This window comes from Vibrio hyugaensis, assembly GCF_002906655.1.
Lineage (GTDB): Bacteria > Pseudomonadota > Gammaproteobacteria > Enterobacterales > Vibrionaceae > Vibrio > Vibrio hyugaensis.
Genome location: NZ_CP025795.1, coordinates 576715 through 634385, shown reverse-complemented (window position 1 = coordinate 634385; position 57671 = coordinate 576715). Strand labels below are relative to the sequence as shown.

54 protein-coding genes and 1 pseudogene (2 of these 55 only partly in view) are annotated in these 57671 nt (G+C 44.4%); 26 read left to right on the top strand and 29 right to left on the bottom strand.

The annotated features are described in order from the left end of the window. Window positions 1-221 carry the final stretch of a BCCT family transporter gene (locus C1S74_RS20075; RefSeq protein ID WP_045397264.1) on the top strand. Its footprint begins 1387 nt before the window's first position, so 221 of the gene's 1608 nt are visible here — the last part of the coding sequence; the start codon falls outside the window, past its left edge; the stop codon is at window positions 219-221. A gap of 342 nt (window positions 222-563) precedes the next feature. On the opposite strand, the gene yghU is transcribed toward C1S74_RS20075, so the two are convergent. Together yghU and C1S74_RS20065 are read right to left on the bottom strand one after the other, a co-directional pair. Beyond that, entirely contained in the window at window positions 564-1424 is an 861-nt protein-coding gene (yghU, locus tag C1S74_RS20070; RefSeq protein WP_045397261.1) for a glutathione-dependent disulfide-bond oxidoreductase, read from the bottom strand. Window positions 1425-1919: 495 nt separating this feature from the next. Beyond that, window positions 1920-2486 carry a TetR/AcrR family transcriptional regulator gene (locus C1S74_RS20065; RefSeq protein WP_045397259.1) on the bottom strand — a complete coding sequence of 189 codons (567 nt, stop codon included), beginning with the start codon at window positions 2484-2486 and terminating at the stop codon, window positions 1920-1922. A 99-nt stretch (window positions 2487-2585) separates the two neighbouring features. Between C1S74_RS20065 and C1S74_RS20060 the strand changes: the two genes are divergently transcribed. The 3 genes from C1S74_RS20060 (at window position 2586) to C1S74_RS20050 (ending at window position 4570) form a co-directional block, all read left to right on the top strand. After that, window positions 2586-3119: a dihydrofolate reductase family protein gene (locus C1S74_RS20060; RefSeq protein ID WP_045397257.1), complete on the top strand. Its 534-nt coding sequence runs from the start codon at window positions 2586-2588 to the stop codon at window positions 3117-3119. Between the two features lie 297 nt (window positions 3120-3416). After that, the gene (locus tag C1S74_RS20055; protein WP_045397255.1) at window positions 3417-3908 is read left to right on the top strand and encodes a VOC family protein; all 492 of its coding nucleotides are present in this window, start codon (window positions 3417-3419) and stop codon (window positions 3906-3908) included. A gap of 452 nt (window positions 3909-4360) precedes the next feature. Next, window positions 4361-4570: a hypothetical protein gene (locus C1S74_RS20050; protein ID WP_038882392.1), complete on the top strand. Its 210-nt coding sequence runs from the start codon at window positions 4361-4363 to the stop codon at window positions 4568-4570. Window positions 4571-4795: 225 nt separating this feature from the next. On the opposite strand, the gene C1S74_RS26545 is transcribed toward C1S74_RS20050, so the two are convergent. From C1S74_RS26545 to C1S74_RS20030, 4 genes are all read right to left on the bottom strand, one after another. Continuing rightward, the gene (locus C1S74_RS26545) at window positions 4796-4960 is read right to left on the bottom strand and encodes a hypothetical protein (protein WP_167391152.1); all 165 of its coding nucleotides are present in this window, start codon (window positions 4958-4960) and stop codon (window positions 4796-4798) included. 251 nt (window positions 4961-5211) lie between these two features. Further along, window positions 5212-5412 (bottom strand): hypothetical protein, encoded by a 201-nt coding sequence (locus C1S74_RS20040; protein WP_045397250.1) that lies wholly within the window; start codon window positions 5410-5412, stop codon window positions 5212-5214. Between the two features lie 137 nt (window positions 5413-5549). Then, window positions 5550-5762, bottom strand: coding sequence for a transcription antiterminator/RNA stability regulator CspE (cspE, locus tag C1S74_RS20035; protein WP_045397248.1), 213 nt, complete (start codon window positions 5760-5762; stop codon window positions 5550-5552). Between the two features lie 433 nt (window positions 5763-6195). After that, a complete protein-coding gene (locus C1S74_RS20030; protein ID WP_045397246.1) occupies window positions 6196-6915 on the bottom strand; it encodes a beta-ketoacyl-ACP reductase in 720 nt (239 codons plus the stop codon). A gap of 439 nt (window positions 6916-7354) precedes the next feature. On the opposite strand from C1S74_RS20030, the gene C1S74_RS20025 reads away from it, so the two are divergent. Further along, window positions 7355-8839, top strand: coding sequence for a DUF1800 family protein (locus C1S74_RS20025; protein WP_045397654.1), 1485 nt, complete (start codon window positions 7355-7357; stop codon window positions 8837-8839). A gap of 5 nt (window positions 8840-8844) precedes the next feature. Then, window positions 8845-10191, top strand: a complete 1347-nt coding sequence (locus tag C1S74_RS20020; protein WP_045397653.1) for a DUF1501 domain-containing protein — start codon at window positions 8845-8847, stop codon at window positions 10189-10191. Between the two features lie 157 nt (window positions 10192-10348). Here the strand turns inward: C1S74_RS20020 and C1S74_RS20015 are convergent, their stop codons facing one another. The 3 genes from C1S74_RS20015 to C1S74_RS20005 are packed head-to-tail and all read right to left on the bottom strand — an operon-like array spanning window position 10349 to window position 13205. Continuing rightward, on the bottom strand, window positions 10349-11143 hold the full coding sequence (locus C1S74_RS20015; protein WP_045397243.1) for a metal ABC transporter permease: 795 nt from the start codon (window positions 11141-11143) through the stop codon (window positions 10349-10351). A 3-nt stretch (window positions 11144-11146) separates the two neighbouring features. Then, complete coding sequence (locus C1S74_RS20010) at window positions 11147-12073, bottom strand: metal ABC transporter solute-binding protein, Zn/Mn family (protein ID WP_045397240.1); 927 nt, start codon at window positions 12071-12073, stop codon at window positions 11147-11149. Further along, window positions 12063-13205, bottom strand: coding sequence for a membrane protein (locus C1S74_RS20005; RefSeq protein ID WP_045397238.1), 1143 nt, complete (start codon window positions 13203-13205; stop codon window positions 12063-12065). The genes C1S74_RS20010 and C1S74_RS20005 overlap by 11 nt, the downstream gene beginning before the upstream one ends. Window positions 13206-13784: 579 nt before the next feature. Between C1S74_RS20005 and C1S74_RS20000 the strand changes: the two genes are divergently transcribed. Continuing rightward, window positions 13785-14438 carry a cupin domain-containing protein gene (locus tag C1S74_RS20000; protein ID WP_045397236.1) on the top strand — a complete coding sequence of 218 codons (654 nt, stop codon included), beginning with the start codon at window positions 13785-13787 and terminating at the stop codon, window positions 14436-14438. Between the two features lie 76 nt (window positions 14439-14514). Here C1S74_RS20000 and C1S74_RS19995 read toward each other — a convergent pair whose 3' ends face one another. Beyond that, window positions 14515-14754 carry an HP1242/YdcH family protein gene (locus C1S74_RS19995; protein ID WP_038865100.1) on the bottom strand — a complete coding sequence of 80 codons (240 nt, stop codon included), beginning with the start codon at window positions 14752-14754 and terminating at the stop codon, window positions 14515-14517. 231 nt (window positions 14755-14985) lie between these two features. Between C1S74_RS19995 and C1S74_RS19990 the strand changes: the two genes are divergently transcribed. Together C1S74_RS19990 and C1S74_RS19985 are read left to right on the top strand one after the other, a co-directional pair. Next, window positions 14986-15789 (top strand): SDR family NAD(P)-dependent oxidoreductase, encoded by an 804-nt coding sequence (locus C1S74_RS19990; protein WP_045397234.1) that lies wholly within the window; start codon window positions 14986-14988, stop codon window positions 15787-15789. 310 nt (window positions 15790-16099) lie between these two features. Next, window positions 16100-16972, top strand: coding sequence for a B12-binding domain-containing radical SAM protein (locus C1S74_RS19985; protein ID WP_045397232.1), 873 nt, complete (start codon window positions 16100-16102; stop codon window positions 16970-16972). Window positions 16973-17035: 63 nt separating this feature from the next. Here C1S74_RS19985 and C1S74_RS19980 read toward each other — a convergent pair whose 3' ends face one another. Next, window positions 17036-17950, bottom strand: coding sequence for a LysR family transcriptional regulator (locus C1S74_RS19980; RefSeq protein WP_045397229.1), 915 nt, complete (start codon window positions 17948-17950; stop codon window positions 17036-17038). Between the two features lie 105 nt (window positions 17951-18055). Next, window positions 18056-18925, bottom strand: coding sequence for an AraC family transcriptional regulator (locus tag C1S74_RS19975; protein WP_042602151.1), 870 nt, complete (start codon window positions 18923-18925; stop codon window positions 18056-18058). A gap of 130 nt (window positions 18926-19055) precedes the next feature. Between C1S74_RS19975 and C1S74_RS19970 the strand changes: the two genes are divergently transcribed. The 3 genes from C1S74_RS19970 (at window position 19056) to C1S74_RS19965 (ending at window position 21666) form a co-directional block, all read left to right on the top strand. Then, window positions 19056-20204, top strand: a complete 1149-nt coding sequence (locus tag C1S74_RS19970) for an aminotransferase-like domain-containing protein (protein WP_045397226.1) — start codon at window positions 19056-19058, stop codon at window positions 20202-20204. 181 nt (window positions 20205-20385) lie between these two features. Beyond that, on the top strand, window positions 20386-20604 hold the full coding sequence (locus C1S74_RS26450) for a hypothetical protein (RefSeq protein WP_039974807.1): 219 nt from the start codon (window positions 20386-20388) through the stop codon (window positions 20602-20604). 33 nt (window positions 20605-20637) lie between these two features. Then, window positions 20638-21666: a hypothetical protein gene (locus C1S74_RS19965; RefSeq protein WP_045397223.1), complete on the top strand. Its 1029-nt coding sequence runs from the start codon at window positions 20638-20640 to the stop codon at window positions 21664-21666. A 111-nt stretch (window positions 21667-21777) separates the two neighbouring features. Here the strand turns inward: C1S74_RS19965 and C1S74_RS19960 are convergent, their stop codons facing one another. Both C1S74_RS19960 and C1S74_RS19955 read right to left on the bottom strand, forming a co-directional pair. Then, a complete protein-coding gene (locus C1S74_RS19960) occupies window positions 21778-22104 on the bottom strand; it encodes a DUF4156 domain-containing protein (protein ID WP_038865090.1) in 327 nt (108 codons plus the stop codon). A 79-nt stretch (window positions 22105-22183) separates the two neighbouring features. Continuing rightward, window positions 22184-22639: a hypothetical protein gene (locus C1S74_RS19955; RefSeq protein WP_045397220.1), complete on the bottom strand. Its 456-nt coding sequence runs from the start codon at window positions 22637-22639 to the stop codon at window positions 22184-22186. A gap of 241 nt (window positions 22640-22880) precedes the next feature. On the opposite strand from C1S74_RS19955, the gene C1S74_RS19950 reads away from it, so the two are divergent. Next, window positions 22881-23582: a lipoate--protein ligase family protein gene (locus C1S74_RS19950; protein ID WP_045397217.1), complete on the top strand. Its 702-nt coding sequence runs from the start codon at window positions 22881-22883 to the stop codon at window positions 23580-23582. 75 nt (window positions 23583-23657) lie between these two features. On the opposite strand, the gene C1S74_RS19945 is transcribed toward C1S74_RS19950, so the two are convergent. Continuing rightward, a complete protein-coding gene (locus C1S74_RS19945) occupies window positions 23658-24086 on the bottom strand; it encodes a VOC family protein (RefSeq protein WP_045397213.1) in 429 nt (142 codons plus the stop codon). Between the two features lie 252 nt (window positions 24087-24338). Here C1S74_RS19945 and C1S74_RS19940 point away from each other — a divergent pair, with 252 nt between their 5' ends. After that, complete coding sequence (locus C1S74_RS19940) at window positions 24339-25898, top strand: DEAD/DEAH box helicase (protein WP_045397211.1); 1560 nt, start codon at window positions 24339-24341, stop codon at window positions 25896-25898. A gap of 106 nt (window positions 25899-26004) precedes the next feature. On the opposite strand, the gene C1S74_RS19935 is transcribed toward C1S74_RS19940, so the two are convergent. The 4 genes from C1S74_RS19935 to C1S74_RS19920 all read right to left on the bottom strand — a co-directional run bounded on the left by C1S74_RS19935 (window position 26005) and on the right by C1S74_RS19920 (window position 31782). After that, complete coding sequence (locus tag C1S74_RS19935) at window positions 26005-26832, bottom strand: hypothetical protein (protein WP_045397209.1); 828 nt, start codon at window positions 26830-26832, stop codon at window positions 26005-26007. Between the two features lie 8 nt (window positions 26833-26840). Then, window positions 26841-28193: a hypothetical protein gene (locus tag C1S74_RS19930; protein WP_045397207.1), complete on the bottom strand. Its 1353-nt coding sequence runs from the start codon at window positions 28191-28193 to the stop codon at window positions 26841-26843. Continuing rightward, window positions 28193-30508, bottom strand: a complete 2316-nt coding sequence (locus C1S74_RS19925; protein ID WP_045397206.1) for a type VI secretion system Vgr family protein — start codon at window positions 30506-30508, stop codon at window positions 28193-28195. The genes C1S74_RS19930 and C1S74_RS19925 overlap by 1 nt, the downstream gene beginning before the upstream one ends. A 404-nt stretch (window positions 30509-30912) precedes the next feature. Then, window positions 30913-31782 (bottom strand): Vmh family MBL fold metallo-hydrolase, encoded by an 870-nt coding sequence (locus C1S74_RS19920; protein ID WP_045397204.1) that lies wholly within the window; start codon window positions 31780-31782, stop codon window positions 30913-30915. Between the two features lie 160 nt (window positions 31783-31942). Between C1S74_RS19920 and C1S74_RS19915 the strand changes: the two genes are divergently transcribed. After that, the gene (locus C1S74_RS19915; RefSeq protein ID WP_045397201.1) at window positions 31943-32836 is read left to right on the top strand and encodes a LysR family transcriptional regulator; all 894 of its coding nucleotides are present in this window, start codon (window positions 31943-31945) and stop codon (window positions 32834-32836) included. Between the two features lie 102 nt (window positions 32837-32938). On the opposite strand, the gene C1S74_RS19910 is transcribed toward C1S74_RS19915, so the two are convergent. Continuing rightward, window positions 32939-35815, bottom strand: coding sequence for an MGH1-like glycoside hydrolase domain-containing protein (locus C1S74_RS19910; RefSeq protein WP_045397198.1), 2877 nt, complete (start codon window positions 35813-35815; stop codon window positions 32939-32941). Window positions 35816-36044: 229 nt separating this feature from the next. On the opposite strand from C1S74_RS19910, the gene C1S74_RS19905 reads away from it, so the two are divergent. The 3 genes and pseudogenes from C1S74_RS19905 to C1S74_RS19895 form a co-directional block, all read left to right on the top strand. Further along, window positions 36045-36956 carry a LysR family transcriptional regulator gene (locus tag C1S74_RS19905; protein WP_045397195.1) on the top strand — a complete coding sequence of 304 codons (912 nt, stop codon included), beginning with the start codon at window positions 36045-36047 and terminating at the stop codon, window positions 36954-36956. A 19-nt stretch (window positions 36957-36975) separates the two neighbouring features. Next, the gene (locus C1S74_RS19900) at window positions 36976-37389 is read left to right on the top strand and encodes an MmcQ/YjbR family DNA-binding protein (RefSeq protein ID WP_045397194.1); all 414 of its coding nucleotides are present in this window, start codon (window positions 36976-36978) and stop codon (window positions 37387-37389) included. Then, window positions 37331-37624 (top strand): annotated as a pseudogene (locus tag C1S74_RS19895) (nucleotidyltransferase family protein); the annotation flags it as partial. The gene C1S74_RS19900 and the pseudogene C1S74_RS19895, both read left to right, overlap by 59 nt. Window positions 37625-37631: 7 nt before the next feature. Here C1S74_RS19895 and C1S74_RS19890 read toward each other — a convergent pair. Further along, on the bottom strand, window positions 37632-38555 hold the full coding sequence (locus tag C1S74_RS19890) for a LysR family transcriptional regulator (protein ID WP_045397191.1): 924 nt from the start codon (window positions 38553-38555) through the stop codon (window positions 37632-37634). 120 nt (window positions 38556-38675) lie between these two features. On the opposite strand from C1S74_RS19890, the gene C1S74_RS19885 reads away from it, so the two are divergent. The 5 genes from C1S74_RS19885 (at window position 38676) to C1S74_RS19865 (ending at window position 42803) form a co-directional block, all read left to right on the top strand. Beyond that, the gene (locus C1S74_RS19885) at window positions 38676-39344 is read left to right on the top strand and encodes an SDR family oxidoreductase (RefSeq protein WP_045397189.1); all 669 of its coding nucleotides are present in this window, start codon (window positions 38676-38678) and stop codon (window positions 39342-39344) included. Between the two features lie 100 nt (window positions 39345-39444). Then, the gene (locus C1S74_RS19880; protein ID WP_045397186.1) at window positions 39445-40632 is read left to right on the top strand and encodes an MFS transporter; all 1188 of its coding nucleotides are present in this window, start codon (window positions 39445-39447) and stop codon (window positions 40630-40632) included. 78 nt (window positions 40633-40710) lie between these two features. After that, window positions 40711-41340 (top strand): GrxB family glutaredoxin, encoded by a 630-nt coding sequence (locus C1S74_RS19875; RefSeq protein ID WP_045397185.1) that lies wholly within the window; start codon window positions 40711-40713, stop codon window positions 41338-41340. A 10-nt stretch (window positions 41341-41350) separates the two neighbouring features. Further along, window positions 41351-42442, top strand: a complete 1092-nt coding sequence (locus tag C1S74_RS19870) for an alkene reductase (RefSeq protein ID WP_045397182.1) — start codon at window positions 41351-41353, stop codon at window positions 42440-42442. 163 nt (window positions 42443-42605) lie between these two features. Beyond that, complete coding sequence (locus C1S74_RS19865; RefSeq protein ID WP_038876674.1) at window positions 42606-42803, top strand: hypothetical protein; 198 nt, start codon at window positions 42606-42608, stop codon at window positions 42801-42803. Window positions 42804-42944: 141 nt separating this feature from the next. On the opposite strand, the gene C1S74_RS19860 is transcribed toward C1S74_RS19865, so the two are convergent. The 6 genes from C1S74_RS19860 to C1S74_RS19835 form a co-directional block, all read right to left on the bottom strand. Further along, on the bottom strand, window positions 42945-44003 hold the full coding sequence (locus C1S74_RS19860) for a toxic anion resistance protein (protein WP_045397179.1): 1059 nt from the start codon (window positions 44001-44003) through the stop codon (window positions 42945-42947). A gap of 15 nt (window positions 44004-44018) precedes the next feature. Then, a complete protein-coding gene (locus tag C1S74_RS19855) occupies window positions 44019-44723 on the bottom strand; it encodes a phospholipase D-like domain-containing protein (RefSeq protein ID WP_045397176.1) in 705 nt (234 codons plus the stop codon). Next, complete coding sequence (locus tag C1S74_RS19850) at window positions 44724-49586, bottom strand: DNA repair ATPase (protein WP_045397173.1); 4863 nt, start codon at window positions 49584-49586, stop codon at window positions 44724-44726. It lies immediately after the preceding gene. Between the two features lie 58 nt (window positions 49587-49644). Beyond that, window positions 49645-51732, bottom strand: coding sequence for a flotillin family protein (locus C1S74_RS19845; protein ID WP_045397171.1), 2088 nt, complete (start codon window positions 51730-51732; stop codon window positions 49645-49647). A gap of 21 nt (window positions 51733-51753) precedes the next feature. Further along, window positions 51754-52194: a DUF1449 domain-containing protein gene (locus C1S74_RS19840; protein WP_231565425.1), complete on the bottom strand. Its 441-nt coding sequence runs from the start codon at window positions 52192-52194 to the stop codon at window positions 51754-51756. A gap of 652 nt (window positions 52195-52846) precedes the next feature. Continuing rightward, window positions 52847-54307 carry a glutathione synthase gene (locus tag C1S74_RS19835; protein WP_045397166.1) on the bottom strand — a complete coding sequence of 487 codons (1461 nt, stop codon included), beginning with the start codon at window positions 54305-54307 and terminating at the stop codon, window positions 52847-52849. A gap of 186 nt (window positions 54308-54493) precedes the next feature. On the opposite strand from C1S74_RS19835, the gene C1S74_RS19830 reads away from it, so the two are divergent. After that, window positions 54494-55015 (top strand): DUF2058 domain-containing protein, encoded by a 522-nt coding sequence (locus C1S74_RS19830; RefSeq protein WP_038865060.1) that lies wholly within the window; start codon window positions 54494-54496, stop codon window positions 55013-55015. A 64-nt stretch (window positions 55016-55079) separates the two neighbouring features. Here C1S74_RS19830 and C1S74_RS19825 read toward each other — a convergent pair whose 3' ends face one another. Beyond that, window positions 55080-55529: a YHS domain-containing (seleno)protein gene (locus tag C1S74_RS19825; RefSeq protein WP_045397163.1), complete on the bottom strand. Its 450-nt coding sequence runs from the start codon at window positions 55527-55529 to the stop codon at window positions 55080-55082. A gap of 84 nt (window positions 55530-55613) precedes the next feature. Then, entirely contained in the window at window positions 55614-56006 is a 393-nt protein-coding gene (locus C1S74_RS19820; RefSeq protein WP_045397162.1) for a ribosome recycling factor family protein, read from the bottom strand. Between the two features lie 235 nt (window positions 56007-56241). Here C1S74_RS19820 and C1S74_RS19815 point away from each other — a divergent pair, with 235 nt between their 5' ends. Both C1S74_RS19815 and C1S74_RS19810 read left to right on the top strand, forming a co-directional pair. Beyond that, window positions 56242-56676, top strand: a complete 435-nt coding sequence (locus tag C1S74_RS19815) for a DUF6795 domain-containing protein (protein WP_045397650.1) — start codon at window positions 56242-56244, stop codon at window positions 56674-56676. After that, window positions 56677-57671, top strand: partial view of a lipase family protein gene (locus C1S74_RS19810; RefSeq protein ID WP_045397160.1) — the 5' portion only. The gene runs 151 nt beyond the window's last position; only the first 995 of its 1146 coding nucleotides appear in the window; it begins with the start codon at window positions 56677-56679; the stop codon falls past the right edge of the window.

Genomic DNA, 57671 nt, shown 5'->3' with positions numbered 1-57671 from the left:
TACCGCAACGTATTTTCTGGGCATGTATTGAAGGCTCTATCGCTGCCGTCATGCTTTGGATTGGTGGTAAAGAGGCACTGCAAGCGCTGCAGTCTGGCGTTGTCGCAACGGGTTTACCGTTCACCTTAGTGCTATTGGTCATGTGTGTGAGCTTGATTAAAGGCCTAAGGTCAGAATTACCGGCGTATCAAAACGCAGCGCAGAAACCTTCTGTTGCTTAATTCACTCTTGAGAATGCGCATATAAATTGCGCCTCAAGCCGAAAACAAGAGACGAGCGTCACTACGGCGCTCGTTTTTTATGCGGATTTTTAGTTTATTGATGATGAGCATTGAACTCTAGAGACAGAAAAAAGCCCCAAACGCAAAGGTGTTGGGGCAAATAACGCAATGAGTTATTGGTCAAGGGATACTAACTCACCACTGGAACGGGCTTAGCCCTATGACATCCTTTGCTACGCAGCTTTGCTTCAAGGCGATCACTTATTACTTTGCGTACGCCTCTCGACGAAACAAAAAAAGGAATACCGAAGCATTCCTTTTTTACTTATTTAGAAGGGTCGATTATTCAGGCTTTTTCGCCAACGCCACATCAATGTCTGCTGCGCTGTGACGCTCTGCCACTTGCTCCCACTCTTCACCCCATGCGCGGTTAACAATGCGACCACGTTTAACACCTTCACGCTCATCAATCGCTTTTGCCCAACGCACGACGTTTTTGTAGCTTGCTACATCTAGGAATTCAGCCGCATCGTAAGCACGACCCAATACTAGGTTGCCGTACCAAGGCCAGGTTGCGATATCTGCGATGCTGTACTCATCGCCACCAAGGAATTCATTGTTCGCAAGACGCTTATCCAGTACATCTAGCTGACGTTTTGTTTCCATCGTGAAACGGTTAATTGGGTACTCGAACTTCTCTGGTGCGTACGCGTAAAAGTGACCAAAACCACCGCCTAGGTATGGCGCAGAACCTTGCAGCCAGAACAACCAGTTCATTACCTCAGCGCGCTTTGCACTTTCTTGTGGTAGGAAGTGACCAAACTTCTCCGCGAGGTAGAACAAGATGTTACCAGATTCGAATACGTTCACTGGCTCATCACCGGAATGATCCGCTAGTGCAGGGATCTTCGAGTTTGGGTTCACCGACACAAAGCCAGAGCCAAACTGATCACCATCACCAATCTTGATCAAATACGCGTCGTATTCTGCTTCCGTTACACCTGCTGCTAACAGTTCTTCAAACATGATCGTGACTTTCTGACCATTTGGCGTACCCATTGAGTAAAGCTGGAATGGGTGCTCGCCAACTGGAAGCGCTTGCTCATGTCGTGCACCAGAATCTGGACGGTTGATACTTGCCCATTGGCCGCCGTTTTCGTTGTCGTTTGTCCAAACTTTTGGTGGAGTATATTCGTTAGTCATTGTTATCCCTTATTGTGTTTGAATGCATCTTCAAACTGACGTCCTAATCGCGCCAGCAAGCATAATCAAATGTCCCCATCGCCAAATGCGATAAAGCCTACTCAAGATATTAGGTCGAATTCGCCAAATAAAAGTCCTTCAATCTCTTTTAGTTAGAACCTTTGGTTATGGGAATTTCTTTCAGGGTATATACCCAAGTGACCCCAAGAAGCTGGATTCAGAGCGTTGTCATTGTTCCGAGAGCAAGGAAAACAATGCAGCGTAATAGCTAGCTCTTTCCAAATTGTTTGACACAGCAATCGGCTCAATGACACGCTCCCGAAGGGCACTCTTTGCAAATAGTAAGGGCCTTGGCTTGTATACTTTGTTGCCGATTCTTGATTTAGACCCACTAGACCTTTAAATCGCCGCCTCGTCTACAAACCAAGTCATTCTCGCTGAACCAAGCATCTCGGGGTTACTTGGGTATAAGTAAAAACAACGCGTTAATGTGAGCTAGGTTCGAGATACCAACAACGAGGAACAGATCAGCTTCAGCGGTCCATCCATCATCTCATTCTTAATCAAGCTTGCATCGTGACAACAACTGATCGAGAACGCGAACCCATGTAGGTAATCCGCCAGCAAGTCCAAACTGTCTTTCTCCACTTGCGAGGATAACCCCAAAGGCTGAACAATGATTCGATAACGCTCGGAAAACACTTGAGCTGGGCCATGGGATGTCATGCTCAACATGGTTTGCAACAACCCGTTGTACTCACGTAGCAGTGCAATGTAGCTAACAGACAGGCTTTTGAGTTCACCTTGCCAATCTTCATTCATTTGAGGTTGATAAATTTCCTCCACCAGCGATGTGGTTAAGGCTTCAAGCAACGCATTCTTGTTTTTGAAGTAGTGATAGATCGCCATAGGATCTACATTTAATTGCGTCGCTAACGAGCGAATACTTGGTACCTTTCCATCCTTTTTCATCAATAGCTTGGCCGATTCTAAGATGCCTTCTGCGCTTAGCTGTGACTGCTTGGCGGCCGGTCTTCCGCGTTTCTTTTCGTTGACAGACATTTGATCTTCCCGATAAACTCAGCATTATTCTACATTGTAGAATTAATTTTAACCTAATCTTTAGCTTGGCTCAAGCACCACCATTTTAATGAGGTACTCATGGCAAATATCGTATTTATTGCAACCAGTCTGGACGGTTACATCGCAGATAAACAGGGCAAACTCGACTGGCTACATTCAGTACCAAACCCAGACAACATTGATACTGGCTTCTTCTCACTGATGGAACGCATTGATGGCTTGGTGATGGGACGCAATACCTTAGATGTCGTGCTGAGCTTTGATTGCGATTGGCCATACAGCAAACCAGTGTTCGTACTCAGTAACACCATGACGAAAGTACCACAAGGCTACGAAGACAAAGTCTTTTTAGTAAAAGGTGAGCTAAAAGATGTGCTTGCTGACTTAAATGCAAAAGGCTTTAACGAGCTTTACATCGACGGCGGTGTGACGGTTCAGAACTTCCTAAAAGAAGATCTTATTGATGAAATGGTGATCACGCGCTTCCCTATCCTACTTGGCGGCGGCGCACCTTTGTTTGGTGATTTGGAACAACCACTCAACTTCAAAGTGACTAAAAGCGAGGTTATTTTGGATACGTTAGTGAAAACGACTTACGTGCGCCAAAAGTAGTTCGGGATTGAGGGGATTATGCTCTTGTCGATAACGTTAAGGGCATTTTTTGTCTTCAAGATCTATGTTCGATAGAACTCATTTTTGGACAACTCTGAGTTACGACGTGCTAATTGTGAACATAATTGAATCCCCTTAAACATTGCGATTAAAATGCCGAAAATGCAGCTTGTGATAAGTAAATATTATTAAAAATATAATTTTTGATAATTTCAAGAAATGTTAAATCCCTCCTATACTTCTCCACATCGAAACGAAATACGAATAAATTAATCAACACAGTTTTTGGAGATAATTATGAAAATGAATCACGTTGGTATCATGGTTGGCGATATGGACAAAGCGGTAGAGTTCTACACTAATGCGCTTGGCCTTCGCGTTGTAATGAACAACACTAAAGTAATCGAAGAACGTGAATCAGCAATCGGTCGTATGTGTATTGCAGTATTTGGTGAGGGCTTCAAAGGCTTCAACATTGCTCACCTAGTAACCACTGACGGTATCGGTGTAGAGCTGTTCGAAATGGTTGAGCGTGAAGAACGTCATAACGTTGACTTTTCCCGCCTTGGAATCTTCCACTTCTGTCTGCAACTACCAAAAGAGCAGTTTGAATCAGCAATAAAACGTGTAGAAGAGTTCGGCGGCAAAGTGCGCATGGATATTCATCGTTACCACCCAGAAGATGAGTTAAAGCAAGCACAAATGGTTTATCTAGAAGACCCGTTTGGTAACTTATTTGAGTTCTACTCTCACTCTTACGAAGATACTTACGCTACTGATTACGAGTAATACTTTCACTCTTTAAGTTGAAAGTTCTATACCCACTAGATCTTTGGTCTCGTGGGTATTTTTATTGCCTAAATTATTTTGGGACACCTCTGGGCTGAAAACGCCACAAACTTAAAACCACACAAGGTTGCCCATAGAAAGACGATGCTCTTCAAACAGACGAGCTTTGGGGGTAGCAACCATGACATGTATGGGGTACACATCAAATAATGTAAGTGGGCGTCAAGTTGCTTAAACAGTGGGGAGCGATGAAACATACTCGTAGTGCGCAGGCTTGTGGGGTGAGGTAATAACCATTGTGTGATGGGTCTTTTCCGTCCATACTCCTTGATAATCAGTTGCTTGCCTAGTCAGCTTTTGGCGAGAAACCAAGTCAGTTCGAACGTTTAAGCGTGAAACAATGCTATATTGAAAGCGTCACATCACCACTTCTCCACAAAAGGAATAGTACCATGCCGACCTATCAGGTCACTTACTTCAACGCGAAACACGCCGTGATGGATAGCGAAGCTATCTTCATGAAAAGTCTAACGAACGCTAAGCGCTCAGCAGAGCATCATGCGCCAGAAGGCGCAATGCGAATTGAGATCAAAGATTTAATGGATCAGATGCTAAGTCGAATGACACTTGATGACGGCTGGGTAGATAGCAGTGAAGACTGACGTTGGCTAGCAATCAAGGTTCGTTTGGAACGTCGTGAATAAATACACAGGTTTGATTCGTTTTTCGTATTAGCCTTTGACACAGTTTAACTTGTTTGTCTGACAAGGCTTGCTCACGATTAAGTTGATCTCGTAAACCTGTAAGCATGTCTCGGTCCAAGTTGCTCAGCTTTTCGGAATGTAAGAGGAGTGTCGTATTGATAAGCTCAGAGAGGTTTCTTGAGCTCATAGTCCCCACTCCTTATCCCATTCTTTTTGTTCTTCAATCTCTTCTATGCGTTTGCGAACACCCATTGTTTTCAACTCTTCTGGTATCCGTTTAATCCCTTTCCCTTTCGGATTAATACTAAATTGCTTCTGCTTTTGTGTCGGTTTAGGTAACTTGCTCATATATCATCCTATTTTTGGTGGTTTACTGAATTTCGCACCGCGTTCATATTGGCTATGAAAACAACAATGATACTACACAAGTCAGAACATAAATGGGCAACAGTAATTCAATGACTTTTCTAAATGAGATCAACACGGATTGAACCAACGATTGCAGAAAACTAAAACTCAGGCTTTTAAAAATGTAGCGATTCTAAGAAAAATAATTTTAGGTAATTTTATTCAGGTTAGAATAAAGCCATTTCAATTCATTATTTTTTATTGATGTATCGTTCAGCGTTTGCAAAAAGTTTATCGCATGCTTTTTTCTGTGCTAAATATTCTGATGAACCTTCAGTCATAGACTCTAGAATTTCTTTCGCTTCTTGATATTCTTTTACCATCGCAGCGAATCTTTCTTCGAAGTTGTGTTTCTGTGTTTTCTTGCTTGATTTTCTTACTGGTTTTCTCATATTACTTCTTACCTTATCGATCCCAACGTTTATTTTTATTCGTATTTCGAATCTTTGGAATCTTTGGAATCTTTGGAATCTTTATTAAACGTAAAGTAAAAAAGTCTCCTCTACAGAAGAGACCTTTTTAAAATATCTTACACTAACGTAACGTTACCCGCTTGAGGACCTTTGTTACCTTGCTCAACAATAAAAGAAACCTTTTGGCCTTCAGATAATGTTTTGAAGCCTTCACTAACAATTGATTTGAAGTGAACAAATAGGTCAGAACCGCCGTTATCAGGAGTGATAAATCCAAAACCTTTAGATTCGTTAAACCATTTTACTGAGCCAGTTGTTTTATTTGACATAATATATCTCGATACATTGATTGAGTTAAAAAGAAAGCTACTAAATAAGGAATAAAGAATAAGGTATCGCAGGATAAATATGACGAATTTAATCGAAAAAACTGAGAAGATCTTGAACTAAATATATTATCAATAACTCACCGTTTGAGATGGCGACACTATACACCATGTAAAAATAATAGATATGCATTTCTTCATTAAATTTTATTTACCTTAAAATCAATCACTTAATAAAATAAAATTTAATCTCTTAATCTAAAATTGGGAGTATCATTCGCATAGTTGTTACAAAACTAATGCTCGATATCAGGACATTGCTTGTTTCTCACTCTTGATGGAGAAACATTATACCCGCTACCCAATAATGTCGCTTCACAAAAAACGCCCTTCACACAGGAAAGGGCGTTTGTTATTTGAGGTATTAATTCATCGGCTAAAGCACTAAACCACCGTCAATCTTGAGCACTTGGCCAGTGATGTAAGCGCTCTTATCGGAGGTTAAGAAGGCAACACCATTGGCGATGTCTTGCACTGAGCCCATTCGTCCTAATGGGGTTTTACCCTCCATCATTTGAATGACTTTTTCTGGTAGGTTCTTGGTCATGTCGGTGGCGATAAAGCCTGGCGCGACACAATTGACGCGTATTTGCGCGCCCTTTCTCGATAGCTCTTTCGCCCAGCCTTTGCTCATCGAGATCACGCCGCCTTTACTTGCGCCATAGTTACTCTGACCTATATTGCCATCCGTCCCTACGATAGAAGAAATGCTGACAATACTACCTGCGCCTTGCTCTAGCATCACAGGAGCAACACGCTGGGTGAGTAAGAACACCGCTTTTAGGTTCACGTCGATAACGCTGTCCCAATCTTGCTCTAACATGTCTGGCAACAGTGCATCGCGAGTGATGCCCGCATTGTTAACTAGGGCATCGATTCTTCCGTATTGCTCTACAATACTTCCTACCACTTCGCTGACGGCTGCGGCATCACACAAGTTGACTTGATAACTGCTTAGCTGTGCCGACTGGCTCCAATCTACAGGCGATATGTCCAGCCCGACGACGTGGAACCCATCTTCCAGTAATTGCTCACAAATGGCCTGCCCAATACCACGAGCCGCACCAGTGACTACTGCTACTTTTTCCGGTTTCATCTTGGTCTTCCTTAAATGTTGAGATTACAAATTCGCTTTCTTCCCTAGCGTTTTTTGTTTTTATGCCTAGCCGCGTTACAGCTGCGCTTCTCATACGCAGGGTCTTTTATATTTACTTCAAACTATAGGAACAGTCTGGAAGGGGTATGTGAACTAATCAAGACAACTTGATGATGGTTTGCCAAATAACACGTTTCCGTCACCGTTCTACCCATCAAGCATGCTCAACAAATGCGCCTTCTGTTTAATAAGCACTCTTTCATTTAAAGCTCACCCATTTAATTCTCAGATTATGCAGCAAAGTCACAGTAAAGCTGTGGTTATTACATTCTTGATATCAAAAATCTCGATTACGATTTAAAGATACAGCGTGCTTTTAAATATGGACGTAACAAAGGACGCCTTACCTGACAAAGATAAAAAACCTGCGGGAGATAAAATGAATCAGGCTTATATAGATGCAGCAAGAACGCTGCAACAGTGCACTTTTGGGCCATCCCAAAGTGACATCAATCACCTAGTTCAATCAGGAAGTATTGAAAACTGGGTCGCTCAGCAAACCCTAATTACACCGTCTTCTTGGCTAACCCATTTTGAACAAGATGAAACCAATGTCCCCGATTTAGGTCAAGGGCTGTACTACGCGAGCAGTTGGACAAGAATGACGCTAGATGGGCAAGACATTTTGCGTCAGCGCATTGCTTATACTCTATCGCAACTGTTTGTGGTGAGCGTAAAAGATCCGGCTTTTAGCGCAGCTTCTAAACGTCGCTACATGTGCCAATACTTTGATGGGTTGCTCGACAACGCTTTTGCTAACTTCCGAGATGTGATTCGTTTTGTGTCGACATCGCCAATCATGGGTGAATATCTGACCTTCGTAAACAACGTTTCTAATGAGCTCACTGCCCCAGATGAAAACTACGCACGCGAGCTGTTGCAGTTGTTCACGCTTGGCCCTGTTAAGCTGCGCAACAACGGTGAAGTACGTTTGGATGCCGAAGGTAACGAAGTGCCATCTTATACGCAAGAGGACATCGAAGAACTGGCACGTGTCTTTACCGGTTGGAAGTTCATCGACATTCGTGGCAACGAAAAATACAGCCAACCAATGTTGCCGCGCGGCGAGCATGATATGGGAGAAAAACGCATATTAGGCAAGAAGTTTGCCGCAGGCCTGTCCGCAGAAGAAGAACTAGAAGCGGTGATTGAGCTCTTGATGAACCAAAACACGCTCTATACATTTGTCACGAAATTCTTCATCAATAAGCTTGTGACCAGTAATCCAAGATCCGGTTATATTCGCCGTGCGCGCCGTGCATTCAAGCGCTCTGACGGTGATCTGAAAACGCTCATCATTGCGATTTTGACCGACAAAGACGCGCTTCGCTCTGGTAGCTCAGTGGGTAAATTACGCGACCCACTTTCCGTGTTTACGCATGCAATGCGTGCGCTGAAAGTCAAACGACGTGACGGCGTCCTGATGTGGCCAAAACAATTCAACTGGTACGAGCGACTACTGCCTCTGTCTGCCCCTTCGGTCTTCTATTACTACCAACCGGACGATGCCCCTAACCACCCGAGTTTCACTGGTTTAGTGGCGCCAGAGTTCAATGTGTATCAATGGCACGACATCTACCAATACGGGATTCAATTCCGAGAGTTGGTTGCACGTTTTGAAGAAGAGGCCAAAGATTGGTACATGGATGAAGAATTGTTCACCCGTTACCTCGCGTTCGATGATGAGGGCGTAGTGGATTACCTCAACGAACATTTGTTTGCTTTCCAAATGAGTGAGCAAGCGCGCTTATGTTATCTCGATTACCTCGCTCAGTGCCCAAGCCGCCAATCTAAGTGGCGCAAAGAGATTAAGAATCTCGTTATGAACGCACTGCTATCACCAGAATTCATCACACAGGGGTAATGATTATGAACTTAACTCGTCGTCGTTTTTTACAAGCGGGTACCGCTGGAGTGGGTATTTCTGCGCTTAACTTAGCGGCTTTTCCGGCCTTCGCGAATTCTTTCAATCAATGCCAAAATGGCTACCGTGCTATCGTGGGTATCGACTTAGCAGGGGGGAATGATGGCTACAACATGTTGATCCCAACGGCGGCTACTGCCAATGCTCAATATCGAGCTTTGCGTGGCAACTTGGCATTGGATGACTCTGCTTGTATCCACTTAGATGCCGTCAATGATGCCGCGAAATTGGCGCTCAACCCTGCGATGGTGGCACTAAAACCTTACTGGGACAACGCAAATCTAGTGCCAGTGGTCAATCTTGGTCCATTAACACAACGTGTGAACAACATCATTTATGATGAAACCACACGCCCTGCGCATCTGTTTAGCCATTCACATCAATCAACGATGGTTCAATCGCATGCGACACAATCGTTGTCCAAAGAGGGCTTTGGTGCTAAGACCTCGACCGAGCTAGGCTCAATGCTGCGAAACTTGAACGAACTGTCGCCGATGTTTGATATTGGTGGCACACAAGTGTGGACGAACTGCATTGAAGCACAATCCAACTCGGTGGGCTCTCAACCGCCAAGCGACATTTTTAATGATGACCGCTCACGCACTCTGTTCGATCGACTACAAAGCACGGGCAGTTACAACAACGTCTTTCAATCTCACTATGCCAGTGTCGCGGTGGATTCCACCAACATGTACGAGCAATTTAGCGCAATTTTGAATGCAGAGATTACCGACGTGTTCCCAGATACCCGAATTGGCAAACAGCTGAAAGCGGTGTTCAAACTGATTCTGCATAAAGACCAATTCCAACACCCTGCGCAATACTTTAGTTGCAAGTTAGGCGGATTTGACACGCACTCGGCACAGCTCAATCGCCAAACGGGGTTATTGCAAGATCTGGCAGAAGCCATGGCTGCGTTCCAACTCGCCCTACAAAACCACGGACTCTTTGACCAAGTGACCACGTTTACCCACTCAGAATTTGGTCGAACTTTGATTCCAAATGGCACTGATGGTACTGATCATGGCTGGGCTAGCCACGCATTGGTGATGGGTGGTGGTGTCGCAGGGCAAACAGTTGTGGGTGAATACCCAGACTTATCTGAGCAAAGCCCTTACTTGTTATCACGCGGTCGTGTAATTCCGACCATCTCGAGTGATCAGTTACATGCGAGCTTAATGGCTTGGTTGGGGCTTACAGAAGAGGGAATTAATCGACTTTTCCCTGCGCTAGATAACACTTTGACAGATTCAATCCAACCTCAGACTCTCCCTCTGTTCAAATCTTGCTAATATAGAAAGAGATAAGTAACTAAGTAATCAGTTAATAACTAGCAAGGTTACTAATAAGAAAAAGCAGTGCTAAACAAAAGGCTCCGTTCACGCGGAGCCTTTTTATCATTAAGCCAAAGTACTAGGTCAACGTTCGAGCAGGTTCCTCAGCCTGTTTTCATGCTGTTTCTTCATGAACGGATTGCGCTTTTTGCAGCCAAGGCTGAAGCAAAAGATTGAACAACATGCCTGCAATGAACAAGGTGATCACGATACTCGCCCCACTTGGTAAGTCATAATACGCTGACGCCGCGACGCCCGACAATATCCCCACGATGCCAATGCTGATGCTCGCAACGAAGAATCTTGTACCTTTCAGTGCTGCCGCACACAAGGCAGGAATCACCAACAAGGCAAATTCTAAATAGATGCCCGTTAACTTGACCGTAATCGGCATTAATATCGCGAAGATGAGATAGAAGCCACTGCCCTGCATGAATTCTGGCTTGAGCCACACCAATAACAACATCGCTGCGGTGATTAATGCCAAAGGCCAAACATCATCCCATGTTGACCACAACAACTGCCCGTTGAGAATCCCTTGGATAAAATCGGCACCGTGCGGGTCTTTGCTCACCAGTAATATCGCTAGAGAGGCGGATACCACAAACAAGCTGCCAATCATCGGTTCTAGATGTTGCTGATATCGTTTTTCCATTAAGGCGATCAGACCGCAAAGTAATAATGACATCACCCAAGGGCCAACCATCTCACCAAAGAAAGAACCAGAGAAGAGATCGTATTGGTTCAACCAATAGTGACTCAGTGCAGCCCCCAAGGCAGCAACTTGTGCCACCGCCAAATCAATGAAGATAATCTGACGCTTTAGCACTTGCTGTCCGAGTACCACGTTACCTATCAGAGCGATCAAGCCACACAGCACCGCGGGTAATAGCCATGCATAATCTGCCATGGCTTAGATCTTCACCGGAACAGGTTGCACTAACACATCCAACAAATCATCGATAACTTGGTCGTACATTTCATCTAAGCTTTCGCCATCAGAAACCGTTAAAGGCAGCTGAATCAGCGGCTTATTGGTTTGTTTCTGTAGCCAGTTTGCTGGACGCTGGTCTTGATGCGACGAGTAAACGATCGCATCAAAAGAGTTCGTGTCCAGTTTAGTCAAAGACTGCAGATGTGATGTGGTTGGTGAGATGCCCGGTTTAGGCTCTAAGTCAGCAATTTGCTCCATGCCAAGCCAATCGTACAAGTAGCGATAGGTTGCGTGATACCCCACAACTTGCTTGCCTTTCAATGGTGCAGCTTTCTCATTCCACTCATTGAGCTTTTTACGCCAATGGGCACGGAACTTCATGCCGTTAAATTGATAGGTTTGCGCGTTGTCTGGGTCAAGCACTTGTAACCGTTTCGTCACCGCATGTGACAAGGGAATAATGTCATTAGCCGCAAACTGCACATGTGGGTTTCCGTGCGCATGAATGTCCCCCATGCTGCGGTCGACATGATCATGAGTGTCTAACATACGCACGAAATCGGTCGCGTAGATCATACTTTGTGAACCGTTTTGTACCGCACCATTGCTACTGCGAACTTGCAGCATAGGTAACCACCCTACTTCTAACTCCGCGCCAGAACACATGGCCATGTCGGCTTGGCGCATCTTTGCAATCAAAGAAGGGCGAGCTTGTACGTAATGAGGATCTTGCTTGGCGGTGGTCGCAGAATAGATGGTCGCGTCTGGGGCGTGACTTTCGAGAAGAGCTTTCCATTCTGGCTCACAAACAAAGATGTTAAGAGCCAAAGCAGGTGAAGAGATGATGGCAGCCCCCGCCGCCATTATCGCTAAACTGCATTTATTTAATGTCAGCTTAGAACGCATGTGCACCGTGCGCTCCAAATGTCATCACGTATTGCAGAGTGAATACGTTGTCTGTCTCGCTGTCTTGGTTATCAATGCGAGTGTATTGCGCACGGATAGTTCCGAAGTGAGAAGAATCCCATGCGATCATCGCATCCATTTCTTTATCGTTCAGTGCTGTGAAGTGCATGTGGTCGCCGTGCGCATGGCCATCGTAGCTTTCTGCTTCACCGTAACGAAGTCCCGCTGACCAGCTTGGGTTAAAGCGGTAAACACCCGATACGTAGTATGCGCTTAGGTTGTCTGGTGATTCAGCATCGTTCTTGTATTTGCTGTCTACCACTCCGTCTAGCAACATGTATTCCGCAGATAGCGTGAAGTTGCTGTACTTGTAGTTACCATCTGGCGCCCACTTCCATACAAAGTCTGCACCGTATAAGTTTTCACCCGTTACCGCAGCTGCGTGGTTGTGGTCATGATCGTGCTTGTCTGCATGGCCGTGATCATGATCTTCGAACTCTGTTACCTTACCGTTTTCGTTACGTAGGTAGCTCAGGCCAAACTGCCAGCTTGAAGACTCTGAGAAATCGCTGCCAAGCTTAAGTGTTGTGGTGTAAACGCCAACTTCAGAACCATCTTCAACAGAAGACATCTTGCTGCCGCTTAATGCTTCTACACCTAACTTCACATATAGGTCAGTTGGAAGAACGATGTTTGCACGCACACCGTCATCGTAGTAATGCGAGCCAAGGAAAGTACGGTAAGCAATTGGACGCTCAACAAAGCTGTCTGTGTGCATGTGTTGGTTGTTCAGGTAACCAAAGTCAGATAGGAAGCGACCTGCACGTACATTTAAGCCGTATGGTAGTGCTAGTGTCTCAATAAACGCCTCTTCAAGCATCAGCTCGGTTTCATCACCGTGGCTTTCTAGAACCGCCGTTAGTGCACCGTGGAATTTATCATCAATGTTTGCAGACATGTTCAGCTCAGTATGACCCAGGCCAAAACCTTCTTCACGCTCTGAGTTATGACGCTGGCCATCTTGATAGTAACCGTCTAGTACCACGCCAATCTGAGGGTTCGAAAGCGTATCGGCGAAAACTGGGGAAACAAACAAACTACCAACCGCTAAAGAGACCAATTTTTTATTCACAACGTTTTTCCTTATTTTGTTATGTTATAACACCATCAAATATTTCGCGGATGTTATAACATAACAAAAATTAAAAAAAGCGAAGCATGTAACAATTTGTAAAATCATTTTGTGTGAACATTATCAATAATAATCATAAGGTTAATGATTATTGACCATCACACGTCCAGTTTGCTCATCGCATCTCCCCGCCTTACCTCATGTTTGTTCAGCGAGCTAAAACGATAAAAATCAGAGCCGCCAAACAGACAAGACACGCGTAGTTTGAAACTGTGTATACCCAAGTAACCTCAAAGTGCTAGGTTCAGCGAGAATGACTTGGTTTGAAGGCGAGGCAACAATTTGAAGATCTAGTGGCTCTAAATAAAAAATTGTTAACGAAGCATACAAGCCAAGGCAACTCGCCCTTTGGGAGCGTGTCACTGACGCAATTTCATCGTCAAACAACTTGGAAAGAGCTTGCTATTACGCTGCGTTGTTTTCCTTGAACTTAAATCAGTGACAACGCTCTGAATCCTGCATCTTGAAGTCACTTGGGTATATACTTATTCCAAACATGACTGACACCGGTAACAAGCAATGTTAAACATGGATTTTTCACAACGGTTGGTGATTAACACCGCACAACAAGATTGGATTGCCAGCCCAGCATTAGGCGTTTGGCGAAAGCCACTAGAACGAGAAGCCAAAGAATCTGGGCACACCACTAGCGTGGTACGTTATGAGCCAAATTCACAGTTTTCGACCCACCCTCACCCATATGGAGAAGAGATACTGGTGCTCGAAGGGGTGTTTTCTGACGAGCATGGTGATTACCCCACCGGGACTTACTTACGCAATCCGCCAGGAAGCCAACACGCGCCCTTTAGCAAAGAAGGCTGCATAATTTTGGTTAAGCTCAACCAGTTCGCTCCCGATGATCTGAAAACGGTGCGCATCGACACCAACGAAGCCCCGTGGTTGCAAGGCATCGGTGGACTGCAGGTGATGCCCTTGCACGATTTCGAACACGAGCATGTGGCGTTAGTGAAATGGCCCAAAAATGAGAAGTTTCAACCTCATCGCCATTTTGGAGGGGAAGAGATCTTTGTTCTGTCTGGTGAGTTTAATGATGAATTAGGTCACTACCCCCAGCATACGTGGTTACGCAACCCACACATGAGCGAGCATTTTCCTTTTGTTGATCAAGAGACGATCATCTGGGTAAAGACAGGGCACTTACCTGTCGAGTAGCGTGTAGAACCAGTATAAAAACGGCATAAAAAACGGCTCGAAATTCGAGCCGCCATCCATGGAGTCACAGTCTTAATTATGCGCTCATAATTTTTGTGTAAAGCCAGTCTTTTAGCTCCGCACGATTATGTTTAAGTGTGTTCATTTCATGGTCGTCGAGTGGGTTTCCTCGCAATTCTAGTTCGCGGATTTCTTTATCGAGAGAGTTGTAGCTTTTAGCGTTTTCAGCAAACGAGGCGTCACTTGCTGTCAGCTGATTGATGGTATCCAAATGTTCTGGGAATTCATGAGTTAATGAGTGATTTTCGCCTAACATAAAGACCTCTTGGGCTGAGTGTATTTTAGTTAATCAAGCTGCTCAAATCTTGAGCAATGCTTAAAATAACCATAGCATTTCGTGGGCGGTTAATTCGTCGTATCGCCCACAAAAAGATAACAAATTGATTTTCAATTTTGCGTATAAAGTGTTTCCCTCTTTACCTCGATAGTTTAATCACTCTGTTCACTCTATGATTGTTGCATAACGACTTCATGAGGAATCTCAATTATGCAAAAAATCATCCTGATTACTGGCGCTACAGACGGCATTGGTTTAGAAACAGCAAAGATGTTAGTGGCAGATGGTCACCACGTGATTGTTCATGGCCGCAACGAGGCTAAACTACAAAACGTAGAGCAAAGCTTGATTGAGATGAACGCTGGCAAAGTGGAAAGCATCGTTGCTGATCTGTCTTCAGTCAAAGCCGTTAAACAGATGGTTGCAGAAGTGGCAGAGCGCTTTGGCAAACTGGATGTGATCATCAATAACGCAGGCGTATTCGCGACACCTAACTCAAGAACTCAAGAAGGTCTTGATGTGCGCTTTGCCGTTAACACCATTGCGCCATACATGCTGACAAAAGAGTTGCTCCCACTACTTGGTAACACAGGTCGTATCGTAAACCTATCTTCTGCGGCACAAGCACCAGTGAGCATCGAAGCCTTGATGGGCAAAAAACCACTGTCAGACGGTGAAGCTTACGCTCAAAGCAAACTGGCACTGACCATGTGGTCACGCGTTATGGGATTGCAGTTGAAAAATGTCGGCCCGATGGTGGTTTCCGTCAATCCAAAATCATTCCTTGGCAGCAAAATGGTGAAAGACGCTTACGGTATCGCGGGTAATGACATTAGTTTGGGCGCAGACATTCTAATTCGTGCTGCACTATCGGATGAATTTGCTCAAGCGCATGGTTCGTACTTCGACAACGACATTGAAGCTTTTGCCGCTCCTCATCGTGATGCGTTGAATGACTCCAAATCACAACAAGTGGTAGACGCGATTGAAGCAGTGATTGCCAAACTCGCTTAATTCAACACGGTTGATTCCTATTAAACACCTAGCTTCGGCTGGGTGTTCTTATTTTTACGTACTGATTTCTGTGTACTGGTCTCTATGTTTCTGTTTCTCACGTTTCCGCCTCGTGCTTCTAAAACTGCCATCATTGTTCATTTTCAATAAAATCTAAAAACTCATTTGATATAAAGGCCAATTATCAACAAAGCCTTCTCTTGTTAACCTTCAGCCATCGGGACAAACGCCAGACTCAAACGCGTTCGTTCCCATTATCTTTCGCGAGTGATGACATCGAATCATCCCGCTTTTAACTGGAGATCCAACTATGAACTATGAGGGCAAAGTTTACCGACCATGGCCGGAATACCGCAGCATCTTAATCCAAACCACATTGGGTTGTAGCATAAACACCTGCACGTTTTGCAGCATGTTTGATGACAAACGCTTTAAGATACGCCCTGTTGAAGACGTGTTTAAAGACATTGAAGAAGCACGTCTTATCTACCCGCATGTAGAATCGATCTTTTTGATTGATGGTAACGTTATGGCGGCACGTACGGATTACTTGCTTAAGATCTTCGACAAACTGCGTTCAACGTTTCCTGAGTGCAAAAAGATTTCTCTTTACAGTGGATTGAACGATTTCCGCCGTAAAACCATTGCTGAATTGAAAGAGCTAAAAGATGCGGGGTTAGATATGGCCTATTCTGGCCTTGAATCTGGCGACCGCGTTGTTCTAGAACGCATTAAAAAACGTATGTCACCAGAGCAAGCGATCGAAGGCATGGCAATGGCAAAAGAAGCAGGCATTCAAGTTCTGCTGTCTTTCATCTTTGGCCTTGGTGGTCGTGAACGTTCAAAAGAACACATTATTGCGACAACAGACATCTTGAACCAAATTAATCCTGAGCAAATTGCTCCGATGGCACTTGCGATTCAACCGGGTACGGTAATGGAACAAGAAGTGAAGAATGGTGAGTTCATTATGCCAACGCAACTTCAAGTGCTTGAGGAAGAGAAATACCTACTCGAGAACTTGAACATTGATACCTTCTACTGGGGCGACCATGGTAACAACATCGTTCCACAGAAAGGTTGGTTGTTGGATTCACGCGAGGATTTTCTGAGAAACATCAATCACGCGATTGCATCTAACCCAATGGCAAAAGACAACGTCATCCAGACCTTCTCTTGGTAGTCATTCTCTTTCTCGCTAGGTAAATACAATAAAAAACGCTTTCCGATTGGAAAGCGTTTTTGTTTATTTCTGATGGGTAGCCAGTTCGGTTTCCCAGTAAGGTGGCTGCCCGTAATGCTCGGCAAAGTAATCAATAAAGGCACGAACCTTAGGTGCGATCAAACGTGAGCTAGGGTAAACAGCCCAAATGCTGGCGTTCATCACCAATGGGTAGTCTTCCAAGATTTCAACCAACTCACCGGCTTGAAGCTGTTTGTAGACACTCCAAATCGAGTTGATCGACACACCAAGTCCATCGATACAAGCATCACGCATCGCATCGCCGTTATCGGTTCTAAAGCTGCCCGAAGCGCGCATCGCATAATGACCATCTGGGGTTTCAAACACCCAATTGTCTAGCCCCATTAGCGTCACGCATTCGTGCTCAGCAAGTTCTTGTGGTGTTTTCGGCGTACCGTGCTTTTCTAAATACTCTGGTGAAGCAACAATGATACGGCGATCCGGTGCTAGTTTACGTGCCACCAGCGTTGAGTCTTTCAACTCTGCAAGACGAATCGCGACATCGAACCCGCCTTCAACCATATCAATGATGGAATCGGAGAAACGAAAATCCACCGTAAGCTCGGGGTAAGTCGCCATAAAGCCTTTGAGTGCAGGCACAAGATGCAAACGCCCAAACGACGCTGGCGCTGTAACTCTAAGCGTGCCGGTTGGTGCGCTATGACCTACTCCGACCGCACCTCGTGCCGCTTCTACCGTTGCAAGCACTTCTTCTGCGTGTGGCAAAAATGCCTGACCTTCTTCCGTTAATGAGACCTTACGTGTGGTTCGGTGCACAAGGCGAACGCCTAGCCCTTCTTCCAACTTATTGATGTGGGCGCTGGCAACGGCTGGCGATAATCCAAGCTCTTGCCCTGCCATGCTGATGTTGTGCGTTGATGCCAAACGAACGAAAAGCTTGAGATGTTCTATATTCATTTCATTTTCAACTTATTCTATAAAGTCCGACGTCAATGCCGGGCATTTTCATCTGACACAATAGTAAAGCATTGAACGTGAAGCAAAGCTTTTTAAAAGAAATTGTTAGAAGAAACTGATAGGCAAGTAGAAATCTAATTCAAACGCTTCTTCATGATTTAAAAAGTGGTTTTGATGATAATGCACATACGCAGGAGTCGAGCGTTGCTTAAAGCCCGAGTTTGGCAACCATTTCTCTAACACCATGCTGATTTGAGGCAGCAACTCACCATACACACCAGTCAACCTGAACACCGCATGTAAGCCCCCCGGAATCGTCATCTGGTTCACCACTCCGCGATACTTAAGCGGTTTATCAATGGCCATGCACGCCACATAGCGACATTTGTCCAACTCAACCCAAGCCGGGTTGGAATGATGCAAACCATATTGCGTAGAGAAGTCTCGGTTCTCTGAGTTGGCCCACGCTTTTAACACCAGCCAAGCATTGCGAATCGAACGGTTATAACCCTCGTGACGAACATAAGCCGCAAACCGCTGTGGCACTTCGACAACTTTAGGATCTGGTAAAGCACGCTTGGCGACGCGATGATAACCCGCAGCGACTTCGGGATCTTTTAAATAAGGCTTCTCTGCGATCTGTAAATCGTGTTTTCGCCATACTCCTGGCGACAAGGCAAACGTAGCTTTAAAGGCCCGACTAAACGAAGACACGGAACTGAATCCGCACTTATTGGCAATCTCTAACACGGAGGATTTGGTATCAAACATCAGTTGATTGGCTGCGTATTCCATTCGTGTTCGTCGAATGTATTGATGAATCGATTCGCCAACCACCTCTTTAAAAATTCGATGGAAGTGCTGCTCAGAATACGCCGCTACGTCAGCCAGCTCTTTAGCGGATAATTCTCTGCTAATGTCTTGGTGAATGTAGAACAGTACGTCATTGATTCTGGAAACCTGTTGCTGACTCATAATTTAGCGTTTGATTGAAATAGCATAAATGGACATGTTTAACAGCATAAATGGACACACTTAAGTTAGCAAATCCCATGTACTATCTTCTGAATAAAACCAAAATTAAAAAATACGAGAAACACAACACATGGAAATCGCACAGTCACTACAACAAGTAAAGTCATCGTACATTCGAGAGATCCTCGCTGCCGCTAGCGATAAAAACGTCATCTCGCTTGCTGGCGGTTTGCCAGACGAGAAGACCTTTCCAATCGACTTAATGAAGCCGACTCTTGAAAACTTGGCCAACATGCCAGAGGTGTTCCAATACGGCTCAACCGCAGGTTATGGACCGCTACTTAGCTTCCTAAACGGTTACTTCCAGCTTCCTGAAACACACACAGCGATGATCACCACTGGCTCTCAGCAAGGTTTGGATTTGATTGCACGCGCTTATGTGAACCCGGGTGACAAAGTCGTAATGGAAGCCCCAAGCTACCTTGGTGCGATGCAGGTGTTTGGCTTGGTTCAAGCAAACATCGTGACTGTTTCTCAAACAGAGTTCGGTCCAAACCTTGAAGAGCTAGAACAGTGCTTCGCTGAGCAAAAGCCTAAGATGTTCTATGCGGTGCCAGATTTCCATAACCCAACGGGCGTATGCTGGGCACTAGAAACGCGTCAAAAGGTTGCAGAGCTTTGTATTCAATACAACGTGGCTTTCATCGAAGATGCACCGTACCGCGAGCTGCGTTTCTCTGGTGAAGCTTTGCCTTTGGTTTCTGATTTCTGTCCACAGAACTCTATCGTACTGCGTTCATTCTCTAAGATTGCATCGCCAGGCCTTCGTATTGGTGTGGTTACGGGTAAAACTAGCTACCTAGAACCGCTGATTAAAATCAAACAAGGTGCCGATCTGCACTCAAGCGTACCGATGCAAGCCCTACTGCACGGCTTGCTTCAACATAACAACTTTGCCACCCACATCACCACCATCTGTGAATTGTACAAGTCTCGCTACGATGTGATGTATGCAGAGCTAGAAAAACAGCTTCCAGCAAGCTGCGTCCTTAAGCCTGTTGATGGTGGTATGTTCGTATGGGTAGAGATCCCAGAATGCGATACGTTTGAACTGGCCAAATCATTGTTGGCTAACGGCGTTGCCGTTGTACCAAGTCCTGTATTCTACCCAGAGGGCTCAGCAGTAAAAGCAGCGCTGCGCTTAAACTTTACAAACGCTACACCAGAAGAATTGACAGTTGCCGTGACCCGTTTGGCGGACGTATTAAACGCACTGTAGTCAAAATTACGCCTTGATTTCCAAACACCTGCCTTTGAGATGCGAATTAAGTCTCAAAGGCAGCGTTTCAAAAAGTTCCAAAAAAAATTTATTTTTTTCTCTCAAAATCAACTCTCTACGTTAAGTGTCTGTTTTCTCTTGATCCTCGCAACATCGCAAAAAATAGATCTCGATCACGGATTTGAAGCTTGGAAAAGTTACGTCTATCTTTCAGAAAAAAGACATCGACCTTGTAGCATCATCGACGAATTCAAACACTTTTGATCGTGACGGCTTATCGCGATTTAGAGTTGGGCAGAAAAAGCCAACTAAACAGTCTTGTGAAGATGAACGTGGCGAGGACGCAACTACAACCATTCTGAATGTCGCTATCCCAACTAAGTTGGGCAACAAACGTTAGCTGAGCGCATCATATTCCAGAGGGGTTATCAGGATGAACAATCGACCATCGAAAGGACTCGTCATCACTGGCTTGTCCGCCATGCTATCACTCGTTGCTGCAACATCTGCAAATGCAAGCAACTCACCGAACTGTAGCGACGTTCTCGCCGGTAATAAGACCGCTGCATCGCAAAAAATGACGGTGTTGCTTGGGGAAGATATTACTCAAGCTAACCTTGTAACTACCGTCGTTCCAGAGAAAAACAATCCATTCGTGACCGAAGCATTAGTCTCTGTGGCTAACGACGTATCACCAAACGGCCCATTACCAAAGCAGTCGCTGGCAGAAATCAAACAAGTGCGTGCCAACATAGAGAAGGCCGGCGTTGAAGTAAGCAAGTTACAAGGTACATATGAAGTCGCATTCGTGAGCTTAATTGATGGTCACTGTCAGTTCTCGACCAATAACATGACCACTCACGCGAAGATCGACTTCGATCACTTAGAGGGCTTGTCTACTTACTCTATCCCTGCCCTACTGGCGATGGTAGATAAGTCTTACGCGTTGGCAGAAACACGTATTGCAGAGGAAGAAGCGCGTATCGCTGAAGTTGAACGAGAGAAACAAAGACAGAAAGAGCTGGCAACCGCTGCGGCAGCCGCTCGTTACCAAGACGCGAATGTCTTAGTCAAAGTCGAAAAATTTGACGGCTCGAATGTCACTTTCTCTGTGACAAACTTAGCAACAGAAGGCGATTTACAGCCAAGCTTTAACACCTTCAGAGCGTACCAAACCGATAAAGGCGAGTTGATTTACAAATCCGAATCACTGTTGAGTTTGGTGGATGGTGAAGGTAATGGCCTAGCAACCATTGGTATTGCTGAACTTGGTCCAGAGGGAAACAGCGACCTGAAGATTTCTCCTGGAGAAACTCGGAAGTTCATTACCAGTGTGGAATCTGAAGTGGCGCCTCAAACTCAGCTAAGCTTGGAATTTCCTGCCAAAGTGCTCAATACCGATGACGCATTCAGTGTATCGTTTACCGACTCCGTTGCTATGGCGACCGCAAGCTTGAACTAAAATTCAAGAACGGCCTGTCCTGTCGTTCCTTACAGCCCCTTTAAAATTGGGGGGGCATAAAGCAAAAAAGCAGACTGTCGACAGTCTGCTTTTTATTCGTTTGTTCCAAGCTTAGTTTTGGCATTGATACGCGTTAGCGAACATAGTGACCGAGCTTGAGAAACCCAGTGGTTGATACAAGTAAAGCGTGTCTGCACCCAATTCCACTGCTTTTATGCGCATTTGGTTTAATGTGCCCCAAACCATGTCTTTGTCTGCATGGAGCCAGTAATCGTAGAAGTGACCTTCTGAGCCCATTACTGTACCAAGGTGTTGGCAGTTTTCGATTGCATTTACATCATCCCAAATCACTTTTACTTGCTCTGATTCTTGTGTTGGGAACGTCACACAACCAGTTAATAACGTTGCTAATGCTGCACCAGTCATTAACTTTTTCATAATTTCATCGCCTTAGAATTAAATAGACTGCGGATTCTATTTATCGTTTAAGCAATGAACAACAAAAATTTTTTATGCTTTACACAAGCATTGATTTTCTTGATGCCTTTAATGCGCGAGCATCACGAATATTCAGCGTCATCAAGGTAAGATTGATGAAGCCAGCAAGCAACTCAATCCCCTGAATAATGTAGAACATGGTATCAAACTGACCCATTCCCGCTAAGTACTTTAAGTAAATTGCAGCAGGAACCAAAATCAGCAGCCCATTCAAGGCAACAAAAGGCATGCGTTTTTTCTTCGCAGCTAAAGGCCCTTTTTTCACATTCGGTGCCATCTTCGCACCAGTAATTCCAGTGATGGCCATTAATGGTACGACTGCCCAAATCGCATAAGAAATATAGGTTTTTACTGCCAAAATGGCTTGGTGGTTACCAAACAACTCCACCAGTACGGTGCTAGTGAAAAAGCTCATGATCAATAGATAGGCACTGATAGAAGCAAGTCGATGAACTAAAGCGAGTTTCTTTTTCATAGCAGTATTCTCTTTTCAAAATGATTCGTTATTGGGTATGATTTAAAGATTACACAACAACCATTGCAATCACAACAGTTGCATTTGTAAAATAAATTTTTATCCTAAAAGTAAACCCATGATTATGATTTAACCTCATGTTTTAAATGGTAAATAAATTATAAACAAGATTTACTTATCGATTGGCTTTTGTTCCTAAATTGGAGTAAAACTGAAGAGTCACTGAAATGAGGAACTGAATTTGGCTTCCAAAAACAAACTGATCCGCTACCAAGCAGCGGAAGTTACAAATGTCTTTAGTAAAGAAGATGAATTGATCAAGCAAGTCCAAGCGGATCAACTTTCTCAGGTTTTGCTACTGTGGCAAGTCAAAAGTCCGACTTTGGTTCTACCCGCTGGAAAAAAGTGGCCGACTTCAGGACCGCTCGAACAAGCTCTCAATGATTCAGGTTGGAAGTTATTTTCTCGTAAAACAGGCGGTGCTCCAGTACCACAAGTACCAGGCATCGTTAACCTTTCTCATATCTATCATTGGCCCGACGGACAACCTTACGACATCAAAAAAGCCTATCTCGACTTATGTTCTGTCCTAACGGTTTTCTTTGAACAACTCGGTGTTAAGGTCGATGTACATGCCACACCAAACTCCTATTGTGACGGGGACTACAACCTAAACATCAATGGACAAAAAGTGGTGGGAACCGCGCAACGTGTGTTGTTGAAGAAAGGCGGTGGGCAAATGGTGCTCTCTCAGGCCTGCATTCTTATTGATACGGACGTAGAAAAAATCGTTGAACCCGTAAAACTGTGCAATCAAATATGCGGTCACGACGACCATATTCGCGGTGACGTTCATACTCCCTTATTCACTCATATTAAAGAAAGACCGAGCGTGGATGCCTTGTTCCAAAAACTTACTCAGGCTTTCTTAGACCACGCATAAAGATAAACCAAGAACATAAAAAAGTGCAAAGCTACCACGTACCGATAGCTTTGCACTTGTTCTTCGATTTGATTGCTATTGAGTGTAATCGTTACGCTCGCTGTTTTTGTCTGAGAAGTACTCAATAAACTCAAACTGCATTCCATGATCTTCTAAGTAATAGACATTTTTACGAAATGGATGATCTGCCCCTCTGTGGTCAAGTTCATAGCCCACTTCTTTTAATCGGGTAATTAGCGCCTCTACATCGGGTACTGCGATACCAAGATGTTTCATGCCAGTAAAGTGTGTTGTCCAGTGACTAGCATCCCCATTACCACCATCGGAAATGGCAATATAAGAGTGCTCATCTCCAACATGGAACCACTCGATTGGACGACCAAACCAATCATCAATTTTTCCACTCCCACGAATCGTCCACTCAGGGATAGCGGTTGTTAAGAACTCGATGGTTTTACGTGCATCAACCACGGAGATATTGGCGTGTTCTACATAGCTTTTCATAACGTTGTTCCTTATTTCTTGTGTTTGTCGTTGTGATTTTCCTTTTGCTTGTAAAACACTTTAAAACCTCAAGCTAACTTTAGGTAAAGCAGTGATTTTAACGATACCGCGAGAAGTGAGATCTACTTCAAATATTTATCTGTGACAGAAATAGTTGAAGCCGACGCCTAAAAGCCTCAGAATGGCGCACTTTTCGCGTCGCACATAAATTCGACGCCTTGTTATCTAACTCAACAATTGAGAATCATACATATGGGTTTTACCTCGTTAGGTCTATCTGCTCCAATCCTTAAAGCTATTCAGGAAAAAGGCTACGACACCCCTTCGCCAATTCAGGCTCAAGCAATTCCTGCAATTCTGGAAGGGAAAGACGTCATGGCAGCAGCGCAGACTGGTACGGGTAAAACAGCGGGCTTTACGCTGCCAATCCTAGAACGTTTGTCAAACGGTCCTCGCGTTCGTAGTAACCACGTTCGTGCACTTATTCTTACCCCCACGCGTGAACTTGCTGCTCAGGTACAAGAAAACGTGTTCATGTACAGCCGTCACCTATCGCTAAACAGCGCTGTTGTGTTCGGCGGTGTTAAGATCAACCCACAAATGCAGCGTCTACGTAAAGGTGCTGACGTATTGGTTGCAACCCCAGGCCGCTTGATGGATCTTTACAGCCAAAACGCGGTGAAGTTCGACCAACTAGAAGTACTCGTATTGGACGAAGCGGACCGCATGCTGGATATGGGCTTTATCCGCGACATTCGTAAGATTCTTGATTTGCTGCCTAAGCAACGTCAAAACCTACTTTTCTCTGCGACATTCTCAAATGAGATTCGTGACCTAGCGAAAGGCCTTGTGAACAACCCTGTTGAGATTTCAGTGAACCCTGCAAACTCGACAGCACGCACTGTAGAGCAAAGCATTTACCCATCAGACGTGAAGAAGAAAGCGCCGATGCTGGTAAAACTGATCAAAGATGGTGATTGGAAGCAAGTACTGGTCTTCACTCGCACTAAACACGGTGCAAACCGCCTGGCGAAATTCTTAGTGGACGAAAAGCTACCAGCGGCAGCGATTCACGGTAACAAGAGCCAAGGTGCTCGTACTAAAGCGTTGGCTGATTTTAAATCTGGCGAGATTCGTGTACTGGTAGCAACAGACATCGCTGCACGCGGTATCGATATTCCTCAGCTTCCTCAAGTGGTTAACTTCGAGCTACCAAAAGTGGCAGAAGATTACGTTCACCGTATAGGTCGTACAGGCCGTGCTGGTGAAGTTGGTAAAGCTATCTCGTTGGTATGCGCACTAGAGGCACCAGAGCTTTTTGCTATTGAACGTTTGATTCAACAACTGCTTCCACGTAAAGAGCTGCTGGGCTTTGCACCAACCAATGTGGTTCCAGAATCTAAATTGGATACTCGCCCAATCAAGCCTAAGAAACCGAAAAAGCCTAAGAAGCCAAAAGCAGAAGGTGAAAACGGTCAAACCGCTGAGAAGAAAAACAGCGGCAGTAACTACAAACCAAAGCGTCGTTTCAACAGTGACAACAAAAATGGCAAGGGTGAAGCAGGTAAAGGCGGCGCTGGTAAACCAAAAGGCAATCGTGACGGTCAAGCTCGTTCAAACGGCAAGCCAAGCGGTAACAAGCCGAATAGCAACCAGTCTGGAGCGAACAAACCGGGCGCAAATAAAAACGGTAACGGTGGCAAACCATCAGGTAACCGCAAGCCTAACAGCGGCAAACCTGCAGACGCGAAGCCTTCAAACGGTAAACCGTCAGGACAACGTCGTAAGCCACGTCCGCAAGCTGCTAAATAATTGGATATCGAGTAAAACGACAAAGCCGCTGATAATCTCAGCGGCTTTGTTTTATACAGCAGTGAAAACAATTCTCTACCTGGTTTCTTAATATACGTTTTTTGAATTATTCTTTGGAATCTAGTATCTCTTTAATCTTCTTATAAGACTTTTTTTGAGAGTTGAAGATGATTTTATGCCCACCAAACTCTTTCTCTATGCCAGCAATCAGTTTCCGCCACTCAAGCAGATAAGCTACCATCGAGTAAATCAACACTCCAAATGTGAATAGTACAGGCATACCAAGGCTGAAAAATAGAACGGAATGAACTCCTACTTCAGGACTTATAACATCAGAACGTTTGAGCAGTTCTGCTATCCCAATACCAATACCAGCACCACCTGTCCCGATAAAAAAGGCAACAACATACAACGCATTTCGCATCTTTTTTAATGGAGCTCTTAGAAAAGGCATTCTTTGAAGGCTTAGAGCACCAAATACATCTACTTTTCTAAGTTCAATTTCATTACTTCTAACTACAATATAATTTTTATTATGGAATTTATTTTCATTACTAAAAAAAGCGCCAAAAAAAATACCCAAAAAATATGTTAAAATCAGAATAATGAACATATAAAAGTTAATATCAAAGATTTCCTTAGAACTTGTAATTACAGGCTCCATGATTAACATTGAAATATTAAATAACAAGTAGAATAGTCCCAACAAACCAAATTCAACTCTTTTTTTAATCAAACTCATCCCAAAACTAGAAAATGTATACAACGGTACAATACACGTTATTAAAAACATAGACCAACAAAAAATCTGAGGAATATAGTATTCAGAAGAAAAAGCATTACCTATTTGGAACGGCGCAAAGCAAAAAAAAGCTATTAATATAGAAAACCTTTTAGCCCCTTCATTTATTTTATTATCTGAGTAAACTTCCATAGTACCCCTTAAAACCCAAAAAATCCTGAACCATGCATTGCTGATGAGCCAATGTAATTATCAATATCACGCTTGTTTTTATCAATATCTTTATTGATCATATTTTCTATTGTCAATCCAGGAAAAGCGTCTTTTAAAAATAGTTTTACTTTATCTTTAACCTCATACTTTGTATCAAGAGCGTCAATCCCCCAACCGACTAAAAAAGACACTCCGGCAATACTTAAAAAAAGAATGCCTGCACTTAAAACTACCCCAAAACTACCTAAATACATAACAGCAAAAGCTAAGACAAGCATAGAAATTACTCCGGAGATAAAAAGCTTTGCTGTAGTTATGCCTAAAGCACCTAAAAACTCAGCAATATTTTGCTCTCCAATATCTTTTGTAAAAAACTCATATACATCAAAAGATGCAACAAAAACAAAAGATATAATATTTGTTCCCTTAAACGGATTTGCATTACTTGAAACGTTGTTTCTAAGATTTCTCCAGCTTCCTGATGCCATATCTTCTGAAGCTTGAATGATGGAGCTAAACATTTGAACTTTGTCAGCATCAATTCCGTAGTTTATACCCGTAAGAAATGCACGATTTCTGCGGTCTCCCTTAAACACAATACCAAGTTTCCCGCCCCATTGTGGCATGCTTTTAACAGTAAACCTCCCTTCAAATATAAACTCTTTTAGATACGCCAATGCAGCATCAGCCCCATATTTATTCTTGAAGTGTAAATAAACCCTGCCGTGCTCAACTGATTGGACCAGCATGGTGGCAACCATGTTTTGATCCCTATTGTCATTCGATAAGTGCTCGTACTGTTCCAGAGCCAGCAAACCATTTTCTGCTAAAGTGTCATAAAGTGCAGAAACTACCTCCTCTGATAGTTGGTCGATATCAAAGACTTCGCCGAGAAGGTTTTCTGGAAGAACTAAAGTAGAACTTGCTTTAAGGATAGTGATTACTTCATTATCACCATTATTATTAGGTTTAATAATTGTTTTTTGATTCTGGGGCTGAGCAGGACAAGTCAGTATCGCTGCTCTTAGATCCCCTGGTGATTTAATGCCATCTGTTGGAATTTTTTCTAGTATTTTGTAGCCTTGCCCATTCAAATACACTTCAAGAGAGTTACACGTACCCTCAATGGTATTTGGAATCAGCGTCGCCTTAGGCGTGAACTCTTTAGGTAGGGAGGGAGTACGTTTACCATTTACAGCAAATTGTATATCTAAATCCTGGCCACTTTGGTCATCGGCCCAAAACATATTTCCTGCAGAAACATTCAGTTCTACTGGCTCTTTATCATTTGCATCTGTTGTTTTTGAGCTGCCAGCATGAATCCATAGGTCATCTTTCATTAAATCTCTCTCCAGTAAACATCAAACGAAGCCTCTAAATCTTTGGTATTTATTAACGATGTTTGACCTTTGTCGTTAGTTTTACCAAAAATTTCCTTTCCATCCTCAAACACTATCTTGTATTGCTTGTTTGCATGTACAACACCTGTGGACTGGTCTTTCAATACAATGCGTTGGTTATAACGCATAAAAGACTCATATGGCGGAGCTTCTACAAAGCGAGATTTACCTTTACCCGGATTAATAGCGACTTTACCACCTTTGATGATACTCTCAGATCCACCATCTATCGTAATCGAAGAGCCATAGAGCTGAATCTTACCACTGCTTTTTAGTATTAATCCCGCATAGCCAACCTGAACTTTGATTTCCTCTCCAGAAATATAGGTCGTGTCTCCATCTGAGCGTATAGACGTATTACCTTGAACATCCACCGTGAGGTTTGCACCAATCCGTTGTAAATCATCACTTCCGACATCTACAGAACGACTATCTAGAATAGCGAGCGTCGCATTTCCTTCAACGTCTAGAGACGTGCTTTTGCCAATCATTGTTTGGCGGTTTTCATCAATGGATAGTGTTTGATTATTCGCGATTTGCTTTTTCTCATTAGCGTTGTAAGTAACGTGAACATCTTCCTCAACTTGCTCCATAAAGGTTTGCTTAGTGATGGAGGTTTTATGCCCGTCAATGACTTCTTTACGGTCGCCTAAGATGTTGTTTTCTTGGTTGTTGCCGACTTTTAACTCTTCATCATTACCGATATCTCGGTAACGGTTATTGAGCACTTTGGTCTTCATGTCTTTTTGAGCGCGGAAATGAACTTCTTCTTGGTCATTCTCATCCTCAAAGTACATTTCGTTGTAACCTTCGGCCTTGTGGCTTTGGGTTCTAAACACAGTGCGCGTTTTATTCTCTGGTAGCGGGTATGGTGGCGTGTGTAAACCGTTGTACACCGCACCCGTCACTAATGGCCGGTCTGGGTCACCTTCGAGGAAGGTCACAATTACTTCATGTCCAATGCGAGGTAGATAGACTGCTCCCCAGTTCGGGGCTGCCATTGATTGACTAACACGTAACCAACATGAACTATGTTCATCACTTTGTGTGTAGCGGTCCCAATGGAACTGAACTTTAATGCGACCATATTCATCGGTGTAGATTTCTTCACCCGCAGGACCAACCACAACGGCAGTTTGAGGACCATCAACGACAGGTGACGCCATTTTAGGTGCACGGAATGTCACATCTCGTGGTAGGCAGATAAACTGATTGTGATAAGTTGTAGGCTCATCACTCGACTCTTCCTCATGTACACGAGGGTTAAAGCCCGTGTGCATCACCGTCAACATGAGGTAATCACGATTGATGCCTGCGCGAGGATGCTGGCTGATATCGAAGCTGTAGCCTGAGGTAAGACGCATGATATCGCTCGCAGCTTCAATCTGATGGCTGTCCACCGTGTATTCGGACATCCACTCCGTTACACGTTGCTGCCCTGTGTCTGGTGAAGTATAACGGCCAAGATAGTCGTAACGCTGCAAATCAAAGTTTGGGCCTTCATCCGCACTTTTGCCTTGTGGGATTTTCGGCGTGAGATAGTTGTAATCGCCATAGCTGACGATGCCAGTGCGAGTACGATGCGTTTGTTCGAGGTCGAAGATGTGTTCTCGATCTGGCGTGCCACCACCTTGGGCATGATAAATCACAGGTCCTAGGTAAGAAGCATTAGTAGGTGAACTGATGAGCTCAGGTATCGCATCGTTGCTATCGACAATGACCATGGTATGCCCAGTAGTGCCGTGCTCAAAGTAATACCAAAGGCCATGCTCTGCCATTAATCGCTGCACAAAATGCTGGTCGTTTTCACGGTATTGGAGAACGTACTCTTTCGCTTCGTATTGCGCTGACAACTCAAAGCGGTAATCGCTCATTCCTGCATCATCAAAGACCTGACGAATGATGTCGGGAACCGCCTGCATCTGGAAGATGCGACAGTCTTGGCGTTGAGTGAGAAACCAAAGGTGTGGAGCCAAGGTAATATGATAGCGCGAGAAGCGGCGACCAGAGCCTAAGTAACGAAGCTCAGAGATACTGCCGTTAAACTGGCGAGCCGTTCCCACACCTTGACCAAACAGGCTCAGGACACCCATTTTTCGGCTTAAGGCTCCAAACGTGATGGCATCGTCATCGGACAGCACCGTCAGGTTCATTTCAAAGGGGGAAGAGACTGTTTCCGTAATCCGAAAGCTTTCGACTTTAAATGCACCGGAGAACCCAGCCACATCAAAGGTGAAATCTACATCATTAACCATACCGTTCGACTCTTATGACAATGAAGAAGTGTGTAAACACCCCTACAGACGCTAAATTGGCCAAACTGTATCAAGTTATATGACGTCCATCACCGTGATGAATTAACAGATAATTTGCACGTTAGACTAGGTATTTATTGGGGAAAAATACGCCGATCATCTGTGACACCAAAAATATGACTTTTTGTATGGTTATTTAATCGGTCATGTACCGATTTTGAATGTGTCAGTATGTGACGTAACTCGGCAAGAATTGTTCTGAAGCTTTGAACACGCCTTTAATTACTTACTACTCATCAGCAATCACATCGTAAACCACGTCGACAAGTGGCAAAGCCATTACGACAACAGCCCCTCACAATGAGGGGCTGTTTTTGGGTAGTATGGCGAATAACAGGCTTAGATTAATGCCACTCCATTTCACCACTCAGCACTTTCGCGCCCAGTTCAAGATCGCCTTCTGTGGCAGCAAACTGCGGGTACTTAGCCTTCATCGCTGCCGAAATCTCGCTTGATGATGGCTTGCTTGATTTTTCTAACGTTTGTTCGATGTCTGCGATGTAGTTCATAGTGAATTGAACACCTTCCACACCTTTCGGCATGTCACCAAGGTAGTGTCCCGGAATCACGGTTTTTGGTTTCAGTGCTTTCATGCGCTCCAGCGATTGAGACCATTGGGTACGCTCTTGTTTCGACTGAGTGTCCGCCATCCAAACATGAACGCCACTGTAAACCGATACACCACCAAATACCGTCTTCTCCGAAGGCACCCAAAGGTAAGCGTCATGAGTATTGATTTCTTTTACTTCAATGCGCTTGCCTTCAAGCATCAGAGTGGTGTCATTGAGTACAGTAGGCACAACAATTTTTGATGGTGCGCCCTCTTCTAAAATCGGTCCCCAATACGCCAGTTTCGCGTCTTTTGTTCGCTCGATATGTTTAACAACCGCTTCACTCGCAACCACTTTGACATCTGGGAATGCCGCAACAATAGGCTCTAAGCCAAAATAATAGTCTGGGTCACCGCTGCTGATGTAAATCATCGACAGTTCTTTGCCACTCTCTTTAATCTGTTCCACCAGTTTTTTTCCGTCTTTGACGCTAAATTGTGCGTCAAACAACATCAGCTCTTTTTCACCAGAAACAAGCACAGAGCTTGCAGGGAAGATCGCATTTTCACCGAGGTTGTAGTGGGTAATCGCTAAGTCCGCAGCCGACACATAGTTCGATGCCGCTAGTGCGGTGACCAGTAGAGTAATTGAACGCTTATTCATCATCTTATTCCGTGTTAGAGAACCAACTCATGCGGCTCGTTTCATGTTGAGGCCATCTTATTTGATTGGTTTTAGATGAAATAGACAGCAAATTAACTTTCACTATTGCGAAATTCGGTCATATACTGTGACAGTGATTTTCCTACGGTGAAGCAACAGAATGGATAGACTTGAGGCAATGAACGTCTTTGTCACAATTGTAGAGCGTGGCAGTTTAAGTGCAGCAGCAGAGCATCTCGACATGTCCCGGACCAAAGTGACACGTTATTTAGGTGAGCTCGAAAAGTGGATGGAGACTCGTTTACTCCACCGCACAACTCGAAGCCTTAGTTTGACCAGTTCAGGGAAAGAAACACTGCAAATAGCACGCGAATTGCTTGCACTTGAAGACTCGTTGAGTGGTATCAGAAATAAGGATAGAGCAAGCCTAAAAGGGCAATTGCGCATTACTGCAAGCTACTCTATTGTCAGCAGTTTTTTAATTGATGCAATCACAAGTTTTGTCGCTCAATGGCCTGAAGTATCGATTGATATTTTATCAACGGATGAAACAGTAAACCTTGTGGATTCTCGTATCGACCTTGCTATACGCATCACCAATGAGTTGCCTTCTAATGTCGTCGCGAAACAATTAGGCGAATGCCGCTCGGTGATTTGCGCGTCACCTCAATACATTGAAGAAAATGGCGCGCCTTTAAACGTCCAAGATCTTGGTCATCACAATTGTTTATCCTTTAGCTATTTCGGTCGTTCTGAATGGCGATTTGAAGGGGCAAATGGAACAGAGTCTGTATCGATTAACGGGAACATCAGCGCCAACACACCAGAAGTACTTTTAGCGGCGGCATTGAATGGGAATGGAGTGAGCTTACAGCCTTTTCCCGCGGTCAAACATTTACTCGATGACGGGAAATTAATTCATTTGCTCCCAGAGTGGCAGCCCAAAACACTCGGCGTACATGCCATTTATGCCACTCGCAAGCAAATGACGCCCGTACTAAGAGCATTCATCGATCACTTATCAGACAGCATAGAGAGCTCACCAATTTGGTAGATTAGCTTTCCAAATTATTCACGTCACAACAAACATCTAATGATTACTTAAATTGAAAGCCGCTGAAATTTTCGGCGGCTTTGTTGAAGTAATTATCGAATGTTACTGGAGCGGCGTGATACGTATATCCGCTATTTGCGCTTCATTCTTTTCGCCATCCACGCCACCTGAATAAATGTAGGTTTCATTGGATTTCAAATAACTCATATTGAAATGATCTTTGAGAACCAATCGGTATGATTTGCCTTGCTCCAAGGGAACTTCAATCGGTGTTGAGTAACGCATTCCCTTGTTCTCACCAATATGGCCCATTTGAATGTAACCTTTCCCAACTGACTGACCTGACTCATCAAGAACTTGGAGCTCTTTAACTGCGTTAGTAATACCGGTATTTAGTTGGCCTAGGTTATTGTTATACCACGCTGCCAACTGGTATCGTCCGTTGGTAGGAACGGTGAAAGCACTCAGACCATTTACATCACCACTGTCTTTGCTCACCGTAACCACATCAACATCGTCTGTTAAAGGTTGATACTCCCCCTCTAATTTCACGCGAATTTCTTGGCCGATACACATTGGCTCACTTGGGTTGGAGCGGAAACCTTGCTCGTTAATGCTTTCAGCTAAGTAACATGAAAAACCATTGAGCGTATCGCTGAACTGCTTACCGTTTACATTATTTTGGATAAGCTGACCATTTCGGTAGAGGTTGATGTTGTAATCACTGGTGACATCAATCGTGACGTTATCTCCCGTGCGAGAAAGTTCCAAGTTAGGCTCTTGCGGAGAGTAAACTTGCGCACTTTCTGTTGCGTATGGCTTTACACCTTCAATAACGTTGACGCTGCTCTCATCATTAACAACATTGCCGAGTGTGACAGAATAATTACCGTTAGCATCAACACTCACCTCGTTAACGGGGTAATAACCTTTTAGTTCTCCATCCGCCTCAGGAAGATTAACCGTAACGGAGTACGTTTTTCCTTTGAAGCTAAAGTTTTCCAACGTGATTTGGTCAGACTGAGCAAAAATCTGGTTTCTTACCAAAGCGGTAATAAACGGTTTCACTTCCAATTGGCCTGTTTCAGTGTGAATACCAAAGATAGTTTCGACCACCATATTGAGGTAACCACCTACCGACCATAACTGGCGCTGGGAGTTAATTACAGGGCCATCAAGAGAAGCATCTGCACCATGATCACTGTGAATAATGAACGATTTGCCAGACAACCACTCCAAGTTTTCCATATTTGATAGGTTCGTTGCGGTGCCGCGAACTAGGGATTGAATCGCATTGTTAGCCGCTGCCACGTTTTGAGTTTGATGTGCAGCGCGCAAGCTATATGCGGTGACAAATGGCCAAATAGCACGGTTATGATACACAGGAACATCAGGTTGTTGAGGGAAATAAACTGGCACACCAAACTCACTGTGAGGATAGTTTTCCATGATTTGCTTCGCTTGTTCATTGCTTGCAATACCGCTTATGATCGCCAGCGCTTCACCAAGCATGTCATATTTGTCGACCGCAATATCTTGCCCGTTATCGAACAAGTAACTCACGTACATACCACGCTGTTCATTCCAAAACTCGGTATTGATTGCCGTTTTTAATTGCTCAGCCCAATCTGCGTATTTCACTGCGTTTTTTGAGTCAAATTGTTCTGCCAACTTCGCCGCTAAGCGCATTGCTCGATAGTGAACCACGTTAGTAGACAACGCTTTGCTACTACCAATCTCATTAACATCATTAAGCGTCCACGTAGAGTATGTCTGCTCGCGCCAGTCCAAGAACGACTGTTCTCCCGTGTAGAGACCTGAATCTTGATCAAACGCCGCTAAACGGTCGGCTTCTAGCGTGTTGCTAACTGCGTTGTAAGCGCGCTCTGCGAATTGGTTGTAAGCTTCGCCATCCAGTGCCGACAGTAAACGTTCTGCCCCTAGCGCCCAAGTTGTTCGGTCGGTACTGATCGGCCAACTGCCACCAGTGCCTGTATCTTGGACGATTTGCTCACCATCGTATTGTTGATCAGTTGATTCTCGGAAGGCTGATAACTTGAATTCCAAACCGTTTTCAACACGCGTAGGATTCATCAACGCAAGGGAAAGGTCGGCCGCATATGCCAAATCACGAGTCCAAACGTAATGCCACTTGGCACCTGTCTCAAACACTTCTGCCTTTATTGGTTTGTTGTAATTGTAATTACCGTCTTTGATCTCAGACACCGCAAGTTGATCGAGCTCTTTCATCGTCAAAGCGAACAGTGCATCAAACGCGAGATCGCCAGAAACAACACGAGGCCCTTCTTTCTCCGTAATCACCATGCCTTGATCCAGAGCGTCTCGCAGTTCCGTCGTGGTTGAGATGCCAAACTCGCGCAGATCTGCTTTAGGATCTTTGACAGAAAAAGTCACCGTTTCATTACTGTCATCGTAGTTTCGGAACAGTTTTAGCTCTTTATTTTGATGCCCCTCATGCACCATTTCAGGGTCCAAAATAGCATCTGAGTAGTACTTCTCCGCCTCTTCTTGCGTGGCTTTTGTTACGGTCATCGTCGCGCTGCTTTCATCCGCAAAACTCACAGAGAACTTATAGTAACCTTTATCTTCAAACGTGATTTCCGAATTGCAGTCATCATTCATACATGCTTCATTCGTCTCTGGTTTTGGTAAGTAATCCTGAGCTTCATCAAACATCGCAGGCTGTTCAAAATGGGTGTATTGAATTTGCCAGCCAGGATCGGCAATCTTGAATTGATTACTACCTCGCGCTACACGCAGAGCCGTCTCATATTCGTTGTTCCCTAAATAGTTCAGCTTCGCGTGTTCCGCAGTCCCCCAATCGCCATTCAATCCGCGCAAGTAAAGATCTTCCGAAATAATGGGTTTATCGACGATCTCCGTGGTATCAGAATCTGAACCACATCCAACTAATCCCATCGTTGCAGCAACAGCAAGCGCAATAAAACTTGGTTTCATGTTCATCCCTTAGATTGTTATTTTGGCGACAGTCTAAGGAACACGCTCTTCAGAGAAAAATAGGTAACAGCGCCAGCTTTATAGACAATATCTATATGTTGCTCACCAATAGTGATTTAGATCTATGAAACACTAATAAATTCAATTATGTCAGATAGCAGATTTGTGATTTATAAAAGAAATTGTGCACAATACCTTCAAGAAACCTTGTTTAAAAAATGGAATAACAATGGACAAATCTCTACAGCAATTTTTACTGATTGCTCGCTGTCAAAGCATAAGTGCCGCCGCAAGGATGGCCGGACTAAGCCAACCGACAATGACGAGTAATTTAAAAAAGCTGGAAGAGTCTCTTGGCGTCACACTCTTTGAACGCCACCAAAGCGGCATGGTTCTGACCGAGTTTGGTCGTATTCTCTATCGTCATAGCGATGCGATGCAGCACGAATACAATCAAATGATGCAGGGCATTGAAGAAAGGAAGCAGTATCAAGTCGGCAAAATAAAAATAGGAGCCGGGGACGCTTGGTGGCCTTTGTTCGTAAAGCAAGCCTTAGATGAACATTTGTCTCATCAACCATCCGCATCTACGCACGTCGAATTTGGCAATCATTTAGGCTTAATGGATTCTTTGATTAATGAGCAAATTGAATTCTTCATTGGTCATGAAATTGTAGGGTTGTCGTCAAAGTGTGATGTTACTTTTATTCCTTTATTTCAAACTGTTGACGCTTACTTTGTCTCTCCCAATCATCCACTTTTGGGTAAAGTGGTGACGAAACAAATGCTCCATGAATACCCCGCCCTATCCGTCACTTATGATGCAAAAAAGTTTAACCATGTTTTAGACAACCCAATTCCCAAGCAAAACGAAAGGGAACGTCAGCAACTTGATAACCGCCCAACTTACGAAGTCGATTCGTTACTCGCGAGTATTGATGTACTAAAAAGTGGCATAGCCGTAATGTCTTATACCAGCCACCTGAGCGACTACTTACAATCGTTAGGGTTGAAAATCTTAACCGTAGACTCACAGCCCAAGCCGGGTACTGTCGGCATCTATCGCCATAGAAGGGAAACCTCGGAATCTCACTTGGCTTTGATTGCACACATTACTAAGTTAGCCCAAAATTTAAGCTAATCACTATTGAGGTAACCCAATGACATACGATGAATTTAATCAATTCTGTGGCTCATTCACTGCCACTTCTCATGTGGTTCAATGGGGTGATGCACACGTTTGGAAAGTCGGTGGAAAGGTATTTGCTATCGGAGGCTGGAGTAAAGACAAGCAGCCTGCATTTACGTTTAAGACTTCTCCTTTAAACTTCGATTTTTTAAGTGATTATGAGGGCTATATTCCTGCCCCTTATTTCGCAAACCGTGGTATGAAGTGGATTCAACAAACGGAAACCTCCGGACGCCTAGACGAAGAGCTAAAGTACTATTTATCAGAATCTTATCGATTAGTTGCACTTGGCTTGAGTAAACGAAAACGCGAAGAATTGGGCATTAATGCCAGAGCTAAATTGGCAAGTTCGCAATCAAGCAAACATGCACCTAAGGAATGGTGATAAGCCATACCAAAGTACCTTGGATGCGATGAGTTACTGGCCAGAAAAAGAGACGGCGGTTGCTGCCAGATTGAACGAGAATAGCCAGATAGAATGCATTTCAGCGTTCGGGTTTGAATCTTTGCTTGAAGGCCAGATTACTTACAATCCCAAGCGAACATTAATGCTGTTTCAATCTCGGGTAGAATCCAAAAACTGGCTAATCACATGGCCTCAATTGCAGGTTGCCGTCTAAACCTTGTTTATTCCGGAAACTGGCTATGAAAACGCTCAATCAAGAAGTCCAAAAACAAACGAAGTCGCTTGGGTTGATACTGGCGGCTCAAGTAAATCACGTTCAAATCTGCACCTGCAGAAGAGGTCGATGCGTTGAAGTTCTTCATATAGCCATTTAACACCGTCACTAAACGCTGCTGTTTGATGTCTTCTTGCACATCGAGAATCGATTTCAACGCAATACCGGCCCCATCTAACGCCCATTGACGAATCACTTCGCCATCATCAGAAAACCGCTTCGGTACGACAGTAACTACATTGTGCTGCCCTTCATCTTGAAAGTGCCATGTTTTCAACTCTTCATTGCTGCGAACCATGGCTAAACAATCGTGCTGTGCTAAATCTTGTGGCGTGATCGGCGTGCCTTTCTTTGCCAAATACTGAGGAGAAGCGCAAAGCACTCGGCGACTGGACGCCAGTTTGCGAGAGATAAGGTTGCTGTCGGCTAGCTCCCCATATCGGATAACAATATCCAAACCGGACTCCGCCAAGTTGGATAAGTTATCGTTCAAATACAGATAAGGGATCACATCGGGATAGAGCTGACTAAATTCCGACAGTATTGGCGAAATATATTGCTTACCAATATCACGAGGAGCCGAGATCTTAAGTGTGCCGCGCACTTCTTTGGTGCCAGTTTGGAGTAAGTTTTCCGTCTCTTTAACGCTGTCGATGATTTCCAAACATGCCTGATGGTACATAGCGCCAGAGTCCGTCAGTGAAATATGCCTTGTACTGCGATTAAGTAATTTCACCCCATAACGGTCTTCCAGCGACTGCAATCTTGCCGTTACTGTTGCTGGCGATAAGCCAAGCTCTCTACCAGCCGCTGCCAGCCCTTGGTTCTTCACTATGCTGACAAACAACGTCATATCCGAAAACTTGTCCACATTACCTCCGAAATTTCATTGTTCGACTGAGCTGAATAATCAATTCAAATATTACCCAATTATCAAATTTCTTCCAATCAATATACTGGCTCCAACAAAACGAGATTGGAGAAACAAATCATGAAAACAGAAAAAACTGTCTACGTCGTACTAGGTGGCACATCAGGTATTGGTGCTGAACTTAGCCAACAACTTGCAAGCGACAATGCGGTTGTCCACGTAGCAAGCCGCAAAACAGGGTTAGACATCAGTGATGAACAGTCGGTTTACCACTACTTCGAAACCATTGGTGCTTTTGACCACCTGATCGTCACAGCAGGTTCTTATGCTCCGGCAGGCAAAGTGGTGGATGTAGAAGTTTCCCAAGCAAAATACGCGTTCGATACCAAGTTTTGGGGCGCCATCAACGCGGCAAAACATGGCGCACGCTACATCAAGAAAGGCGGCTCAATCACGCTAACTTCCGGCATGTTATCGCGCAAAGTTGTTGCTAACACCTACGTCAAAACTGCCATCAACGCGGCTATTGAAGCGACCACGAAAGTACTGGCGAAAGAATTGGCTCCTATCCGAGTGAATGCGGTCAGCCCAGGTTTGGCTAGAACTGAGGCGTATCAAGGCATGAATGAAGACGATAGAAATGCCATGTTCAAACGCACACAAAATAGCTTGCCCGTAGGCAAAGTTGGTGAAGCCAGTGACGTTGCAAAAGCTTACCGACTTCTGATTGAAAACAGCTACATGACTGGCGCCGTGATTGATGTTGATGGTGGCGCACTGCTTGGCTAACAACACACGCTTAGCTAACCGCAAATAAAAACAAGGTGTCAGAGCAATACAAAAACATGGCACCAATGGGTTCAAACGAAATAAAAAAAGAGACTCCCCCATGAATAAAGAAAAAATGCCGCTGCAGGTATGGATCCTAACGCTTGCAGCTTTTGCTATCGGTACCGCGGAATTTGTTATTGCAGGAATCCTTCCTCAAGTTGCCAACTCTTTGTCCATCACGGAAGGGCAAGCGGGTTATCTAATCAGTGCCTACGCGCTTGCCATTGTGTTTGGCGGCCCGCTACTTACGATTTACTTAGCGCGCTTTAACAAGAAAGCCGTACTAGCTGGGCTAATGGTGCTGTTTATTCTCGGCAACGTATTGTCCGCTTTCGCACCGAACTACTTTGTGTTGATGGTCAGCCGAGTGATCACGGGCTTGGTTCAAGGTCCTTTCTACGGTATCGGAGCCGTGGTCGCGACTAATTTGGTTTCAGAAAAAATGGCAGGCCGTGCAGTCGGACAGATGTTCGCAGGCCTAACACTGGCTAACGTTTTAGGTGTGCCTGGCGGTACTTGGATTGGCTTGCAATTCGGCTGGCACACCACTTTCTTAACCGTTGCCGCTTTTGGTTTAGTGGCTCTGTTCTTCATCACTTCAGTGATCAAATCGACTGGTCATGGCGAAGCAAAAGATGTCAAAGCGCAATTGGCTGCGTTCAAAAACCCAATGCTACTTATCAGCCTTGCGATCACCGTATTTGCTTGGTCGGGGTTTATGACTTTGTATGGTTACATCGCCCCTATCGCCATGCACATCACTGGCTTTGGTGAAAGTGCCGTGACTTGGATTTTGGTTATCGTCGGCGTAGGTCTGATTGTTGGCAACACCATGGGTGGTCGTTCATCGGATAAAAGCCTACAAAAAGCGTCCATGTTCTGGGCTATCGCGATGATTGTGTCACTCGTACTGGTCGGCCTAACTGTCGACAGCAAAGTTCTGTTTATTGCCACCGCCTTTGTATTTGGTATTGCGTCATTCGCTAACGTGCCAGCAATGCAGCTTCGAGTAATGAACCACGGTGGTGAAGGTCAAGAATTAGCGGCGACGGCAAACATCTCAGCGTTCAACTTAGCCAATGCCTTTGGCGGTTTCTTAGGCGGCATGGTGCTCGATAGCCAAATGGGCGCAGGCATGATCCCTTACGCAGCCATCATTGTTCCACTGATTGGTTTGCTATTTATCGCCAAGGCGAACCGCAAAGAAAGCAAACAAACCGAACTAGCACCAAGCTTCAACAACTAATTTCATCCCTACTGGTAGCCCTGACTTAACGCCTCCCGAAAAGGCGGGGCTACCCAATTAAATCACTAGGAAAACACTATGAAACTCTACATTTACGAACATTGCCCATTCAGTGCTCGCGTCCGCTACATTGCTGGCATGCTGAATATCCAACTCGACGTCATCAATATTGCTTATGACGATGACAAAACCACAACAGACCTGATTGGAACCAAACAAGTACCACTTCTTATCAAAGACAACAGTGAAGCGATGGCAGAAAGCCTAGATATCATCGCTTACTTCCTTGAGCTGGCAACATCAAGTGAAACAAGCCAGCCATCTCAACAAGCGCTGGATTGGCAAAAAATCGCGTTCCTTCCACTACAAAAAGTGGGTTACCCGCGTTGGTCAAACATGGATTTGCCAGAGTTTGCCACTCAGTCTGCACAGCTCGCTTGGCGCGCGAAAAAGGAAACTGACGCACTCAATTTTGACGCACTTTTGCAAGACACACCAAACATTGCCAAAGAGGTAGAAGCGCTCATCGAACGTGCGAAAAGTGTGTTGAATCTCGATTCCTACCAGCATGTGACTTTGATAGACGAAGCGATCTTATTTTCTATTTTGCGCGGGTTCTTCAGTGCCGCAGAAATCCAATGGGACAACGCCGTGAAAGATTGGATGGAATCTGTAAGCAACAAAACCCAAGTACCACTACTTAAGTAAGGAACCAATCATGAGCAAACTATTTGAACCAACACAGTTGAAACAACTGAATCTACAAAACCGCGTAGTCATGGCTCCAATGACCCGAGCGCGCACCAGCCAACCGGGCAACATTCCAAACCAAATAATGGCGACTTACTACAAGCAGCGCGCAACCGCGGGCTTAATTATCTCTGAAGCCACCCAGATTTCAGACGATTCGCAGGGTTACTCATTCACACCAGGCGTCTACACTGATGAGCAAGTGGCAGGCTGGAAAACCGTCACTCAAGCAGCAAAAGAGCAAGGCGCAGCTATGTTTTGTCAGTTATGGCATGTTGGCCGTGTATCACACCCGACATTCCAAAAAGGCGAACAGCCTATTGCCCCATCAGCACTAAAACCTGTAGAAACCCAAGTGTGGATTGCCGACGAACAAGGCAATGGCAACATGGTCGATTGTGTAAAGCCTCGAGCCATGACTCAATCGGATATTGACCGTGTAGTGAGTGATTTCGCCCATGCAGCAAAACGTGCGATTGAAGCAGGCTTCGATGGCGTTGAAATCCACGGCGGTAATGGTTACCTGATTGACCAGTTCCTACGTACCAATTCAAATCACAGAACCGACAACTACGGCGGTACTCGCGAAAACCGACTTCGCTTTTTATTAGAAGTGGTCGATGCGGTGAGCGAAGCCATTGGTGCCAACAAAGTGGGAGTACGACTCGCACCTTTCATCACTTTCAAGGACATGAACTGCCCAGACATTGTGCCAACCATCCTCGATGCATCGAAACAACTTCAAGCTCGTGATATTGCGTACTTGCACCTGTCTGAAGCCGATTGGGACGACGCACCAGTGATTCCAGAAAGTTTCCGCATCGAACTGCGCGAATACTTCACTAACACGATTATCGTCGCTGGCAGTTATACCCAAGATCGTGCTGACGAGGTACTTGAGAAGGGTTATGCGGATTTAGTGGCGTTTGGACGCCCGTTTGTTTCTAACCCAGATTTGGTGGCGCGCTTAAAGCACCACCAACCTCTGGCTGAACTGGACGGCTCTACATTATTTGGTGGCAATGAACACGGCTATACGGATTATCCGGCGCTTGGTTGAAAGGCTTTACCCGCTTCCGATAGCGATTCATAGCGTGCCGTATTTCTCAGATTAATCAGTTGCTATCCCATAAAGGGAAAAGCGCAACGCAGCTCAACGTTTTCTTAAGTTGGAGTGTAATAAACTGGCTGCATATTCAGAATGCAAATTTAGGAGAACGCTCGTGTCTGATGAAACTACAAAACAAGAAGTGACTGTTGTTGATATTAAGATGCCATTTATGTCGATGGTGATCTTTATGGTCAAGTTCGCTATCGCTTCAATCCCTGCAATGATCATTCTAGGGATCATCTTCAGCATTTTAGGGATGATATTTGGCGGAATGTTCGGTGGCATGTTCCATGGTTCTGGTCACATGTAAGCGCATCACCGCTGATGTGGTTCTGTAAACTCGGCATAAAACCACGCTGTCTCTTTTACCAAAAAAATCACTCCCTATTTTCTATTACTAGTTAAAAGTATATAAAAAACGAGTAAGGGAGTGATTTCTTGATGATTCACCTTACAAGGTTTGCTGAAGCGCTTGTTTAAGTTCCGCCTCTGCTCGCTCAATCACTTGCTGAGCCTGCTCACGTTGCGCTCTGCCTTCCTTCACTCGCGATAGCGTATTGTTCAGCGTTTCTATCGTCAGTTGATTCACGGTCTCTAGAGAATCGAGGTCGAGAATGCCACGCTGGTAGTTTTCTGCAATTTGTTCTTCTAACGCCTTCAGTTTCTCCGCGTTTTGTACATATTGCTTATTGGTGTAATCCTTCACCGCGCGCGTTACCTTCAACGCTTTCTCTTTTTCGTAATTGGAAATCGCAATCAAGAATTGGCGCTTCCACAACGGGAAGGTGTTGTGAACGATATCTTGAATGTCTTCCATCAGCATTTTATTGCCTTCTTGAGACAATCGAATCTGGGGCGCGGTTTGGATGGCAGCAAGGCGAGTAAGCTCAAGGTTATGCACGCGCTTCTCTAAACGCGCAACGGCTTGGGTCGCATCACGATATTTCTGGGCATCCAACGCGTCACCACTTTGCTCAGATTGTGCCAGTAAGCTTGGTAACACATTCTGAGTAAGCTGATTTAACTTATACTTACCAGCGGCAATGTACTGTTCTAATCCGCCAAGTAGATCTAAGTTGTGGTCATAGAGCGTATCGAGTTGGGTAATATCATGAGCCAACTTCATTTCTTGCGCTTCTAAACGCCCTGAAAGCTGTTCCAGTTGGCTCTTCACTGAATCAAAACTAGCCGAGAATTTTTTGAATGAATCAAAAAGCTCACCGACTAGAGGAAGTCTCGATAACAAGCTGGTTTTGCCTAAATTAGAGAATTCAGCGCTGTCCATGGACGACACCATGGCATGCAGGATATCGCCAGCTTCACCACTATCTCGAACACGAACTTGCTCTAATACTTCGTCAGAGAAAGCGGTGATTTTTTCTAGTGCTTCTTTACCAAAAGTGATCGTCGCCACACTGTCAAACGCATCAAATTGCTCTGCTAGCGCGACGATTTGAGGAGTAGCGTCCACCTCAAGTACCTGATGTTCAGAATTCATCAATTCGGTCATGGGATCTCCCTATATTTATGACGGCTTATGGCAAGGGAACTTTTGCCATAACGTTTCAAATTGTCTTGAGAACGCAGAAACAAACCTGCGATCGTCGGTAAGCGTGATATCTTCCTGATTGTATTTAGAAGCACTGCGCGTCCAGTTAAAGCTGCCATTGATCAACCGTTGTTGATCGAATATCGCGAACTTATGGTGCATATGGTATCGAGTGGTATCAATTTTAACCGCGACACCTTGTGCTGCAAGATATTCAACATCACTACCTTTATCGTACATTTTGTCGTTGTCGGTCACGATTCGGACCGCCACACCTCTTTTATGCGCCGAAAGGATCTGATCGGTTAGGTCATTATCTGCAATAGTGAAAACGCAGATATCCACTGAATGACGAGCCAGTTTCAGCTGTTCAATGATGCCGGACGCGCACGCTCTACCCGGTGAAAACCAACTTGACGCGGTATCTGCTAAGTTCGCACTCATTACATTATCTAAGACTTTGACCACTCGCTCTAACCAGCGAACCAGAGCAGCAGCATCGCCCTGGTTTTGTATTTCTTGTTGTACAAGCTTAAAGCTCAAATTCCGCAGGTATGAGCGGTCTTCATGACTTAATACCGAATCCTGCAGCTCCGATTGAAGTTCTCTTCGCTCACTATCATCTAGGCGGTAATCTTGTATCGAGGCCTCTAACCACGCTGACCATTTCTGTCGATTCATTTAGCTTCCCTCCTGATCATGACGACCAAATCGAGCAACATGTTGATTCAGCATCGCAAGTTGCTGCACCACCTGTCCTGCTCGGTCTTCGGAATCACCCATCATTTGCTGACGCTGATACCCTTCTTTGATTTCAGACCAACGAGCTTGCTGTTCATCCGTCATGTCACCGCGTAACTCTGCAAGTTTGAGTAGGTTCTCTTCAGTGCCCGCAGCCAGCGTTTGCGCTTCACCCTGATAGTGATCTTGAAGCAGCGTGTTCATCTCTTGGTCGGTCATCACTGACGATATTTTCTCCGCCAGTTTATTCATGTTTCGATACGAGCCTTGCAGCTTAAACGGCGGTTCAACGCGATACTGGTCCGCTGTTGCGGCTGACTTGATGTACTGCTGGTTCACCTTCAAGACAATTTGCTGCGCCATGATCAGTTTTTGTAGGGTCGTCACGATCTCGCCAGATTCAATAGCAGAGTAAGAATGGCTCATCTCACTCAGCGCGATGTTTTCCCCCTCAGCCATTCTGACAAAGCGGTACAAATCATTCAGATCTCGTGTCGCTAAAGGCGCAAGAACATTGTTGGATGTGAGCGAGTTTTCGATGAAGCTTAAATCGAAGATCGCTTTTTGGTCAGACAGCATATCACCGAGGTTGTAGATGTCCGCACGGTTAGCCAACATATCCGGGATTCGGAACGCTTCACCACTCTCGGTGTACGGGTTACCCGCCATCACGACGGCAAACTTTTTGCCACGCATGTCGTAGGTTTTCGTTTTCCCTTTCCATGTTCCCTCTATTCGACGCGTGCCATCACAGAGTGAGATGAATTTCTGTAAAAACTCAGGATGGGTATGTTGAATATCATCCAAGTACAGCAACACGTTGTTGCCCATCTCGAACGCGAGGTTAATTTTTTCAATTTCACGCGCCGCATTTTGATCGGGAGCATCGGCTGGATCGAGGGATGTCGCTTGATGACCGATGGAAGGGCCATTGATCTTCATGAACACCAAGCCTAATTTGTGCGCAACATACTCAATTAACGTCGTTTTACCGTAACCAGGCGGAGAGATAAGAAGTAGCATACCCATCAAATCAGTACGCTTTTTGTCGCCTAACGTGCCCATTTGCTTAGCAAAGTTGTCACCAATAAGAGGTAAGTAACTCTCACTGATCAACTTGTTGCGAACAAATGACGTCAATGGGCGAGGTTTGAATTCACCAAGACGAAAGTCTTCTTTGGCAGAGCTCAGCAACTGGGTACGCTGCGATAGATAGGCTTCGAAGTTCGGAACCACCGAGCTTCGATGATGCTCGTTTCTTTGAATAAAGTCATCCAACACGAGCTCTACACTGCCCTTATTTATTCGAGCGTGTTCTCCCAATAACCCCTCGACATGACACACCAATGAAAAGTCGACACTACCTAACCTTTGCTCAGACATGGTATTCACGACAGCAACCGTTGCAGCCTCACACGCGAATGCCTGACCGTATTGCTTTTTAGTAGTGTACGCACTGAGCCACTGGTGGTGATCGTTAAATGATTCAGTAAAGCTGAGCGGTTGAGGTTGCCAGCCCAAACTGCGTCTGAATTGCAAATAATCTTCACAGAGAGAAAGAGAATCCTGACTCACTTCGATTTGCCAATCTTGCTCACTCAATAGCTGCGCAAGGTAGTCAGCGGCTTCATGTTGATCATCATTTAGGGAATCAACCAGTTGTTTTTGCAGCTCTTGATACGCTTGCGATGCATTTAAATGCTCTCGTAATAACTTAGCGTTTTGTGCCTGTTGTTGATAATGCTCTATTCGTTCAGCATCTTGCTCCAATAACCACAAGATGGCTTTTGAGCGAGCAGTTTGGCTGTAACGTAGTAAACCCGCTTGCTGATAAACAGGCAGCACTTTAAGTAAAATGTTGACTGCATCGTGGTCGTGGATACCTTTGACGTACCCTTCTCGATAACGTGGTGCCGCAAAGCGTTGGACGAGTTCATTCAACTTATCTTCTTTCAAAGCTTCATAAAGCGTTTCTAGGCTCTGCCCATCTTGATTGATAGAAGCTTGATGCAATATCAAATACGCCAGATATTCCGCTCGATAGACATCTTCACTTTCTGAGGCTACGTCTAAACGAGAAACGGTTTGCAAGTCGAGGAATGCTTGGTCTTCTACCGCTTGGTAAAAATCCGTTCCGGAAATGTGTAACGCCAATTCACCACTTTGATCGACCAAACTAAGGTCAAGTGGTTGCTGGTTCACACTGAACCGATGCTTGCCCAAACGCAGAACGGTTCCACCTTTCTCGAAGATGTCTTGGTTATCTCGTAACGCTCGCAAAGATTGGTCTTGAAGCGATTTCAATTTTGCGTCAACACTATCAGCTTTCACACTATCGCCAAGGTCACGAATAGTCTGAGACAACTGTTGTAGCTTAAGTACCATTGCATCAGTAGCAAAGTAACTATTTAGCCCTGCGACATCATCAAATCGTTCAACGCGCTTTTCTACACTGCTCATAGTGACATTCGCCGCTTGGAGCAAGTTTTGAACTCGACGTTGTTGACCCGCTATGAGCTGTTGCTTGTGGTTATCCAGTGTCGATTGGATCTCATCACGCTTTGAATATATTTCGGTCAAAAACTGGTCGAAATCTGCAAAACGCGACTCTAACTTATCAAGTTGCCCAACAAGCTTAGCAAGTTGAGTATCACAATCATCTGGCGTTAATGCTTGCTCCATTGCACTGCTCACCGATTGGCTGAGCAGCTTAAATTGAGCACTAAATTCCGCTTGAGCTTCTTCACTTTGTAAGCCTTGAGATTTTGCTCTTAGCTTCGCTGAAACAGTATTAAGTAAAGACGTTACTTCTGTCGTAAGGTCTAAAATTCGAGTCGCTTGTGTCGGGTCTTCGGTTTCGATGTCTGTAACTTCTTCCGTCACTATTTGAAGCTCATGACGAAGTGTTTCCACTTCTTCGCTGAGTTTCTGAATCTCCGCCGTTTTGCTCACTTCTTCGAGTTGTAACTCGATTTTCTGAATTTGCTTCTTGAACGGGACGTACGCTTTTTCGTCCTGAAGAAGAGTGAGCAAGTGTAGGTTAAGTGACTCACGCTGTGCCTGTAATTCTTCAAGCAAACGGTCGACTTGAACCTCATCAATATAATGCTGCTGACGGAGCGACATAGTCACGCCAACTTGCCCTTTTACCTCACTAAGTAAACTCAGTAGCGTGTTCGCTTGCTCTTTGGGTGCCAGTTTGATTTTCCCGATAAGCTCGGAAACCGCAGATTTTTGCTCATCAAGACTGCTTGCTGCATGTTTTTGTAGCTGTTGAACTTTGGCAAACTCATCGATGATCTTATCGGTAGTCCCCATGAGTTCATTGATCGCACTGCCTATTCCACAAGCGTAATCATGATTGAGCCAGGTGTAGTGATCGAGCGTTGAACGACACTGCTTTATCAGTACCTCATAGGCCGCTTGAGTCACCTCTTCACTCTGTGCTAATTGGCAAATCGAGAGTACAGAAGACAGTGCTCGCACTAGCTCAGTATTACCAAGATTGAAAAGCGGACTACTGCCTTGAGTTTGCGCATTGACCTTCGCATAGTGCTCTGGTGTAGAAAATGGCGTATCCCAAATTCTCATTGGGTGGATGGTAGACGCTTCTTCATTTTCTGACAGTTGAAACACTAACCAGCGGCCATCTGGGTATAAGCTGTAACCGTGGCTTTCCATTGGCGCTTCAAATTTCTTTTCAATCAAGTTGTAGGTGTAGGCGATGTAATAACCTTCAACGGCGTTGAAAAAGATATAAAGAATGTCTTCACCATTCGGTGACGTGATCTGTTGGAAAAACTTGAGCTGGTCAGCTTCAAAGGCGAACTGTTTGTCTTCGCCATTTGATAAAACATAACCATTAGCGTAAAGCACACCATGATCTTCAGGTAACGTTTTTGCACTTGCCCTTAATGCATCAGCCCTTACGACGGACTGATTCACTGAATTGTAGAGGAAGTATCGAGCGTGTTTTTCTCGGTTTGGCTTTACTCGTAGCGCGATTAAGTCTCCGACAAACGCGTAGTCGATCTGTGCATCAGCAACGCTTTGATGAGGATCTTCAACTTCCTCTCTGTAGATACCTTTGCCATCTTTGGTGTTGTCTTCCACCTTGATGGTTAAGTCCCCACCCACACATTCAACAAACAGCTTATCTTGAAGAGATACATGCGGGTGATCGCCAAGCACATGATCATCTCGCGTTGTTGGGATCCAATCAAAATCATGTTGAGGAACACTGGTTAGCGCATTTTGCCCCAAAGAATCAATGTACTCGATAGAGTGGGCGTTGATCTGAAAACGAAATACTTTCCTGTCTTCCGGGCGCATTCCGATTTGGAAGGCGAGGTAAAGCGTGCTTTCTTGACGAGAGATTTGAGAAAGCCTCGCGTCTCGGTAGTAAGTAAACAGTTCCGACAATTCATGGGTAAAACGAGAATCCGATAAAAAACTGGATTCAAGTGGGAGACGTTCTACACGAAATGTACCTTCATTTTCATGGAGGAGATAAAGCCCGAAGACATCATCCAATGAAGGCGTCGCTTTCATCCCGACTTGGACATGATAACCGAACAGTAAATGCTGGTTTACCTGAGCCATGTCGATCGGAATACACTTGGCATCGGTTTGAACATTGACCTTGCCGATCAAGTTAAAATCTTGACCGCCAAACGTTTCTTGACGTTGCTGATTGAAGGATTGGGAGAGAGACTTTAGCTGGCTGCCTTGCTGCAACAAACGCGTCTTTAAAACATCGTATGCACCAGCATCACTCACCGCTTTTTGAGTCATATCTGACATGCTAATACCTATAAATCCCGCTTGCGAGGAAGCGGGATTTCTTAGAGAGAATGAAGGGTTAAGATTTATCGCTGGTTGTTGTGTCTAATGAGCTTTGAATTTTCTTCATCAGCTCCGCGGCGCCACCTTGTGAATTCAGCAACCCCGCTAAAGCAACGTTGCTCAAATCACTGCTTTTCAGTTCTGTACTCTCTAACACGTCTTTGATGTCTTGTGGCAGACTACGGTTTCCATTCACATAGTCTGAAACCAATGGGTTAAGGACTTCTGACTCATTAAACTTCGCATCAACGACAGCGGCATCCATGATAGTGCGACGGATTTGCTCCATCCCTTCACCACCAAACAAACGGATATCAGCTTTAGACAAGGCTTCACCCAAGGCTTGAGCGTTCGCCCCAACCACGGTTTTCTGAGCGTCAATACGCGCCATTTCAAGGTCTTTCTCTTGCTGTAGCTGCATAACCCACTTGTCGTGCTCACGAGTGTGATCATCGTATTGTTGAGCAGCCTCAAAGCGAGCAGTTTGCGCTTCTGCTTCTGCCAAACCTTTCGCACGCAGTGCTTGCGCTTCCGCTTCACCCGCACTTTGCAAGGTGTAAGCTTCTGCTTCCCCTGTCTCTTTAATCGCAAGGGCACGCTCACGTTCCACTTCCACTTCAGCTAGGCCTGTTGCACTGATCATTTCTTTCTCAGCTTGTGCCATTCGCTCTTTCGCTGCCGCTTCGCGATCTTTTGATACGAACTCAGCTTCTGCACGCTTGGTCGTCACAACCTGTTCCGCTTCCGCTTGGCGAGTCTTCACCGCAAGCTCATTTTCCGCATCGCGTGTTTTCACTTTCAGCTCAGCTTCGTTTTCAATCAAGATACGTTCAGAACGCTCGCGAGCTGCATCTTTTTCAGCTCGTGCCGCAACAAGCAGTTCAATTTGAGCGGCTTCAGCGACGGCTTCAGCCTCCGTCAGTTTGATGCGTTTTTCACGGTTTACACGTTCATTAACACGTAAATTCTCTGTTTCTTCCTCTTCACGTGCAATCTTACGCTCGATTTCAACACGTTGAGAACGCGTCTCTGCAACAGACTTCATCGCTTCTTCGACCGTCGTCTCTTTCTGCATTTCTTTTTCGGCGACTTCCGACGAAGTGCGAACTCGCTCAGTCTCTACAGAACGATTTAGCTCTTCTTGTTGAATCGCGACTTGACGCTGGTTTGCAATGCGTGTCATCTCGACTTCCATCTCGACACTCTCGCGTTTCTTAGCGACTTCTTCCTCGGTTTCAAGTTCCGCTAGCTTAGTAATTCGCTCATATTCTTCACGCTTTTCAGCGGCCAACGCTTCTTCTTGCGCTTTGATAATATCGATTTCACGCTGAGTGCGAGCAATGCTCTCTTTCTCTTGTTTATCAAGCTGGAGACGGTTCGCTTCAGCCTCAACGTTTTTCTTCTTAATTGTCGTTTGCTCATCCTGACGAATCGCATTCGTTTCCGTGTTCTTTTGCGCGGTAATAGCAGAGATTTTACGAATGCCTTCGACATCGAGAATGTTGCCTGGACTGTGCGCATCTAGAGCCGTTTGGTCGACTTTATCGATCACAACGTCATAGATTTTGAAGCCGTCCATTTCACTACCGATTACTTCAACAACGGCATCACGGAACGCTCGACGATTGGTTAACAGTTCTTCGAATTCAAACTGTTTTACCGCCGTTTTAAGTGCTTCAGAAAACTTAGGTTGGAAATGCTCTTTCAGGCGATCTAGGTTAGAAGCATCATGGGCAGTAAAGAGCTTGGCAACACGGACAATGTCTTCTTCTTCATGATTCACACCGATATAGAAATCGACTTTAAGGTCCGCACGAATATTATCTCGGCAGTGCAGGCCCTCATATTCTTCGCCTTCTTGATCTTTGCGACCGCTTCGAACAACCGAGATTTTTTTACGAGTAATATCCATGAACTCAAATTTGTTGATAACCGGCCATACAAAAGTACCCGTTAAAGAAGCGCGTGTGGCATGCAGTCCGTTTACAATGAGTGCATCGCCCTCGCCTCGAACTTTTTTATATCGGGTGGTAAGAAACACAAGAATAATCAAAAAAATCCCGATACCAATTCCAAGGAATATCAGACTTGGAGAAATCTGCATAGCTGCTCCTTAATTTTCTAGCTACTGATTAATAATGTAATATTTTTTTTGTTTATTTAGAGAAACGATCACGACGTCGTTTCCATATTCAATGGGTGCATCCGACTCTAATATTCGTGCATCCAGTAAGAATTCACTGCCATTATGATGGACAATAATTTCACCGCGTTTAGCATTCACTTCACCACTGTGCACTTTTGCTTTCATCCCTACAAAATCGACCTTTGCAAACGCCTTGCTCTTATCGAAGAGTGGCGCTAATGGGCTTAATAGCTTGGCACTAATATACAAAGACAAATAGAAGTTAACTGGGATAGAAACGACTTTCACAATCATCGCTGCAGTAGAACTAATGTATTGATCTATAGAAGAAGACAAATAGAAAGACAGAATAGTGGCGAAGAAGAAGCTCACGCACAGGCCCACCGCTAGTGGGACTTTAGATAATATAGGAGGTAACAATAACCCTCCACTAAATAGATTGCCAGATTCGAATAAGTCTATATCAGCGACGGCGACATCCACGACATTGAATATGAAGTCTATGCACATTATCAAGATAAGAAAAACAAAAGGTACAAAGAACACATTGGTCGGAAAAGACAACAATATATCGGTCATTACTAGCAACAACATTCACTTACGAGGATTATCGCGCTATGTTAAAGGATCATTAATTGAGTTTATTTCCTTACCTTTTCTTTTGTGACTGACGTCGACAAATTTAAACCAAATTAAATAAAATATAATTGCATCAATAAAATAAAGTATTGATAAGATCACAATATGCACGGATAAAACTGACAAAAAACACATTAAAAATGGCTAATCAATATAAAAATACAACATAACGTTTTATTTAATTAGTATCCTATTTTCATCAAAGATGTCAGATCAAAGCAATTCATCACCCCAAATTATTGTCTAAGAGTATATTTAAGCGCGAAATTTAACTGTTTAAAAACGACATAATTGTTCACATCAGCTTTGCTATGTAGCGACGTTATAGGCAGGAATATTTGGTGATATGTTTCTTTGGACGAGCATACGTTGCGTTGTACCCATCAAAGAAAAAACACTCTCCGCGCACCACTCACGGAGAGTCTTATCTTTTTCAATCCACCAGCACTAGGGAATCCAAGATACCTTTGCCACTGTGGATGCCGCCTTCGTTTTCACTGGCGGGCTTGCTGCGAATCAAATACCCTGCATAACCATCCAGTTCAGTGACAGGCTCACCTTTGTAGTGGACGGTGAACAATCCGATTTCACTCACCAAATCATTCACAAGTGTTTGCTGACCATCGCGCACCGCAATAGTCGGCTTATCTCTTTCATGCGGATGCAAACGTTGCATCAAAGCCCAAGCGTTATATTGCTCTTTCGGTAATCGGCTCAATTGTTTTGATATGTCTTCACCAAAGATACAGTGGCCGCCACCCTCACCTTGGTTTTTTAGAACCCATTCGTCTTTGTTGCCAGAAGCGGCAAACCATTTAATGGAATCCGTGTTGATTGGCTTCATATCCGCCAATACACTTTTTACTAACTCAGCTTCTTTAGGGTTGAGCCCCCAACGCAGATACTCGCTCGCTGGCATCATGGTTAACAGCATCTGCATTGACTTACTGGTCGCGAGCTGTTGGCTGATGGTCGCATTCATCGCTACGTGATGCTTTTCCATAAACAAACGTGTTTGACTTAATGCCTGGCAGCAAATTGGCTCGTTCAGCTCTGGTGAAAAGTAATCCATGTACTGGTAACCTGCACGCAAATACACCACATCTACGCCACCGATATCTTCCAATACAAGGCGCTGACGCTCTCCCGAAGACAATTTAGAGCTTAGCTGTTCAAAAGTACGCCTTACCGTCCTAACGTCCAACTTTTGCAGTTCAATTTCTAGCAAGTGTTGGTCGTAAACATTGCCTTCGTTTTTTTGCACCACCATAAGGAAAGTCGGTGTTCCCTCTTCGTTGAAGTGAGCTTTTACTTTTTTCGCCGCAGTCGCTATTCCTAGTGCAAGTTGCTCCATACCTACATTGTCTGCTGGTATCGCATGTTCATCTTCTAACCAATCTTGGTATACGCTGCCCCATTGTGTTTTTATGAATTGATGCAGTTCCGTCGCACGTTGACCAAAAGGCGCCATCCCTGCCGCAATGCCATTAAACTCAATCACTCTTGCGCCGTGTTTACGATCATCCATAAAATCTGTTCGCATTAGCAGCAATGGCTGACGCGCAGGGGGGATACGATTGATAATGTCACCATGAACTTCACGATGTAATTCCATCAAACGGCCAAAAAATGCATCTGCTTCCGCAAGTTCAGAAAGCGAAGTCTGTAGGAAGTCATGATCTTCCGAAACATGGCTAATCAATTTGGCAATCAACGGAGTAACCGTTTTAAGGTGCTCATAAACATCACGCTCAATCGTCATGGGCACAATACTAAATGGACAATGCCTAGCCGTGTTATCGGCTTGACGAAAAGCCACTCCATGCATGATTGCCCATTCGCAGGCATCTTCAATCACTTGTTGGGAAACGTATCGGGTTTCAGAGGTGTTCATAGTTTCACTTCAAAAAAGTTTGGCCTAATTTACTTTAGACGTTAGAACTTTCAAAAAGACGCGAATTATTTGAATTAATTTCCATCTTTTTTGCTTAACAAAGATTCGAATCAAGCATCAAACGCTCTTTCTTTGCGGCTAATGACTGGTTAAAATGCACAAAATTGCGCACTAACCGGATAGAACATGGCAAAACTTACCCTTCAAGAGCAGATGCTAAAAGCAGGCTTGGTTAACGAGAAAAAACTGAAGAAAGCTAAGAAAGGCTCTAAAAAATCACGCGTTCAAGCACGCGAAGTAAAAGCGGCGGTTGAAGAGAACAAACGTCAGCAGTTAGAGCGTGACAAGCAACTTAGCGAGCAGCAAAACAACGAACGTTTGAGCAAAGAAGTCAAGGCGCAAATCATTCAGCTGATCGAAATGAACAAGCTTGATTTGAAAGATGGTGATATCAAATACAACTTCACTCACGGCACGCTAGTGAAATCTCTCTATGTCGATTCACTTGTCCGTGATCAGTTGATCAAAGGCATCTTGGCAATCGCCATCGTTGGTGAAAGCTATGTGGTAATTCCTCGTCCTGTTGCGAACAAGATTGCTCAGCGTGACGAGTCTGTGATCATCGAACAGAAAGAACCAGAAGCAGACATCCCTGCAGAAGATGACCCGTACGCAGATTTCGTCGTACCAGACGATTTGATGTGGTAAGGCTTTCTAAAAACAAATGAATAAGGTCGCTATAACAGCGACCTTTTGTTTATTAGGGTAGCCACTATTCAGCAAGCAGTTTCGGCCAATTTTTATCACCGTTGACAATGTTACCCGGAATATCCTGCTGCCAAGTGACTTGCACGGATTTGCTGTAGTTTAGGTAGAGTTTTCCATCGTGAATATTCCATGCATTTGGATCTATCTTGGCGGTATAGCCTTTGCTCACTGCCCAAGCACAATAGCCACCATATTGCGGAGCAAATTTCTCAGGATTTTTCACGAATGCCTCTCGATTTTCAGCTGATGAAAAGTACCATTTGGCATCATTCCAACGATAAGTGAAATCGCTGTCACCTTTGACTGGTTTTGATTGAGTGAAGTAGGCGACAGGGTCATAACCACGAATCGCTTTACCGAGAAAGTCGCTATAAACAAGATCAAGAGCGAAAGCAGGAAGCGTCAAACTCCCCCAAATGAAGAATACGCTAAACAGTTTCAATATCAGCTTCATAACCTTCCTTCTCTACAATATCCGATGTTTGATAATCAATCGCTTACCTATATAGACAGGGAATAGGAGAAGAAACTTTCAGGTTTATAGCATCTCAGCATCGAAACGCGCCGTTCGAGCTTGGGCGATGGTACAGTTGGTTTCCGACATTAGCTCCGCCAAAGTAATGTTTGGATTCTCCAAGACTAATCGAATCAGCTTGGCTTCCAAAGGTTCAAGCTTATCGCTGTGCTTAGCCAGGCCAACTTCCATTTTGTTGATCACAAATCGCATCGGCTCAGATTCTTCTGCTTTGATATGATCGAGGAACGCTTTTAAATCCAAAGCCTCTCCAGCGATTTGCCAATTACGCGAGCGTCGAATGCGCTTCATTTCGCACTTCTTCTCAGCCGCTATTGCTTTAGCTCGCTTAGCATGATCGCCACCAATTCGGTGAATCAAAGATGGTAGAGGGATGGATAGGTTGCGACTATTCATTTTATGGAGTTCAACGCTTCGAAAACAACGTTAATAGTACTTTCAATATTAAATTAGTCCAACGTTAGAAATGTTAATTACATTAGCAAGTGATTCGAGCCGAGAATCTCTCAAGCGTTGTTGAAAAATACGCTAGCAAAAACAAATATGGTGATTATTTTCTAATAAAGCGTGGCGTATGCGTAACCACCTACTGTTGCTAGTTTTTTTCACATTTCAAGGAATAGCGAAACCCATGGAGTTTACTTTAAGTCCTATTATTCAAGGCTCTATAAATCAAAACGGAACACCTATCGGAGGATTGAAAGTAGAGAGGACTATAGTTCATAACGGAGTCAAAACAGATACTGTCGTTACGGATGAAAACGGAGATTTCTCGTTTAGCCCAGTTCTTCTACCACCTGATCACAAACAGCATTCTCTGCAAGATATAAGAGTAAAATTGGATGTTAGTACGATATTTGATGGTAATGAAGTAACCATATGGCAATCCAAACTTCACACGTATCAAGTTTCAGAACCGATCATTAAGTCGTTGCAAAACCTAAATTGTAATCTAGTCGAGCCGCTTAAAGTATTCTCATATCCAGAGTCAAAAAATGAGCCTGTTACAAATGAGGTTTATAGTATTTGTTCTCAAAGTGAGCTCACGTTTGAGGAGTTATACTAAGTGAAAACACTCTCCCCTAAAGAAGCGCTTACATTTGCAGAGCAAGCTTACGATATCGAGTTTGATACTAAAACATTCAAACCACACCGCAGATTAGCTAAAAAGTTCTCTTTTGATGTAGGCAAAACGACCATCCAAGCACAAACTGGCTCAACTCTAGGGTTAGTTTCAAAAAGAATCTCTAATTTCGTACTTTGTGCAAAGGGGACTGGAGATCAAAATGGGCAATTTGTACTTGCATTCCGAGGTACCAACTTTGACTACACGGCAGATAAACTAACCGACCTGAATATTGGAATAAAAGGAAGTAGCAACGGGTCTAGTGCTCATGCAGGGTTTGTTAACACATTTCATAGTTTGAAAGGCCACCTCTCTACCTATATACAAAGCAATGCTAACAGCATAAAAACAGTACATTGTGTTGGTCATAGTTTAGGGGGCGCTATAGCCTCATTGTGTGCAGACTGGATTAGAGTTAACTTTAAAATCAATGTGGTACTTTATACCTTTGGAGCACCTCGTGTAGGCTTGCAACCTTACGCTCAAAAATCAACCAACTCAAACTTTGCAATTTTCCGTTGCACAAATGGTGCCGACCCCATACCAATGGTACCGTTGTGGCCATTTGTACATGCACCTATTGATAAACCAGAGTTCAGACTCGACTCATCCGTAGGTATTTTGGGAGATGCTCACAAGTTAGCATCTTCTATCGGGTATCAAAAAACACTTACTTCAGACTCTTGGCAACACATCGGAAGATCTTCGAAAATACATCTCCATAGATCTGTTAGATTAAAGTTTCAGAACAGTCATCAAGTCATGTTCAACGGTCATTGGGCTGACAAAATAGCAGCAGCATTGAGGACTCTATTAAAGGAAGCTGGATACGTTGGTTTAATTGCGATACAGGGAGCATTTGTAGGCAGTTTCACGTTCTATGATCTGGTAGCAAGATCCATTGAAAAAATCGTCCGAATTTCTGATAGGTTTAG

Excerpts from the sequence above, each read along its gene's own strand:
- yghU (WP_045397261.1), bottom strand. The coding sequence starts at position 1,424 with ATGACTAACGAATATACTCCACCAAAAGTTTGGACAAACGACAACGAA.
- C1S74_RS20065 (WP_045397259.1), bottom strand. The coding sequence starts at position 2,486 with ATGTCTGTCAACGAAAAGAAACGCGGAAGACCGGCCGCCAAGCAGTCA.
- C1S74_RS20060 (WP_045397257.1), top strand. The coding sequence starts at position 2,586 with ATGGCAAATATCGTATTTATTGCAACCAGTCTGGACGGTTACATCGCA.
- C1S74_RS20055 (WP_045397255.1), top strand. The coding sequence starts at position 3,417 with ATGAAAATGAATCACGTTGGTATCATGGTTGGCGATATGGACAAAGCG.
- C1S74_RS20050 (WP_038882392.1), top strand. The coding sequence starts at position 4,361 with ATGCCGACCTATCAGGTCACTTACTTCAACGCGAAACACGCCGTGATG.
- C1S74_RS26545 (WP_167391152.1), bottom strand. The coding sequence starts at position 4,960 with ATGAGCAAGTTACCTAAACCGACACAAAAGCAGAAGCAATTTAGTATT.
- C1S74_RS20040 (WP_045397250.1), bottom strand. The coding sequence starts at position 5,412 with ATGAGAAAACCAGTAAGAAAATCAAGCAAGAAAACACAGAAACACAAC.
- cspE (WP_045397248.1), bottom strand. The coding sequence starts at position 5,762 with ATGTCAAATAAAACAACTGGCTCAGTAAAATGGTTTAACGAATCTAAA.
- C1S74_RS20030 (WP_045397246.1), bottom strand. The coding sequence starts at position 6,915 with ATGAAACCGGAAAAAGTAGCAGTAGTCACTGGTGCGGCTCGTGGTATT.
- C1S74_RS20025 (WP_045397654.1), top strand. The coding sequence starts at position 7,355 with ATGAATCAGGCTTATATAGATGCAGCAAGAACGCTGCAACAGTGCACT.
- C1S74_RS20020 (WP_045397653.1), top strand. The coding sequence starts at position 8,845 with ATGAACTTAACTCGTCGTCGTTTTTTACAAGCGGGTACCGCTGGAGTG.
- C1S74_RS20015 (WP_045397243.1), bottom strand. The coding sequence starts at position 11,143 with ATGGCAGATTATGCATGGCTATTACCCGCGGTGCTGTGTGGCTTGATC.
- C1S74_RS20010 (WP_045397240.1), bottom strand. The coding sequence starts at position 12,073 with ATGCGTTCTAAGCTGACATTAAATAAATGCAGTTTAGCGATAATGGCG.
- C1S74_RS20000 (WP_045397236.1), top strand. The coding sequence starts at position 13,785 with ATGTTAAACATGGATTTTTCACAACGGTTGGTGATTAACACCGCACAA.
- C1S74_RS19995 (WP_038865100.1), bottom strand. The coding sequence starts at position 14,754 with ATGTTAGGCGAAAATCACTCATTAACTCATGAATTCCCAGAACATTTG.
- C1S74_RS19990 (WP_045397234.1), top strand. The coding sequence starts at position 14,986 with ATGCAAAAAATCATCCTGATTACTGGCGCTACAGACGGCATTGGTTTA.
- C1S74_RS19985 (WP_045397232.1), top strand. The coding sequence starts at position 16,100 with ATGAACTATGAGGGCAAAGTTTACCGACCATGGCCGGAATACCGCAGC.
- C1S74_RS19980 (WP_045397229.1), bottom strand. The coding sequence starts at position 17,950 with ATGAATATAGAACATCTCAAGCTTTTCGTTCGTTTGGCATCAACGCAC.
- C1S74_RS19975 (WP_042602151.1), bottom strand. The coding sequence starts at position 18,925 with ATGAGTCAGCAACAGGTTTCCAGAATCAATGACGTACTGTTCTACATT.
- C1S74_RS19970 (WP_045397226.1), top strand. The coding sequence starts at position 19,056 with ATGGAAATCGCACAGTCACTACAACAAGTAAAGTCATCGTACATTCGA.
- C1S74_RS19965 (WP_045397223.1), top strand. The coding sequence starts at position 20,638 with ATGAACAATCGACCATCGAAAGGACTCGTCATCACTGGCTTGTCCGCC.
- C1S74_RS19960 (WP_038865090.1), bottom strand. The coding sequence starts at position 22,104 with ATGAAAAAGTTAATGACTGGTGCAGCATTAGCAACGTTATTAACTGGT.
- C1S74_RS19955 (WP_045397220.1), bottom strand. The coding sequence starts at position 22,639 with ATGAAAAAGAAACTCGCTTTAGTTCATCGACTTGCTTCTATCAGTGCC.
- C1S74_RS19945 (WP_045397213.1), bottom strand. The coding sequence starts at position 24,086 with ATGAAAAGCTATGTAGAACACGCCAATATCTCCGTGGTTGATGCACGT.
- C1S74_RS19940 (WP_045397211.1), top strand. The coding sequence starts at position 24,339 with ATGGGTTTTACCTCGTTAGGTCTATCTGCTCCAATCCTTAAAGCTATT.
- C1S74_RS19935 (WP_045397209.1), bottom strand. The coding sequence starts at position 26,832 with ATGGAAGTTTACTCAGATAATAAAATAAATGAAGGGGCTAAAAGGTTT.
- C1S74_RS19930 (WP_045397207.1), bottom strand. The coding sequence starts at position 28,193 with ATGAAAGATGACCTATGGATTCATGCTGGCAGCTCAAAAACAACAGAT.
- C1S74_RS19925 (WP_045397206.1), bottom strand. The coding sequence starts at position 30,508 with ATGGTTAATGATGTAGATTTCACCTTTGATGTGGCTGGGTTCTCCGGT.
- C1S74_RS19920 (WP_045397204.1), bottom strand. The coding sequence starts at position 31,782 with ATGAATAAGCGTTCAATTACTCTACTGGTCACCGCACTAGCGGCATCG.
- C1S74_RS19915 (WP_045397201.1), top strand. The coding sequence starts at position 31,943 with ATGGATAGACTTGAGGCAATGAACGTCTTTGTCACAATTGTAGAGCGT.
- C1S74_RS19910 (WP_045397198.1), bottom strand. The coding sequence starts at position 35,815 with ATGAAACCAAGTTTTATTGCGCTTGCTGTTGCTGCAACGATGGGATTA.
- C1S74_RS19905 (WP_045397195.1), top strand. The coding sequence starts at position 36,045 with ATGGACAAATCTCTACAGCAATTTTTACTGATTGCTCGCTGTCAAAGC.
- C1S74_RS19900 (WP_045397194.1), top strand. The coding sequence starts at position 36,976 with ATGACATACGATGAATTTAATCAATTCTGTGGCTCATTCACTGCCACT.
- C1S74_RS19885 (WP_045397189.1), top strand. The coding sequence starts at position 38,676 with ATGAAAACAGAAAAAACTGTCTACGTCGTACTAGGTGGCACATCAGGT.
- C1S74_RS19880 (WP_045397186.1), top strand. The coding sequence starts at position 39,445 with ATGAATAAAGAAAAAATGCCGCTGCAGGTATGGATCCTAACGCTTGCA.
- C1S74_RS19875 (WP_045397185.1), top strand. The coding sequence starts at position 40,711 with ATGAAACTCTACATTTACGAACATTGCCCATTCAGTGCTCGCGTCCGC.
- C1S74_RS19870 (WP_045397182.1), top strand. The coding sequence starts at position 41,351 with ATGAGCAAACTATTTGAACCAACACAGTTGAAACAACTGAATCTACAA.
- C1S74_RS19860 (WP_045397179.1), bottom strand. The coding sequence starts at position 44,003 with ATGACCGAATTGATGAATTCTGAACATCAGGTACTTGAGGTGGACGCT.
- C1S74_RS19855 (WP_045397176.1), bottom strand. The coding sequence starts at position 44,723 with ATGAATCGACAGAAATGGTCAGCGTGGTTAGAGGCCTCGATACAAGAT.
- C1S74_RS19850 (WP_045397173.1), bottom strand. The coding sequence starts at position 49,586 with ATGTCAGATATGACTCAAAAAGCGGTGAGTGATGCTGGTGCATACGAT.
- C1S74_RS19845 (WP_045397171.1), bottom strand. The coding sequence starts at position 51,732 with ATGCAGATTTCTCCAAGTCTGATATTCCTTGGAATTGGTATCGGGATT.
- C1S74_RS19835 (WP_045397166.1), bottom strand. The coding sequence starts at position 54,307 with ATGAACACCTCTGAAACCCGATACGTTTCCCAACAAGTGATTGAAGAT.
- C1S74_RS19830 (WP_038865060.1), top strand. The coding sequence starts at position 54,494 with ATGGCAAAACTTACCCTTCAAGAGCAGATGCTAAAAGCAGGCTTGGTT.
- C1S74_RS19825 (WP_045397163.1), bottom strand. The coding sequence starts at position 55,529 with ATGAAGCTGATATTGAAACTGTTTAGCGTATTCTTCATTTGGGGGAGT.
- C1S74_RS19820 (WP_045397162.1), bottom strand. The coding sequence starts at position 56,006 with ATGAATAGTCGCAACCTATCCATCCCTCTACCATCTTTGATTCACCGA.
- C1S74_RS19815 (WP_045397650.1), top strand. The coding sequence starts at position 56,242 with ATGGAGTTTACTTTAAGTCCTATTATTCAAGGCTCTATAAATCAAAAC.